Origin of the sequence: Autumnicola lenta, assembly GCF_031846515.1 — a bacterium.
Classification (GTDB): Bacteria; Bacteroidota; Bacteroidia; order Flavobacteriales; family Flavobacteriaceae; genus Autumnicola; species Autumnicola lenta.
The window spans coordinates 230,685-284,867 of sequence record NZ_JAVRHO010000001.1 but is presented as its reverse complement, the minus strand read 5'-3'; the positions used below and the strand labels follow the sequence as shown (position 1 = coordinate 284,867).

At 39.0% G+C, this 54,183-nt stretch carries 48 protein-coding genes (1 of these 48 cut by a window edge); 24 read left to right on the top strand and 24 right to left on the bottom strand.

All coding sequences use genetic code 11. The annotated features are described in order from the left end of the window. Window positions 1-53 precede the first annotated feature (53 nt). A complete protein-coding gene (fsa, locus tag RM545_RS01225; RefSeq protein WP_311493441.1) occupies window positions 54-710 on the top strand; it encodes a fructose-6-phosphate aldolase in 657 nt (218 codons plus the stop codon). Window positions 711-786: 76 nt separating this feature from the next. Here fsa and RM545_RS01220 read toward each other — a convergent pair whose 3' ends face one another. Beyond that, the gene (locus RM545_RS01220; RefSeq protein WP_311493440.1) at window positions 787-2,199 is read right to left on the bottom strand and encodes a TlpA family protein disulfide reductase; all 1,413 of its coding nucleotides are present in this window, start codon (window positions 2,197-2,199) and stop codon (window positions 787-789) included. Window positions 2,200-2,369: 170 nt separating this feature from the next. On the opposite strand from RM545_RS01220, the gene RM545_RS01215 reads away from it, so the two are divergent. After that, the gene (locus RM545_RS01215; RefSeq protein WP_311493439.1) at window positions 2,370-4,001 is read left to right on the top strand and encodes an ABC-F family ATP-binding cassette domain-containing protein; all 1,632 of its coding nucleotides are present in this window, start codon (window positions 2,370-2,372) and stop codon (window positions 3,999-4,001) included. Between the two features lie 93 nt (window positions 4,002-4,094). Here the strand turns inward: RM545_RS01215 and RM545_RS01210 are convergent, their stop codons facing one another. Then, window positions 4,095-6,452, bottom strand: coding sequence for a TonB-dependent receptor (locus RM545_RS01210; protein ID WP_311493437.1), 2,358 nt, complete (start codon window positions 6,450-6,452; stop codon window positions 4,095-4,097). Between the two features lie 299 nt (window positions 6,453-6,751). Between RM545_RS01210 and RM545_RS01205 the strand changes: the two genes are divergently transcribed. Next, window positions 6,752-7,114 carry a CoA-binding protein gene (locus tag RM545_RS01205; protein WP_311493436.1) on the top strand — a complete coding sequence of 121 codons (363 nt, stop codon included), beginning with the start codon at window positions 6,752-6,754 and terminating at the stop codon, window positions 7,112-7,114. Here RM545_RS01205 and RM545_RS01200 read toward each other — a convergent pair. After that, window positions 7,085-8,530, bottom strand: coding sequence for a sodium:solute symporter (locus tag RM545_RS01200; RefSeq protein WP_311493435.1), 1,446 nt, complete (start codon window positions 8,528-8,530; stop codon window positions 7,085-7,087). The genes RM545_RS01205 and RM545_RS01200 overlap by 30 nt on opposite strands. Before the next feature lie 201 nt (window positions 8,531-8,731). Between RM545_RS01200 and recR the strand changes: the two genes are divergently transcribed. The 14 genes from recR (at window position 8,732) to rimO (ending at window position 20,409) form a co-directional block, all read left to right on the top strand. Beyond that, a complete protein-coding gene (gene recR, locus RM545_RS01195) occupies window positions 8,732-9,349 on the top strand; it encodes a recombination mediator RecR (protein ID WP_311493434.1) in 618 nt (205 codons plus the stop codon). A gap of 222 nt (window positions 9,350-9,571) precedes the next feature. After that, window positions 9,572-10,909, top strand: coding sequence for a dihydrolipoamide acetyltransferase family protein (locus RM545_RS01190; protein WP_311493433.1), 1,338 nt, complete (start codon window positions 9,572-9,574; stop codon window positions 10,907-10,909). 398 nt (window positions 10,910-11,307) lie between these two features. Beyond that, window positions 11,308-11,949, top strand: a complete 642-nt coding sequence (locus RM545_RS01185) for a fasciclin domain-containing protein (protein WP_311493432.1) — start codon at window positions 11,308-11,310, stop codon at window positions 11,947-11,949. A gap of 136 nt (window positions 11,950-12,085) precedes the next feature. Beyond that, window positions 12,086-12,859: an exonuclease domain-containing protein gene (locus RM545_RS01180; protein ID WP_311493431.1), complete on the top strand. Its 774-nt coding sequence runs from the start codon at window positions 12,086-12,088 to the stop codon at window positions 12,857-12,859. A 62-nt stretch (window positions 12,860-12,921) separates the two neighbouring features. Next, window positions 12,922-13,536: a fumarylacetoacetate hydrolase family protein gene (locus RM545_RS01175; RefSeq protein WP_311493430.1), complete on the top strand. Its 615-nt coding sequence runs from the start codon at window positions 12,922-12,924 to the stop codon at window positions 13,534-13,536. A gap of 3 nt (window positions 13,537-13,539) precedes the next feature. Further along, window positions 13,540-13,878, top strand: coding sequence for an Hpt domain-containing protein (locus tag RM545_RS01170; RefSeq protein ID WP_311493429.1), 339 nt, complete (start codon window positions 13,540-13,542; stop codon window positions 13,876-13,878). After that, complete coding sequence (locus tag RM545_RS01165) at window positions 13,878-15,128, top strand: competence/damage-inducible protein A (RefSeq protein WP_311493428.1); 1,251 nt, start codon at window positions 13,878-13,880, stop codon at window positions 15,126-15,128. Before RM545_RS01170 ends, RM545_RS01165 begins: the two co-directional genes overlap by 1 nt. A gap of 147 nt (window positions 15,129-15,275) precedes the next feature. Further along, a complete protein-coding gene (gene rpmB, locus RM545_RS01160) occupies window positions 15,276-15,515 on the top strand; it encodes a 50S ribosomal protein L28 (RefSeq protein WP_311484497.1) in 240 nt (79 codons plus the stop codon). Window positions 15,516-15,540: 25 nt separating this feature from the next. Then, complete coding sequence (gene rpmG, locus RM545_RS01155) at window positions 15,541-15,723, top strand: 50S ribosomal protein L33 (protein ID WP_311484496.1); 183 nt, start codon at window positions 15,541-15,543, stop codon at window positions 15,721-15,723. A 7-nt stretch (window positions 15,724-15,730) separates the two neighbouring features. Next, entirely contained in the window at window positions 15,731-15,883 is a 153-nt protein-coding gene (locus RM545_RS01150) for a DUF4295 domain-containing protein (RefSeq protein ID WP_311493427.1), read from the top strand. A 133-nt stretch (window positions 15,884-16,016) separates the two neighbouring features. Further along, window positions 16,017-16,970 carry a signal recognition particle-docking protein FtsY gene (gene ftsY, locus RM545_RS01145; RefSeq protein ID WP_311493426.1) on the top strand — a complete coding sequence of 318 codons (954 nt, stop codon included), beginning with the start codon at window positions 16,017-16,019 and terminating at the stop codon, window positions 16,968-16,970. 64 nt (window positions 16,971-17,034) lie between these two features. Then, window positions 17,035-18,657, top strand: coding sequence for an amidase family protein (locus tag RM545_RS01140; protein WP_311493425.1), 1,623 nt, complete (start codon window positions 17,035-17,037; stop codon window positions 18,655-18,657). Continuing rightward, window positions 18,657-18,932 (top strand): hypothetical protein, encoded by a 276-nt coding sequence (locus RM545_RS01135; RefSeq protein ID WP_311493424.1) that lies wholly within the window; start codon window positions 18,657-18,659, stop codon window positions 18,930-18,932. The genes RM545_RS01140 and RM545_RS01135 overlap by 1 nt, the downstream gene beginning before the upstream one ends. A gap of 124 nt (window positions 18,933-19,056) precedes the next feature. Further along, window positions 19,057-20,409 carry a 30S ribosomal protein S12 methylthiotransferase RimO gene (gene rimO / locus RM545_RS01130; protein WP_311493423.1) on the top strand — a complete coding sequence of 451 codons (1,353 nt, stop codon included), beginning with the start codon at window positions 19,057-19,059 and terminating at the stop codon, window positions 20,407-20,409. A gap of 123 nt (window positions 20,410-20,532) precedes the next feature. Here the strand turns inward: rimO and RM545_RS01125 are convergent, their stop codons facing one another. From RM545_RS01125 to RM545_RS01095, 7 genes are all read right to left on the bottom strand, one after another. Continuing rightward, window positions 20,533-21,591, bottom strand: coding sequence for a class I fructose-bisphosphate aldolase (locus RM545_RS01125; protein WP_311493422.1), 1,059 nt, complete (start codon window positions 21,589-21,591; stop codon window positions 20,533-20,535). Between the two features lie 41 nt (window positions 21,592-21,632). Beyond that, window positions 21,633-22,934 (bottom strand): erythromycin esterase family protein, encoded by a 1,302-nt coding sequence (locus tag RM545_RS01120; protein ID WP_311493421.1) that lies wholly within the window; start codon window positions 22,932-22,934, stop codon window positions 21,633-21,635. Between the two features lie 87 nt (window positions 22,935-23,021). Further along, entirely contained in the window at window positions 23,022-23,696 is a 675-nt protein-coding gene (locus RM545_RS01115; RefSeq protein ID WP_311493420.1) for a TIGR02117 family protein, read from the bottom strand. A 69-nt stretch (window positions 23,697-23,765) separates the two neighbouring features. Further along, window positions 23,766-24,452 (bottom strand): TVP38/TMEM64 family protein, encoded by a 687-nt coding sequence (locus RM545_RS01110; protein ID WP_311493419.1) that lies wholly within the window; start codon window positions 24,450-24,452, stop codon window positions 23,766-23,768. 301 nt (window positions 24,453-24,753) lie between these two features. Then, window positions 24,754-27,585: a M16 family metallopeptidase gene (locus RM545_RS01105; RefSeq protein ID WP_311493418.1), complete on the bottom strand. Its 2,832-nt coding sequence runs from the start codon at window positions 27,583-27,585 to the stop codon at window positions 24,754-24,756. A 29-nt stretch (window positions 27,586-27,614) separates the two neighbouring features. After that, the gene (locus RM545_RS01100; RefSeq protein ID WP_311493417.1) at window positions 27,615-28,571 is read right to left on the bottom strand and encodes a calcium/sodium antiporter; all 957 of its coding nucleotides are present in this window, start codon (window positions 28,569-28,571) and stop codon (window positions 27,615-27,617) included. Between the two features lie 95 nt (window positions 28,572-28,666). Then, complete coding sequence (locus RM545_RS01095; RefSeq protein WP_311493416.1) at window positions 28,667-31,144, bottom strand: M14 family metallopeptidase; 2,478 nt, start codon at window positions 31,142-31,144, stop codon at window positions 28,667-28,669. Between the two features lie 188 nt (window positions 31,145-31,332). Here RM545_RS01095 and bshC point away from each other — a divergent pair, with 188 nt between their 5' ends. After that, entirely contained in the window at window positions 31,333-32,952 is a 1,620-nt protein-coding gene (gene bshC / locus RM545_RS01090; protein WP_311493415.1) for a bacillithiol biosynthesis cysteine-adding enzyme BshC, read from the top strand. Between the two features lie 191 nt (window positions 32,953-33,143). Then, window positions 33,144-34,508: a pyridoxal phosphate-dependent decarboxylase family protein gene (locus RM545_RS01085; protein WP_311493446.1), complete on the top strand. Its 1,365-nt coding sequence runs from the start codon at window positions 33,144-33,146 to the stop codon at window positions 34,506-34,508. A 123-nt stretch (window positions 34,509-34,631) separates the two neighbouring features. On the opposite strand, the gene RM545_RS01080 is transcribed toward RM545_RS01085, so the two are convergent. Next, entirely contained in the window at window positions 34,632-36,044 is a 1,413-nt protein-coding gene (locus RM545_RS01080; RefSeq protein WP_311493414.1) for a MutS-related protein, read from the bottom strand. A 495-nt stretch (window positions 36,045-36,539) separates the two neighbouring features. Next, window positions 36,540-37,265, bottom strand: coding sequence for an SIMPL domain-containing protein (locus tag RM545_RS01075; protein WP_311493413.1), 726 nt, complete (start codon window positions 37,263-37,265; stop codon window positions 36,540-36,542). Window positions 37,266-37,346: 81 nt separating this feature from the next. Between RM545_RS01075 and guaA the strand changes: the two genes are divergently transcribed. From guaA to RM545_RS01055, 4 genes are all read left to right on the top strand, one after another. Then, window positions 37,347-38,876, top strand: a complete 1,530-nt coding sequence (gene guaA / locus RM545_RS01070) for a glutamine-hydrolyzing GMP synthase (RefSeq protein ID WP_311493412.1) — start codon at window positions 37,347-37,349, stop codon at window positions 38,874-38,876. A 33-nt stretch (window positions 38,877-38,909) separates the two neighbouring features. Further along, window positions 38,910-40,892 carry a LysM peptidoglycan-binding domain-containing protein gene (locus tag RM545_RS01065; RefSeq protein ID WP_311493411.1) on the top strand — a complete coding sequence of 661 codons (1,983 nt, stop codon included), beginning with the start codon at window positions 38,910-38,912 and terminating at the stop codon, window positions 40,890-40,892. After that, complete coding sequence (locus tag RM545_RS01060) at window positions 40,882-41,283, top strand: OsmC family protein (protein ID WP_311493410.1); 402 nt, start codon at window positions 40,882-40,884, stop codon at window positions 41,281-41,283. The genes RM545_RS01065 and RM545_RS01060 overlap by 11 nt, the downstream gene beginning before the upstream one ends. A gap of 71 nt (window positions 41,284-41,354) precedes the next feature. Beyond that, a complete protein-coding gene (locus RM545_RS01055) occupies window positions 41,355-41,831 on the top strand; it encodes a DUF922 domain-containing protein (RefSeq protein ID WP_311493409.1) in 477 nt (158 codons plus the stop codon). Window positions 41,832-41,889: 58 nt separating this feature from the next. Here RM545_RS01055 and RM545_RS01050 read toward each other — a convergent pair whose 3' ends face one another. The 10 genes from RM545_RS01050 to RM545_RS01005 all read right to left on the bottom strand — a co-directional run bounded on the left by RM545_RS01050 (window position 41,890) and on the right by RM545_RS01005 (window position 51,352). Beyond that, complete coding sequence (locus tag RM545_RS01050) at window positions 41,890-42,840, bottom strand: NAD(P)H-dependent flavin oxidoreductase (RefSeq protein WP_311493408.1); 951 nt, start codon at window positions 42,838-42,840, stop codon at window positions 41,890-41,892. A gap of 26 nt (window positions 42,841-42,866) precedes the next feature. Further along, window positions 42,867-44,054: a tRNA 2-thiouridine(34) synthase MnmA gene (gene mnmA, locus RM545_RS01045; RefSeq protein WP_311493407.1), complete on the bottom strand. Its 1,188-nt coding sequence runs from the start codon at window positions 44,052-44,054 to the stop codon at window positions 42,867-42,869. Window positions 44,055-44,158: 104 nt separating this feature from the next. Continuing rightward, window positions 44,159-44,578, bottom strand: a complete 420-nt coding sequence (locus RM545_RS01040) for a lipocalin-like domain-containing protein (RefSeq protein ID WP_311493406.1) — start codon at window positions 44,576-44,578, stop codon at window positions 44,159-44,161. A gap of 165 nt (window positions 44,579-44,743) precedes the next feature. Continuing rightward, window positions 44,744-45,292 (bottom strand): toxin-antitoxin system YwqK family antitoxin, encoded by a 549-nt coding sequence (locus RM545_RS01035; protein ID WP_311493405.1) that lies wholly within the window; start codon window positions 45,290-45,292, stop codon window positions 44,744-44,746. A gap of 267 nt (window positions 45,293-45,559) precedes the next feature. Beyond that, window positions 45,560-47,425, bottom strand: coding sequence for a membrane protein insertase YidC (yidC, locus tag RM545_RS01030; protein WP_311493404.1), 1,866 nt, complete (start codon window positions 47,423-47,425; stop codon window positions 45,560-45,562). 50 nt (window positions 47,426-47,475) lie between these two features. Continuing rightward, entirely contained in the window at window positions 47,476-49,107 is a 1,632-nt protein-coding gene (gene pyrG, locus RM545_RS01025) for a CTP synthase (protein WP_311493403.1), read from the bottom strand. Between the two features lie 127 nt (window positions 49,108-49,234). Continuing rightward, a complete protein-coding gene (locus tag RM545_RS01020; protein ID WP_311493402.1) occupies window positions 49,235-49,468 on the bottom strand; it encodes a DUF3820 family protein in 234 nt (77 codons plus the stop codon). Between the two features lie 11 nt (window positions 49,469-49,479). Next, entirely contained in the window at window positions 49,480-49,884 is a 405-nt protein-coding gene (locus RM545_RS01015; RefSeq protein ID WP_311493401.1) for a response regulator, read from the bottom strand. Further along, complete coding sequence (locus RM545_RS01010; protein ID WP_311493400.1) at window positions 49,881-50,750, bottom strand: histidine kinase; 870 nt, start codon at window positions 50,748-50,750, stop codon at window positions 49,881-49,883. The genes RM545_RS01015 and RM545_RS01010 overlap by 4 nt, the downstream gene beginning before the upstream one ends. Window positions 50,751-50,764: 14 nt before the next feature. Continuing rightward, window positions 50,765-51,352 carry a carboxymuconolactone decarboxylase family protein gene (locus RM545_RS01005; RefSeq protein WP_311493399.1) on the bottom strand — a complete coding sequence of 196 codons (588 nt, stop codon included), beginning with the start codon at window positions 51,350-51,352 and terminating at the stop codon, window positions 50,765-50,767. A 272-nt stretch (window positions 51,353-51,624) separates the two neighbouring features. Between RM545_RS01005 and RM545_RS01000 the strand changes: the two genes are divergently transcribed. Continuing rightward, window positions 51,625-53,154, top strand: a complete 1,530-nt coding sequence (locus tag RM545_RS01000; RefSeq protein WP_311493398.1) for a GH3 family acyl-acid amido synthetase — start codon at window positions 51,625-51,627, stop codon at window positions 53,152-53,154. Here RM545_RS01000 and RM545_RS00995 read toward each other — a convergent pair. Both RM545_RS00995 and RM545_RS00990 read right to left on the bottom strand, forming a co-directional pair. After that, the gene (locus RM545_RS00995; protein ID WP_311493397.1) at window positions 53,151-53,717 is read right to left on the bottom strand and encodes a hypothetical protein; all 567 of its coding nucleotides are present in this window, start codon (window positions 53,715-53,717) and stop codon (window positions 53,151-53,153) included. The genes RM545_RS01000 and RM545_RS00995 overlap by 4 nt on opposite strands. Window positions 53,718-53,996: 279 nt before the next feature. Next, window positions 53,997-54,183, bottom strand: the 3' portion of a protein-coding gene (locus RM545_RS00990) for a cold-shock protein (protein WP_311484924.1). It continues 5 nt past the right edge of the window; the window shows 187 of its 192 coding nt (coding positions 6-192); the start codon falls outside the window, past its right edge; its stop codon occupies window positions 53,997-53,999.

Genomic DNA, 54,183 nt, shown 5'->3' with positions numbered 1-54,183 from the left:
GATTATTCTTTGAGAGGCGGACTAAATCATTAATAACCAAAAAGTAAAAGAAAATGAAGTTTTTTATTGATACAGCTAATCTTGATCAGATTAGAGAGGCTCAGGAATTAGGAGTTTTGGACGGGGTTACCACCAATCCTTCTTTAATGGCGAAAGAGGGAATTACAGGTAAACAAAACATAATAGAGCACTACAAAAAGATTTGCGATATTGTTACGGGTGATGTTAGTGCTGAGGTTATCGCAACAACTTTTGACGAAATAGTAAAAGAAGGAGAAGAACTTGCTGCTCTTCACGATCAAATTATTGTGAAAGTTCCTATGATAAAGGAAGGTGTTAAAGCAATTAAATACTTTAGCGATAAAGGTATTAAAACAAACTGTACCCTGGTATTTTCTGCAGGACAGGCTTTGCTGGCTGCTAAAGCGGGTGCAACTTATGTTTCTCCTTTTATTGGAAGACTTGATGATATTTCTACCAATGGTCTTAATCTTATTGCTGAAATAAGACTGATCTATGATAACTATGGATTTGAAACTGAAATACTTGCTGCATCAGTAAGACATACCATGCACGTGATTGATTGTGCCAAGCTTGGTGCAGATGTGATGACAGGTCCTCTTTCTTCTATTGAAGGATTACTAAAACATCCTCTTACAGACAGCGGGCTGGAGAAATTCCTTGCTGATTATAACAAAGGAGTTCAATAGAACTTAAGAGTTTTTATATAACAGAAAAGGCTGCCAATCGGCAGCCTTTTCTGTTATTAATTTATTTATAGTTTTTTTATTGATTTAGAAATTCAAGAAGTTCTGTTTCAAAATCTGGATTGTAAAGTTTTGCATCCCCATCCACAATAATGCCTCTTGGATTAATAAAGAAGATTTTGTGAATGTATTTCCTGAAAACTTCCTTACTTACTTCTCGGCTACTAATTTGATATTCATAATCTTTATTATAGTTATTGTTTGAAATCACCCGAAGCCAGTTCTCCGTTTCATTCTGGTCGATATTAACTCCAATAAAATTAAGCTCAGGATATTTTTTTCTGAGGGTTTTAATATTGTTGTGTTGCCATTTGTAATGGGAAGGTGCATACATGGACCAGATAAAAACCACCGTAGGTTTGGTAATGACGTCATCATAAGTCACCTGCTCCCTCGCTGTGTTTATTAATTTTTTGTTTTGTACCGATGTTCCTTCGAAATAATTTGTGTGGATTTCTGCAAGATCTTTTGCCTCGTTCTCTTTTCTGTAATCTATGTTGTCCAGAACATTTAGGATTGAATCTACCCGATCCTGGTTTTTCGACATTATAATACCACGGGTTACGAGCCGGTCCAGAAAATCATTTTTCATGTACGGAAGAGAGGTGAGGGAATCAATTAGAACAATTCTTCGTCTTATATTAGTGTAGTCTCCAAGTTCAAAACAACTTCTGTCCAGGCCTTCGCTTGTTCTGCAGTTCTCTATAGACTTGCTGCGTAGATAGTTGTCTATTAAATTAGTGTAGACTTTATAATCCTGTAAGGCTTCGTTGTTGAAGTCAATTTTACTTCTGTAATTGTGGAAGTTTTCAGGAATCTCATCAGAAAATTGAGTGTTGTACTTTTTAATTAAAAACGTGTATCGCTCTCTCAGGTCGTAGTATTCATAATCAATTACAGTATTTGCAATATCAATAAAATTTTCAGAGAAATCGTGTTTGTCTTTTAAATTAGCTAGTAATTCCCTTCTCTGTTCTCTGATAGAGTCTGTTACCCGCGAAAATTTTTCGGGATTAAATTTATAGTAGGATAATATTAATTTGTTGTTTTCCTGGTTATTAAGAAGCATGTCGAGGAGAAAGCTGCTCTTTGCAGAGCCTACACCACTAAAGTTCATAGATTTGTCGAACTGTAAAGTATTTAACCAAACGAGTACACTATCCCCAGGTTCAACATACATTACCTGATCTTCCGGGTTATGTCTAAGTGTGTAAATTCCTTCTTCCAGATTTTCATATTGCTTTCCAAACTGGTTCTTTTGATTCAGGAACAACGTATCGAGGTTCCTTTCATTTTGAGACAGAATTACATAATGAGTATGTGGATTCACAATTTGTCCGCCAATGTAAATATTATCTCCAGAATCTTGAGAATGATTACAGGCATACAGAAGAAACACAGAAAATATAATTAGCGATTGGGGATACTTCATCTAAGACTCTAAGACTTCAGATTGTAGATAATAAAACAGTAAACAAATATAGATGCAGACTACTGCTGCGAATGTTAATCACTAGTTAAAAGGATTTATATAAACGTTAATGTTTCCAGAAGATTACATAAATGGCTACTTTTGCAAAAAATTAGATCAAATAAATTCTTATGCTCTCAGTTTCAAATCTTTCAGTTCAGTTTGGTAAACGTATTCTCTTTGATGAGGTAAATACTACTTTTACACAAGGGAACTGCTACGGAATTATTGGTGCCAATGGTGCCGGAAAATCCACATTTCTAAAAATACTTGCAGGAAAATCAGATCCTACTTCCGGTCATGTACATCTGGAATCAGGAAAACGTATGTCTGTACTGGAGCAGAATCATAATCTATACGATGAGTACCCCGTTTTGGAAACAGTAATGAGAGGAAACAAGCCTCTTTACAAGATCAAAACAGAAATGGAAGAGATCTACGCTAAAGAAGATTTCAATGATGCAGATGGAGAGAAAGTTGGATTGCTTCAGGCAGAGTTCGAAGAAATGAATGGCTGGAATGCTGAAAGTGAAGCGGCATCTTTACTATCCAGTTTGGGTATTAAGACCGATTCGCACTATACGCTTATGCAGGACCTTGAGGGGCAGCAAAAGGTGAGGGTGCTTTTAGCACAGGCTTTATTTGGTAATCCCGATGTGTTGATTATGGATGAACCTACAAACGACCTGGATTATGAAGCTATAACCTGGCTGGAAAATTTTCTTGCGAATTATGACAATACGGTAATTGTGGTTTCTCACGACCGTCACTTCCTGGATTCTGTATGTACGCACATCTCAGATATTGACTTCGGAAAAATAAATCACTTCAGTGGGAATTACACCTTCTGGTACGAATCTTCACAGCTTGCAGCAAGACAGCGCTCTCAGCAGAATAAAAAAGCAGAAGAGAAGAAAAAGGAACTTCAGGAATTTATTCAGCGCTTTAGTGCAAACGTGGCAAAATCAAAACAAGCCACTTCGCGTAAAAAGATGATTGATAAATTAAATATTGAAGAAATTAAACCTTCCAGCAGAAGGTATCCTGCAATAATTTTTGAAAGAGAGCGTGAAGCAGGGGATCAGATTTTAAACATCGAAGGTCTTGAGGCGTCTATAGAAGGTGAAGTTATTTTTAAAGATGTAAACGTGAACTTGGCCAAAGGAGATAAAATCGTTGTTTTTTCCAGAGACTCAAGAGCAACAACGGCATTTTATGAAATCATCAACGGAAATCAGAACGCGGTTCAGGGAAAATATTCCTGGGGTGTTACTACCAATCAATCTTATTTACCACTGGACAACTCTGAGTATTTTGATAATGATCTTACGCTCGTTGATTGGCTAAGGCAATGGGCTAAAACTGAAGAAGAAAGAGAAGAAGTTTACATTCGTGGTTTCCTGGGTAAAATGCTTTTTAGTGGCGAAGAAGCATTAAAAACCTGTCGTGTATTATCTGGAGGGGAAAAAGTAAGGTGTATGTTAAGCCGGATGATGATGATGAGGGCTAACGTTCTTATGCTTGACGAACCGACAAACCACCTGGACCTGGAATCTATTACAGCCTTTAACAATTCCCTGAAGAATTTTAAAGGAAGCATGATGTTCACCACTCATGATCACGAGTTTGCACAAACGGTGGCTAATCGAATAATAGAGCTAACTCCAGGTGGAGCCATTGATCGTTATCTTACTTTTGATGAATATATGGGTGATAAGAAGATTAAGGAACAACGTGAAAAGATGTACGGAGTAAAAGCTTAAACTTCTTTTAATAATTGATGAGAATTGAAAAAGCCCGAATCACGAGATTCGGGCTTTTTCGTTGGCTAATTAAACAAACAAATAATAAAAATATTAGAACATTCCGCCGCCGCCGGCTTCATTATCATCGCGTGATTTACGTTTTAAAGCACTGTTTTTACCGCCTCCAAATCTATAGGAGAAGCCCACGTAAACGGTTTGTGTCTCTCCCTTAAACCTTCCTTCCTGCGGAAAAGGTCTCCCGTCAGTAAACTGGAATTCCTGCGTATCAAATACATCATTAACATTCAGGCTGATGGTTGCTTTGTTGTCAAGAAAAGAATATCTCCCACCAAGGTTCATAAAGTACATTGGCTTCATAAGCATTTGAAGGCTTTCATTTCTTCCGCGGTAAAATCCGAATAATTGAAAGGTTAAGGCTTCGCTGGCTTTAAAAGAATGACTTGTTCTGAAATGGAAGGTGGTGTTGTCAGTTTCCAGATACTCGGTTCCAACCACTCCTTTTAACTCCTGGCTGTAGGCTTCAAAACTTGTGTTGGTACTCCACCAGCTGGTGAATTTATAATTGGCTGAAAGTTCAAGTCCGTAGGAATTATTATCTTCAAAATTGTCAAATTGGATCAGTAAAGAACCAGGATCGTTAGGATCCTCAAGCAGCACCTGGTTGATTTCATCATTAATATTTCTGAAAAAGACTCCGCCAGAGAGGCTGCCTTTATTTGTCAATTTTCGGGTGTAATTGAATTCAACTGAATTGGTGAACTGCGGTTCCAACTCAGGATTACCTGAAACAGTAAGCCTTGGGCTGCTAACTTCCCTAATGGGGTTTACCTGGTCGAATCCGGGACGATCCACACGCCTGCTGTAACTAATCTGGTAAGTATTTCTCTCATCTGGAGTATAGTTTAAAAACCCAGAAGGATAAAGCGTGAAATAATCATCTTCAAAAACTTTTTCTCCAATATAAACTGCATCTACCTGAAAATTTTCAAGCCTTGCGCCTAACTGATACGACCACTTATCATGATTTTGACCATACGTTGTATAAAAGGAATAGATATTCCGGTTGTATTGGTAAGTGGAATTGCTAAAGTTTGGATTTGTGGTGTGGTAGTCATTATCTGTATCCAGAATTCTTGCTTCAATCCCCATCTCCAGTTTTGAATGCGCACTTAGAGGATTAACATAATCCAGATTCCCAATGATGTTGTTTCTTTTTTCTTCCACAAGCTCCTCATAGGCTACGAAACCATCAGTGTTTCCCTCATAGTCAAAAAAGGAATTTTCCTCTTCGTCAAATTCGTTATAATTAATTTCTACCTGAAGGTCGTGGCCTTCTTTTTCAAATTTTCGATCATATACAAAGTTGTAGGTCGCATTTAGATTGTCGAAGTTAAGATCCAGGTTCTGCACCAGGCTTGGTTCTGGATTGTCATTGTAGATTAACCTGAAAGCACCTTCGGGGCCACCGTTAAAATAATTTTGATTGGTATAGAAAGACAAAGTGTTCTGGTCGTTCAGGTAAAAGTCCATTCCTACTTTATACAAGTAAGATTCCCTTTCATTCTTAATATCAAAAGCCTGTAGAAGATTTTCCTGTGGTAGGTAAATACGTCCTAAATTGGCTCTTGGACCAAAATTAGTTCCGACATTTCCATACACGTTAATTTTCCCTTTTCGATAATTCATATCAAGCGAGCCATTAAAACGCACATTTTCGCCCGCAGTTACACCGGTGTTCAGGTTTCCGTTGAAGCCGTTATTTGCATTTTTGTGAAGCACGATATTTATAATTCCACTCATGCCTTCAGGATTGTACTTTGCTGAAGGGTTGGTGATAAGCTCGATACTTTTGATGGACGTTGATGGAATTTGCTTCAGAAGTTGGGCGGGATCCATATTTGTTGGTTTCCCATCGACTAATATCCGTACGTTGGAATTTCCGCGAAGTGCGATATTCCCATCCTGATCTACATTTACAGAAGGAATATTATTCATTATTTCTGAAGCGCTCGCACCGGTAGTAATGAGATCTTTGCCAACATTAATTACTTTCCTGTCTATGCGTTGCTCAATGGTAGTTCTTTCAGCAACCACAGTAACATCGTTTAGTTGGGCGACTTCAGCTTCAAGAGAAATTATCCCTACCTCCAGTATTCTTTGATCCCTGGAAATGGTGATTTCGCGAGAGAAAGTTCTATAACCTATAAATTGTACTTTAAGCAGGTAATTGCCTTCCTTAATTTTTTCTACAGTAAAGCTACCATCGTCCCCGGTGGTAATCCCGGTGACGAGGTTGCCTTCCATATCATTGATGATTACAGTGGCATAAGGAACAGGTTCCTGTAGATCTTTGTCTATTACAGAACCTGAAATTTTTCCCAGTGGCTCATTAAAAGCCAGCGTGCCGACTGTAGTAAAAAATGTGATGATTAAAAATAACTGTTTCATTTTTTGATTGATTTGATGATTAATGATGTTATAGAAAATACCTTGTATTACATATTAGCTTGATGAGAGCTTCTGCGAAAAAAGAACCTTCTATACTATAAAGACGAAGCAAAAATTCTTTTGTTACAATATTTTTTAAAAAACCCACATTCCCGATAAAAGAATGTGGGCTTTACAAATTCCTGGTGCAAACACTAACCATCAAAAAGTGCTGACCAGAAACTTTGAACCGGTTCTATTTATAAAGACTTTATAATTTAAAACTTGTTACAGTTTAGCGGAAATATTAAATTTAGGATATGAAGAAAAAAACATTAGTAATAGGAGCTTCTACAAATCCCGGCAGATATTCTAACATGGCCATTAATCGATTGGTAGGTTATAAACAGCCAACAGTAGCTATTGGTTTGCGGGAAGGTGAAGTAGCCGGAGTAAAGATAGAAAAGGAGATGCTGCCTTTTGAAGACATAGACACGATAACCATGTATATTAATTCAAAGAGACAACCTGAATACTACGACTATATACTTTCTCTTAATCCGGAAAGGGTAATTTTTAACCCCGGAACAGAAAACAGGGAATTGTACGATCTCCTTCGGAAAAATAATATAGAAGTAGAAGTTGGCTGTACTTTAGTGATGCTTGGATCGAACCAATATTAACCCGAGAAAGGTTAGCAATCCGTTGAGGATCAGAATAAAAAATCCGAACTCGAATCCAAACCAAACAAGGCTGTTTATACTTATAATATAGGACAGGATGGGGGAAAGGATTGCAACTACAGGGACAAGCTTATCTTTCACATTCCATTTTGTAAAAAGTCCGTAGGTATATAAACCTAATAATGGGCCATAGGTATATCCTGCGAATTCAAAGAGTTTGTTAATCACACTTTTGTCTGCAATGGCATATTTAAAGATGAGCATTACAAGGATTAGCAAAACTGAGATAAGTACGTGAATCAGCTTTCTAATGTTTACCTGTTTTTCTTCGGAATATTTTTTCTCAATATCCAGGATATCAATACTAAAAGAAGTGGTTAGAGCAGTTAACGCGCTATCGGCACTGGAATAGGCTGCCGCGATAAGCCCTAATATAAATAAGATAGCAACACCCAATCCTAATTCTCCGCTTGTTGCGATGGCAGGAAAAAGATCATCCTTTCGCTCTGTAATTCCGTTAATTTCAGCATAATCTGTTAGAAGCACGCCAAGAGCCAGGAAGAAAAAATTAACTACAGTGAGCACCATCGTGAACCAGAACATATTTTTTTGAGCATCCTTTAAATTCCGGCAGGTAAGATTTTTCTGCATCATATCCTGGTCCAGTCCCGTCATTACAATGGCTATAAATGCCCCGGAAATAAATTGTTTGAAAAAGTAATCTCTGGTTCTCCAGTCTTCAAAGAAGAACATTTTAGAAAATTCACTTTCAGATAAATATCCAATAATGTTGAACGGCGAGAAGTTGAGGTCTTCAGAAATTACCACTATCGTTATTCCCAGGGCAAGCAGCATAAACAAAGTCTGCAGGGTATCTGTCCATACAATTGTGTTTATTCCGCTTTTAAAAGTGTAGAGCCAAATGAGTAAAATTGTTATTGATACGGTAATATAGAACGGAACTCCCATAGCATCAAAAACGATAAGCTGTAGCACGTTTGCTACCAGGAAAAGCCTGAAACTGGAACCTACAACCCGGGACAGGAGGAAAAAAGAAGCTCCTGTTTTGTAAGAATATTGGCCAAATCTATTCTCGAGATACGTGTAAATTGAAGTCAGGTTCATCCTGTAGTACAAAGGCAGGAGAACCAGCCCGATTACCGCATAACCCACTGTATATCCCAAAACCACCTGAAAATAACTGAAGGCCTGAGTTTCTACCGTACCGGGAATAGAGATAAAGGTAACTCCGCTAAGTGAAGCTCCTATCATTCCAAAAGCTACGAGGTACCATGGAGACTGGCGGTTAGCCTTAAAAAATTCTGCATTAGAACCTCCACGTCCCGTTAAATAAGATATTAAAATAAGAACGCCAAAATAACCGGCTATAAGGAGCAAAATCTGGTACGGCTGCATAGAAAAGATGTTATGGCGACGAATTTACAAATTTAGATGTTAGAAATAACCGATGATTGGAGGTAGACCAACTGTGCGAAAATTAGAAATTGTACCCGTGCAGAAAGGATCTTCGTCTTAAGTCCGTTTAGGAGAGAATGCTTCTTAAAACCAAATAAAGCTTCAAACCAAAATTTAGTAGAAAAATGATAAATTTGCAGTATGGATTTTTCTTCAAAATTACTGGAACAGGCTGTAGACGAAATGTCACAGCTACCTGGTATAGGAAAGCGCACTGCGTTGCGTTTGGTGCTACACCTTCTAAAACAACCTGAATCGCAAACTGAACAACTGGCTGCCGCTTTAAAAAAACTGCGCTCAGACATAAAGCTCTGTAGAAATTGCTTCAACATTAGCGATACTGAGCTTTGTGAAATTTGTGCGAATCCCAATCGAATGAGTGAAATTGTTTGTGTGGTAGAAGATATTCGGGACGTGATGGCTATTGAGAACACCGGGCAGTACCGCGGACAATATCACGTTTTGGGAGGAAAAATTAGTCCGATGGACGGAATAGGGCCTTCACAATTATCTATTAAGCCCTTGATCGAAAAGGTAAAAGCAGGGAAGGTTGAAGAAATAATTTTTGCCCTTAGTAGCACCCTGGAAGGTGACACCACAAATTTTTACATTTTCAGGCAGCTGGAAGTAACACCTATAAAAACGTCTACAATTGCACGGGGAATTTCTGTTGGGGATGAACTGGAATATGCAGATGAAGTTACCCTGGGGAGAAGTATCACCAACAGAGTGCCTTTTGAAAGCTCCATGAAAAGTTAAGCTGACTTTTCAGAGATTTTCAATAGCGAGAGCTCTTCCGGAAAACCTGCAGTACATTTTAGATTCAGCCTTTGAAATCGTAAATTTACAGAAGAGGTTAAACTCTCTTTCAAAAGAAGAATTTCAGTACATTTCAATTTTATTGATTTTTTAATATTTGCAGAGCTTAAATTTGATTAATTTCGCAAACGAAACAATAAAAACGATCTTTTAGATATAAATATGGCAAAATTCGAACTTAAATTACCTCAAATGGGCGAAAGTGTTGCGGAAGCGACTATTACCGGCTGGTTAAAAGAAGTTGGCGATACCATTGAAGCAGATGAACCGGTAATCGAAATTGCGACAGATAAAGTAGATAGTGAGGTTCCCAGTGAAGTAGAAGGGAAGCTTGTTGAAAAACTGTTTGAAGTTGATGATGTGGTGCAGGTTGGACAGGTCATAGCTATTATAGAAACAGAAGGTGAAATAGATGGTGATGAAGATCTGTTCGACGACAATGATGATGATGAGGGTGAGGTTCGGGACGAAGAGGCTTTAATAAATGAGGTGGAAGCCAGTGTTGAAAAGGCAAAGGAAGTAACTTCAGCAAGTAATTTTTCTGATTCTTCTCGTTTCTATTCGCCGCTCGTGAGGAACATAGCGAAGGAAGAAGGAATAAGCTTTGAAGAGCTGGAACAAATAAATGGAACCGGTAAGGACGAAAGGGTAACTAAAAATGATATTCTTGACTATTTAGCAAATCGTTCAAACAAGACGGCGGCATCTAAACCGACCTCTAAAGGGCAAAAAATAGAAACTTCCGGATTGGAATCTGCGGTAGCAAAGCAGGACTCAGCGGTACGATCTGGAGAAGACGAAATAATCGAAATGACGCGTATGGGTAAAATGATTGCCCACCATATGGTAGAAAGTGTACAAAAGGCGGCTCATGTACAGTCTTTTATCGAAGTTGACGTGACCAATATCTGGAACTGGAGAAATAAACATAAAGAAGAATTTCTGAAAAGGGAAGGTGAGAAGCTCACGTTTACACCAATTTTTATGGAAGCTGTGGCTAAAGCTATTCGTGATTTTCCACTGATAAATATTTCTTTAGACGGCGATAAAGTAATTAAGAAGAAAAACATCAACCTCGGGATGGCCGCTGCACTTCCTGATGGCAATCTTATTGTTCCGGTAATAAAAACTGCCGACAGGCTTAATCTGGTTGGAATGGCCAAAGCGGTTAATGATCTCGCATCCCGGGCAAAAATGAATAAATTAAAACCGGATGAAATCCAGGGAGGAACTTATACAGTTACCAATGTTGGTACTTTTGGTAGCATTATGGGTACTCCCATTATAAATCAGCCGCAGGTTGGAATCCTGGCTTTGGGAGCAATTAGAAAAGTTCCTGCGGTAATAGAAACACCAGATGGGGATTTTATAGGGATACGTCATAAGATGTTCCTATCTCACAGTTATGACCATCGCGTGGTAAATGGCGCTCTGGGAGGGCAGTTCGTCCAACGGGTTGCACAGTACCTGGAAGATTTCGATAAGGAAAGGGAAATATAGAAAAACACCATAATTTTAAAAAGCCGCAGTTATTTTTCTGCGGCTTTTTCGTTTTATAATTGGCAAGTCTTTACTTTAGTGGCTTACAAGGACATTGGCATATAATAATTTCGTGAAATGCTGCCCACCACAACAATTCACTCCAGTAGAACAACGCAAAAGAGCACTTGTAAACTACTAAGTGTTTTGTTTAAAGTAAAATTTTCTGGAAAAGAGACTGCGTTCCGTAAACAAGTTTCAAATCTCTACAGGTTTTAAGGAAATAATAAAATTTTCTGTTTGGTGTTAAACTTATGTTTTATAGCTATTTAGGATAAAGGTTATTGTGTATCTTAAATAAGGAAATGAAAAAATAGCTCTAAAGATCTTAGAGTAGATTAACTTAAAAATTGTAGAATATGAAAACTATTTCTTTCAAAACTATTTTAGTGGCACTTGTAACCGTTCTTGGTGCATCATTCTATGGATGTGGAGGTGCTTCGGGTACAGGAGGCATGTCTGACGGTAATTATGAACAGGGTAGGACTACCAATACTCTGGGAGAACTTCCTTATCCAGCCGCAGATATGGATTATGATAATATGTTTGGTGGCGTGGACACTGATGATTATGATCTAATGACCCTTGTGGGAATGGACCAAAACTTATCCACTTTTGCAGCACTGGCAAAATTGGCTAATGTAGATATGAAGCTGGATTACACCGGGCCGGTAACCATGTTTATTCCTACAAATGAGGCTTTTCAGAAAATGCCACTGGAGAAATTTAACATGCTCACCGATCCTTCAAATAGAGCACAATTGGGAAGATTTATACAACGTCATACTTTACCAAACAAAGTGAGTGCCGTTAATTTTAACAGCTCTCAGGCAATAGAAACGGCTTCAGAAGAAGAAATCACAGTTGATACAGAAGCAGGTGGTAGTTTAATCACTATAGGTGGTGCACAAGTCATTAAGTCAGATATTGAAGCTTCCAATGGAATTATTCACGTTGTTAATTCAGTAGTAGAACCTACCAGAGACGTGTTTAGTGAATAAAAAATAACCTTACAGGTAATTAGATACGGAGCCATGAATTTTTCATGGCTCTTTTTATATCATGCCCTTTATCAAATTGGGTTTTGAATAAACTTCCAGAAAATCATTTTATAGTATCTTTGAAAAAAATATTTTCATGGAATTAAATCTGACCAAGCCTATTTGTTTTTTTGATCTTGAAACAACAGGAACTAACCTGGTTAAGGACAGAATTGTAGAAATTGCTATTCTTAAAATTTTTCCTAACGGAAACAAAGAAAGTAAAACCTGGCTGGTAAATCCTGAGATGGAAATTCCCGAGGAAGTAATCGCTATCCACGGAATTTCTAATGAAAAAGTGGCGAACGAACCTACTTTTAAAGAGCTGGCAAACCAAGTTTACGATATGATTAAAGGCTGCGACCTGGGAGGATACAATTCCAATAGGTTTGATATTCCGCTTTTAGCTGAAGAGTTATTGCGCGTAGGTGTTGATTTTGAAATGAAAAATATGCTGGCGGTAGATGTACAGACGATTTTCCATAAAAAAGAACAACGTACCCTTTCTGCAGCTTACCAGTTTTACTGCGGAAAAGATCTGGAAGATGCTCACAGCGCTCAGGCAGATACCAATGCTACCTATGAGGTTCTAAAATCCCAGCTCGATAAGTATGACGATTTGACCAATGATATTAAGTGGTTGGCGGGCTTTAGCGCAAGAAGACGATTTGCCGATTTTGCCGGATTTATTACCTACGATAAGAAAGGCCAGGAAATTTTTGCTTTTGGAAAGTACAAGGGAAAAGGAGTAGAAAAAGTGCTGGAAGAAGAACCGGGATATTTTGGATGGATTCAAAATGCCGACTTTCCACTGTACACTAAGAAAGTCCTTACCGCAATTAAGTTAAGAAAGCTGAATAACAAGCTCTAAGCTCTTCAATTTAGAAAAATAGTTCTTTTTGAAACTAAAGAAAATACAATAATTGTCATTATATGAAGATCATCTGTATTGGAAGAAATTATACCGATCATATCTCAGAATTGAAAAATGAAAAGCCGGAAGACCCTGTAATTTTTCAGAAGCCGGATACTGCTATTTTACTTAAAAAGCAGCCCTTTTTTATTCCGGATTTCTCTGATGATGTTCATTACGAAGTTGAGGTTTTGGTAAAAATCAAAAAAGTGGGTAAACATATTCAGGAGAAATTTGCGCATAAATATTATGATGAAATTGGCCTCGGGATAGACTTTACCGCAAGGGATCTACAGCAGAAACTAAAAAACAAAGGATTGCCTTGGGAAAAAGCAAAAGCCTTTGATGGAGCAGCCGTGATAGGTGAGAAATGGTTGCCAAAAAAAGAGATAAAAGATATAAATAATCTTAACTTTAGTCTTTTAAAAAACGAGAAAACTGTTCAAAATGGCAATACTTCTCTAATGTTATGGAAAATTGATGAGTTAATTGCCTACGTTTCCACATTTTTTACACTTAAAATCGGGGATGTTCTTTTTACAGGTACCCCTGCAGGCGTGGGTAAAGTGGAGACCAATGATAGACTAGTAGGTTTTATCGAACAAGAACAGATATTTTCAATCCAAATCAAATAACCTATGAGTAGCTATAACCTGGAAGAAGTTAAAGAAATGGCCGGTGGGGACGAAGATTTTATGAAAGTCGTGGTGCAAACTTTTCTGGAAGAAATTCCACCAGATGTAGAAGCAATGAAGGAAGCCATTGCTAATGGTAATGCAGGTCTTGCTTATCAATTCGCCCATAAAATGAAACCTAACCTTCAGCTTTTTGGCCTTAATTTGATGAACCAGATTCGCGTAATCGAAGCCTGGTCCAAGGAAGGGAAAATGAAAGATGAAGTTCCTGAAGCGGCGACAATAATTTCTGAAAAAGTAAATGTTGCAAGTAGCGCCTTAAAACGAGATTTTGACCTCTAATGACTGCTGAAATAATAACTATTGGTGACGAGATCCTTATCGGGCAAATCGTCGATACCAACTCTGCACATATCGCACAGGAACTAAATAAGATAGGAATAGCTGTTCATCAGATAATTTCTATTCAGGATGAAAAAGAACATATCCTTCAAACCTTCAGGGATTCAGCGGCAAGGGCAGAGGTGGTAATTATCACCGGAGGGCTTGGTCCAACCAAAGACGATCTTACAAAGTATTGCCTTTCTGAATATTTTAATGATGTCCTTGAGCTTAATGAAGATGTTCTGAAGAATGTCGAGAAAATTTTTGAAAAAATTGAAAACGCCCAGGTTTCCGATTTAAATCGTGAACAGGCCATGGTCCCTTCAAAAGCTTCCGTTTTACATAACAAATTCGGCACTGCACCAGGTTTGTGGCTAAAGAAGGACAAGACAGTATTTATAGCTGTTCCGGGAGTTCCCTTTGAAATGAAGACCCTAATGGAACGGGAAATCATTCCCAGGTTAAAAGAAGAGTTCAACCGGCCGTATATTTACCATAAAACTATCCGTACTTATGGACTGGGAGAAAGTGCGCTGGCAGAGCGCATTGAAGAGTGGGAAAATAACCTGCCGAAAGCTATAAAACTTGCGTATCTGCCCGGTCTGGGAACTGTGCGGTTGCGACTTTCCGGCAAGGGTGAGAATGAAGAGGAACTTAAACTTTCTATAGAAAGGGAGTTTGAGAAACTCTATCCTTTACTGGAAGATATAATTGCCGATTCGGTTTCTGAAGATGATAATATTGAGGAGACGATTAGCAAACTCCTTTCTTCCAGAAATCAGTTCCTTTCGGCTGCAGAGAGTTGTACCGGCGGGGCTTTGGCAGCGCAGTTTACCCTTAATCCCGGAGCTTCTACCTGCTTTAAAGGCAGTATCGTTTCTTATGCTACCCAGGCAAAAAAAGAAATTCTGAATGTGCCTTCAGAAGAAATTGAAAAATATAGTGTGGTAAGCGCTGAAGTTGCAGAGAAAATGGCAATGAATGCAAAAGAAATATTTAAATCTGATTATGCCATAGGAACAACAGGAAATGCCGGTCCCACAAAAGGTGAAAGTGATGCCGATGTGGGTACTGTTTTTATAGGTCTCGCCACCCCAACTGGTGTATATTCGAAAAAATTTGTTTTTGGAAACAACAGGGAGCAGGTGGTTCAGAAAACCGTAAATAAATCTTTTGAGTTGATTTTAAGGGAATTAACGAAAATTTAAGCAGGAATTGCAATTAAAAAGAAGTTTTTCAGTAGCAATTTTTCTAATATAATTCCTTTAAATAATTTTTATTTTAGGTTGTCAGTTACATAAAAAAATCGTTAATTTGCAGCCTGTTTTGAAATAACGAGTTTAAAGAATAGAGCAATGTCAAGAGTTTGTGAACTTACAGGTAAAAAGGCGATGGTCGGGAACAATGTTTCTCATGCAATGAATAAGACCAAGCGTAAATTTAATGCCAATTTGGTTAAAAAACGTTTTTTTATTCCTGAAGAGGATAGATGGGTTACTTTGAAAGTTTCAACATCTGCGCTTAAAAATATCAATAAAAAAGGCATCTCTGCTGTAATTAAAGAGGCAAGAGAAAAAGGATTCATGAAGAAATAAGTCCTAAGCAAAAAAACAGAACGAAATGGCAAAGAAAGGTAATAGAGTACAGGTTATATTAGAGTGCACAGAGCACAAGGGAACAGGAAAACCTGGAACCTCAAGATATATCACAACCAAAAATAAAAAGAACAGCCCTGATAGATTAGAGTTGAAGAAATTCAATCCTATCTTGAAGAAAATGACTGTTCATAAAGAAATTAAATAATTGAGTCATGGCAAAGAAATCAGTAGGATCAATCCAAACAGGGACAAAAAGGTTAACCAAAGCAATTAAAATGGTTAAATCTCCAAAGACAGGTGCCTATACATTTGTTGAATCGATAATGGCTCCTGAGGACGTAAACGATTTTTTGAATAAAAAATAATCGGAAACTTTCCCATTGTATAGAATAAAAGCCGTCCCGATATCATCTGGACGGCTTTTTCTTTTTGTTTATATTTACACTTCATGTTCTGGAAATTTCTTCCGGAATTTCGTGATTCTAAACCTATCAAGAAATGAGTTTATTTAAGAAGATTTTTTCCAAGGAAAAGAAAGAAACGCTGGATAAAGGACTTGAAAAGTCCAAAAGTAATTTCTTCTCAAAAATGAGTAAGGCCGTTGCCGGTAAAGCAAAGGTAGATGAAGAGGTGCTGGATGATCTGGAAGATGTTTTGGTGAGCAGCGATGTTGGTGTGGCAACGACCATTAAAATTATAAAAAGAATAGAAGAGCGCGTGGCCCGCGACAGGTATTTAGGGACAGATGAACTTAACCAGATCCTGCGCGAAGAAATAGCCGGTCTTCTTTCTGAAACCAATAGCGGTGAAGCTTCAGAAATTCATGTGCCTGAAAATACAAAGCCTTACGTAATTATGGTGGTGGGAGTTAACGGAGTAGGAAAAACGACAACTATCGGGAAACTGGCGCATCAGTTCAAGGGTGCCGGGAAAAAAGTTGTCCTTGGTGCGGCCGATACTTTTAGGGCTGCAGCTATAGACCAACTCCAGATTTGGGCAGACAGGACCGGCGTTCCTATTGTAAAACAAAGTATGGGCAGCGATCCGGCTTCGGTAGCGTTCGATTCGGTTCAGGAAGGCGTTAAACAGAATGCAGATGTTGTTCTAATCGATACCGCCGGGAGATTGCACAATAAAGTAAACCTTATGAAGGAGCTTTCTAAGGTAAAACGTGTGATGCAAAAGGTAATTCCAGATGCTCCGCACGAAGTTTTGCTGGTTCTGGATGGTTCTACAGGGCAAAATGCTTTTGAACAGGCTAAGCAATTTACGGCGGCTACAGAGGTTACTTCACTTGCAGTTACCAAACTTGATGGAACTGCAAAAGGCGGAGTGGTGATTGGAATCAGCGATCAGTTTCAGATTCCGGTTAAATATATTGGAGTAGGAGAGGGAGTAGAAGATTTGCAGGTTTTCAACAAGTACGAATTTGTAGATTCTTTCTTTAAATAGATAACAGTAGGTTGATAATTGCCATTTTTGAGGTACCGCTAAATTTGCATTTAGACAGAAATTAATGAAAAAGATCATTTTAGTTTTTTTAGCTTTTCTTGCAGTTTCCTGTGCAGATAATAAGAAAAATGAAGCTGAACAGCCTGTTCAGGATACTGTTAATGCTTCTGAAGAGCCGGAATACAGAGTTTTAGACTCAAAATTTATCAATAAGGATTCTCTTATGGCTCCTTTTGCTGAAGAATTGGCAAATTTCTCTGAAGAGCGTTATTCAGAAATAAAACCACTGATTTTTGATCAGAATATTCCTGAAATTCAGGACGCAATACTGTCCGGAGCGCTTACTTATGAAGAATTAGCACTGTTTTACCTAAAACGGATTCAGAAATTTGACAGAAATAATAACCGGTCCTTAAATTCGGTTATTTTCCTGAACCCAAATCTTCTGAAAGAAGCCAGAGCAAAGGATCAGGCTAGTAATGAAGGTCAAAAACATGCAATTTTCGGTATTCCGGTGCTTCTAAAAGACAATATTAATACTGAAGATATGCCTACGACAGCTGGTGCGGTAGCGCTTCAGAATAATTTAACCGGCGATGCGTTTATCGTCGAAAAACTGAAGGAAAACGGTGCATTGATCCTGGGAAAAGCTAATCTTAGTGAATGGGCGTATTTTTTCTGCGGAGAATGTCCCAGTGGCTATTCGGCAGTTGGTGGGCAAACCCTAAATCCTTACGGAAGAAAAATTCTGGACACCGGGGGCTCAAGTTCGGGAAGCGCAGTGGCTGTAGCGGCAAATCTTGCTCCTGTGGCAGTAGGTTCTGAAACTTCAGGATCTATTTTGTCACCTTCCAGTCAAAATTCTGTGGTAGGTTTAAAGCCCACAATCGGTGTTTTAAGCCGCAGCGGAATTATTCCAATTTCGAGCACACTCGATACTCCGGGACCTATCACAAAATCTGTGGTGGATAATGCCATTCTACTTTCAGCAATGACAGGGCAGGATCCTGAAGATCCAACGACTCAAAACACCGCTGTAATTTCAAATTATGATACTCCGCTGGAAAATTCGTCTTTGGAAGGGAAAAGATTTGGTGCTATTGAAGGCTTGATGGAAGATTCGCTTTATGTGCGTGCTGTAAACGATCTCAAGAATGCAGGGGCAGAAGTAATAATCTATAAAGCTGAAGAAATTGAACTGCCAAACTTTCTGCGACTGCTTAATTTAGATATGAAGAAAGACCTTCCGGCTTACTTTCAGAATTACGGAGGGGAATTAGAGGTTGCCAATGTAGAGGATGTCTATCACTATAATACTCAGGATTCACTCGCAAGAGCGCCATATGGTCAATCTTTGTTTGAAGGAATTATGAAGGATTCTGCCACCGAGCAGGAATTTACGGCCGTTAAAGACACCCTCAGGCTTAACGGAAGGGCATTTTTTGATGTTCCTATGGAAGAACACAATCTGGATGCGGTAATCTCGATAAATAATTACCATGCCGGCTATGCCGCGGTTGCGCAATATCCAGGTATCACCGTTCCCATGGGCTATGGAGAAGATGGCGCTCCACGCGGACTCACAATATTTGCAAAACCTTTTGAAGAACAGCAGCTTCTTGAATGGGCTAAAGAATTTGAAACAGTTTCCCAACGCCGGATCTCTCCGGAAAACTACACTGATTAATGTCCAGACGAAACCTCGTTTTAATTTCTAAAATTATTTTCTTCTATAGCGTCTTCTACATTATTATGAAGATAATTGCCATTTTTGGAGGTGCATGGATTTTGCCAAATCTCGTGCTTACTATTCCCTATGCCATTTTTGTAGCCATTGGTGCTTATATGGTGAAAACTGAAAAATATAGCTGGGCGTATGTAATTGCTGGTGTGATAGTTATATCTATTGTACGATATTATGAAAGCGAATGGCTGTTGGAACTTCAGCAATATTTCAGTTAGCATCAATTCTTCTAAAGAATCTTTATTTCTAATTTTAGGTTGTATCTTTGCACGCGCTTTTAAAAGGTTAGTAATCACAGAATTCGTGATAATTAAGAAAAGCAGATAAATAGAAAATTTGAGTATGAGGACGAAGTCGATCAAGAAGAACAGGATTAATGTAGTGACACTTGGCTGTAGTAAGAATGTTTACGACAGTGAAGTTTTGATGGGGCAACTGCGTGCCAATAAAAAGGACGTAGTGCACGAGGAAGAGGGAAATATTGTAGTGATTAATACCTGTGGTTTTATAGATAATGCCAAAGAGCAGTCGGTGAACACCATTCTTGAATTTGTAGAAAAGAAGGAGCAGGGAGAGGTAGATAAGGTCTTTGTAACCGGATGTTTGAGTGAGCGTTATAAACCCGACCTTCAAAATGAAATTCCCAATGTAGATCAGTATTTCGGAACAACAGAATTACCGGGATTATTAAAAGCACTGGAAGCCGATTACAAACATGAGCTTATTGGTGAACGATTGACTACAACTCCAAAAAATTACGCTTACCTAAAGATTGCTGAAGGTTGCGACCGGCCATGTTCTTTTTGTGCAATTCCGTTAATGCGGGGTGGCCACAAGTCTACTCCTATAGAAAATCTTGTTACCGAAGCTAAAAATCTTGCAGCGCAGGGAGTAAAAGAGCTTATTCTTATCGCGCAGGACCTTACTTATTACGGACTCGATCTTTATAAAAAACGAAATTTAGCTGAACTTCTTGAAAACCTTGTTAAGGTTGAGGGAATTGAATGGATCCGTCTTCATTATGCGTTTCCTACCGGTTTCCCGATGGATGTTCTGGATGTTATGAAGCGGGAGCCTAAAATTTGCAATTATCTCGATATTCCTTTGCAGCATATTTCTGATGATTTGCTGAAGTCGATGCGACGCGGAACAACTCATGAGAAAACCACAAATCTTCTGAAGGAATTCAGAAGCAGAGTTCCGGAAATGGCAATAAGAACAACGCTTATTGTAGGTTATCCAGGTGAAACTGAAGAACATTTTCAGGAGTTAAAAGAATGGGTAAAGGAGATGCGATTTGAACGTCTGGGCTGTTTCACCTATTCTCATGAAGAAAATACGCACGCCTATAATCTTGAAGACGATGTGCCGCAGGAAGTAAAGCAGCAGCGCGCCAATGAAATCATGGAAATTCAGTCACAAATTTCCTGGGAACTGAATCAGCAAAAAATAGGTAAAACCTTCAAAGTAGTTATCGATCGTAAAGAAGGAAATTACTATGTAGGTCGTACAGAATCTGATTCTCCAGATGTTGATAACGAGGTTCTGATCGATGCTACTTCAGTTTACCTTAAAACAGCAGAATACTACGAAGTTAAAATTACTGAAGCTGCCGACTTCGATTTATACGGAGAAGCGGTAAACGTAAAAGCTGAAAAACCTTCCAGAAAGGAACTTAAGGTAAGAACGGTATAAGTTTCTCTCCTGCAAGGTCTTTTTTGGTCCTTGTAGGTTTAAATGGAAATGCAAAAAAACCTACAAGGTTTTTAAAACCTTGCAGGTCTGAAATCTAAGGACTTTCCACTCTCCACTTAAATTTTAAGCCACCGTAATTTTATCGTTCAGATAAACACTCTGTACACTTTCCAGAATGTCCACACCTTCTTTTAAAGGACGCTGAAAGGCTTTTCTTCCCATAATGAGTCCGCTGCCACCTGCACGTTTGTTGATAATTGCAGTTCTCACGGCCTCTTTATAATCTGATTCCCCTTTAGAACCACCTCCGGAATTTATCAAGCCGATTTTCCCCATATAACAATTGGCGACCTGAAGCCGGCAAAGATCAATTGGATGATCTGTGGTAAGGCTTTCGTACATTTCTTCGTCATGTTTGGCAAAGTCGATTTCACGAAAACCATAGTTATTGGTAGGCAGTTTCTGTTTAATGATATCAGCTTTTATGGTGACACCAATATGATTGGCCTGCCCTGTAAGATCGGCTGCACTGTGGTAGTCGTCGCTATCGGTTTTAAATTCGCTGTTACGGGTATAGCACCAAAGGATAGTTGCCATTCCTAATTGGTGAGCTTCTTCAAAAGCTTCAGCAATTTCCTGTATTTGTCGGTTACTCTGTTCTGATCCAAAGTAAATAGTGGCTCCAATGGCCGTTGCTCCCAGATTCCAGGCTTCCTTTACTGTTCCATAGGAAATCTGGTCGTACTTATTTGGGTAAGTAAGCAGCTCGTTATGATTGATCTTCACTACAAACGGAATTTTATGAGCGTACTTCCTGGAGTGAAGGGCAAGTGCACCAAAAGTGGATGCCACACCATTACAACCGGCTTCTACAGCCAGCTTCACGATGTTTTCGGGATCAAAATAATCCTGATTTTTATAAAACGAAAACGCCGCGGAATGCTCGATTCCCTGATCGATAGGCAATATGTTGATATAACCCGTTCCGCCCAAATTGCCGTGGTTGTAGAGCTGAGCGAGATTTTTCAATACCTGCGGACTCCTGTCGCTTTCCCTGAAATTATCCACGCTTTCCGGTCCCGGAACTTGCAGGCGCTCCTTCGGAATTTTTTTGCTGACGTGGTCGAGATAATAAGAAGCATCGTCTCCTAAAATTTCTGTTATTTCATTTAATTCTTTCATAGCTGTTCTGGTTTATTGTCGTGAATTCTTTTAGTTATTTTTTATATTCCAAATGGATAAGTCTCGGGTGTGAGGTCACCCTGTGGTTTTATTTTTAGTGGGTGCAAAGCTTCTGTTTGGTCAATAAACAGGAAGGCATCGTAACGATCAGACATACGGGAGGGGACATAATTGCCTCTTTCCCAGTCGGGATGGTAAACGACACCTATTGCGCGATGGCCTATTTTTTCTGAAAAAGCTTCTTTTAGTTCGGGATGTTCATCAAAAATTATAAGTTTATCGGCAGGATCAGACTTATGTAATTGTCGTTCCAGACTTCCTTCAATTCCTTTTGGCACTTTCATTTTCTGCATGGGAGCACCCCAGCTACTGCCGGCCATCACCGAACCTGAATAAGATCCAAAACCTACCAGCACCACGCCTTCATCGTTATGCTGTTCCCGCACAAGTTGCCCAACGTTTAGTAGTCCGCTGGCAGCCATTCCTGTAGCACGCGCATCCCCAACATGGGTGTTATGTTCCCAAACGATCACCTTTGCATCAGGATCGTGGTAATCCATCAAAGTATTCAATGTTTCCACCATATGCCGGTCGCGCACATTCCAGGAGTCATCCCCAAAACCAGCCATAGACTCATAATATTTTTCAGCATTAGCCATAACAAGCGCATTTATTTCCGCATTTAGATCGGCTTCCTCTTCGGTGTTATAGCTATGGGCGTTATGCCGCACTTCTTTCAAAAGCTTTACGACTTCTGCTTTACAGCCTTCTTTTGCCGACTTAAACACAGATGCGTAAGAATCTCTTTCTTTATACGGTTCAAAACACCGAAAAGCGTTTCTCGCAACCTTAGCGGTCTCAGGATCTTCTTTCTCCAGATAATCAACAAGGATCTCCATAGAATCCCAAAGACTGTAAACATCCAGGCCATAAAATCCAATTTTCTTTTCGTCAATAATTTTGCTGTTATGGTCTTTGAGCCAGGTTGCAAAAGCGGCAATTTCCCAGTTCGCCCACATCCAGGTGGGCCAGCGGTTAAACTCCTTCAATACATCCTGGATATTTTCTCCGGAATTAGGATAATTTTTTATCCATTTATTGATTTTATAACAGTCGGGCCAGTCACCTTCAACGGCAATAAAGGAAAACCCTTTTTCTTCTATAAGTCGTTTCGAAATCTGCGCCCGCCAAGCGTAATATTCATGGGTGCCATGGCTGGCTTCACCTAAAAGTACATATTTAGAGTTCCCGATCCTGTCCAGAAGAGGATCCAGGTCTTCGGAATTTTGGAGGTTATGGTAATACTTTTTTAAATCGGAATTATCGGTCTTCACAGAAATCATCGCACTTCATTTTTAGGTTGTTTCCTGAAGTTAAGTAAATTAAAAAGGACTATTGAAATGAGGAGTTATAAAAAAATGATAAAAAGTCTAAGGGTACTGGTAAAAAATGCCTTGGGTAAAGGGTGTCCAAAGACAGGCTTTCATTTTGGAATTTTTAAGTCCGCTATTTATCCAGGTGTTACAGGTCTTAAGTGGATTTAAAGAACCTTTGGCATAGTAAAATGCATCACGGGAGTTGTAATGAAGATTTGGTACGGGCCGAATATTTCCGTTTTCATCCAGCTCAAAACTATTGTGGAAATATTCGACAAGTTCAGCATATTGTTCTTTGGTAATAGACAATGCAACTGTATTTTCATTTTGAAGTATTACCCTATGTAATTCCACGTGTAATGCTGCCGGTGTATCCAGAAAAAGGGAATTAAAGGCGGTCTTTAAAGTAAGATCTTCCCACTGTGGGGTAGTCCTGTAAAATTCCAGATCGCCCCAACCAAAGCCAATGTACTGGTAATCTTTGGGAGAAGTGCCAAAATGTTCTTCTTTTATAATTTTGTTCCAATCCCAAAGATCAGATCGAATAGGAACTGCCAAATCTGTATGTGCGCCGTTGGAAATAAGAAACACAGGAATTTCCTTTTCCTTATTTGTTTCCTTATTATTAACCGGAATAATACTTCCTATTAGTGCCAGTATCAGGTAAATGAAGAATGGGAGTAAAAAGATAAAAATGCCATTCCGCAGGTAACGTAGAAATTTCTTCATAGGAAAGAAATATTTTTAGGGTAGAAATCTGATCTTTTCAGAACAATTAAAAGCTGTTGCTGGTTATCATTATGATTTTTTCCGGCGTTTCCTGTAATCTATAAAGATGTAAATTCCGTAAGCGACAATTCCGACGCCACCAATCCAGTACATTCCATTTTCCAAAGTTGAAATATCTTCAGAAAAATATCCAATGGCTATAGATAGGGGAAGCATTCCGCAGAAAGTAGCCAACATAAATTTCTTGAATTTCATTCTAAGCATTCCTGCAATAAAGCTGATGGAATCGTTGGAGAGTAACGGAGAAATTCTGAAAAGGATGACAGATCCAAAAGCGTAATTATTAATCCAGAAACCCATTTTTTCCAGTTTGTCTTCTCCAACTACTCCTTCTAAAAGTACCTGTAATTTAATGCCGATAAAATATCCTATGGCAGAGGCGAGCATAACCCCGGTAAGCGAGATAAGGACTCCCAGCCAAAAACCGTATGCCATTACTGCAACAATTACAGGCAACCAGGAAGGAAAAACAATCAGGAACATTTGTAAAATAATGAATACAATAATGGCTAGAGGACCCCAGACCCCAAATTCTTTAAAATATGACCGCGTTTCTTTAGTATTTCCGCTTAAAATAACATCTACAGTCTCATCTATAAAATCCTTAAAAGCCGGAAATACGAAATATGTAGCCACGAGACAGGCGAGAATAAATCCGGAAAGGGCAAAAGAGGAATATTTTGAGAATTTCTTCAATCTGTAATCTGAACATTCTAAGTTGTCTTCATAAAAATAATAAAACTTCTTATGTAGAGAACTTATACAGCAAATTCTTAACAGTTAGGGTTAAATATTTCTTATAGAAAATTGAGAAAAAGTGTGCCGCAAAAAATGCCAATTATCGACCAGCTTTGAATTGAGATACAAAATTAATAAATGTCAATATTTGCCATTTATGAGGTATGGCTTTTAGAAGCAGCCGGTTCTTATATTTTCCTGTCCTTCCGTGTTATCAAGAAATAACAATAAATAATAAAAATTTATAATAGAAAATAATTTATTTAGCAGATGGATTTAGCAAAACCGGCTCTCCATAGTCAAGAGTTTCAAGTTTGTCAAGTTGTGTTTCAGCATCGCCAACGATCAGGTAGTACATCTTATCGGGATCAATATATTTTTTAGCTAAGTTCTGGATTCCTTCAACAGTCATTTCTTCCACCAGTTTTTCCCGTTGTTTTACGTAATTCTTATCCAGATTGTAATTGTTGATATCACTGAGCATATCCAGCTTCGAATTTAAAGTTTCGAACTTTCTTGCATTACTTTTTATCATATAACCTTTAGTAACTTCCAGATCATTCCTGTCGAAATTTTCCGGATACTTTTTTAGGATTTCTTTTATCAGTAAAGCAGCTTCGCTAGTAATATTGGAGCGCACTCCTGTGGAAATCATGAATGGGCCGGTATTTTCATCACCGTAAAACCCGGAACGAATTCCATAGGTATAACCTTTTCCTTCCCTTAGTTCCTGTGTAAGCTGAGAAGCAAAACTTCCGCCACCAAGACGGTAATTCATTACTTCTGCAGGATAATAATCTTCATCTGTTGCAGCTAATGCCGGAGTCCCGAACCTGAAAACCGACTGTTTTGCACCCGGGACGTCATAAAAATATACCTGGGCTTCTTCCGGTTCTTGAGGTTCCGGTATTTCCGGAAAACGGAAATTTTTAACCGGCCAGTTAGCTCCAATTCCTTTTAGCGGATCCACAGCCTCTTCTTTATCCAGCGCACCCACAACCATAAAGTCAGAACTTAAAGGGGAGAGGTAGGTATTATAGTAATTTTTCAGGTCTTCCATAGTAATACTTTCTACGGAAGCTTTTGTGCCGAGAATGTTATGGGAAAGGATATTTTCCGGACCGTAGACCAATTTTTTAAATTCATTACTCGCAATGCTGTTTGGGTCAGCTTCCATTTGCTGAATCCTGCTTAGCACTTCCTGTTTTGCGAGCTGAAACTCTTCTTCATCCCAACGCGGCTCCAGGAGGATCTCTTTTACAAGTTCCATTGTTTCCGCATAATTTTTGGCCAGAGTACTTCCGCTTAAGCTAATTCTTTCGTCACTCGTGTGTACGTCAATATCAGATCCCAGAAGCTCTATGGCTTCTTCCAGCTCCTGCGGAGTTCTTTCCTTTGTTCCTTTTGTCATTACTTCTGCTAAAAGGTTAGAAACTCCCACTTTATCAGGATCTTCCAACATCAGGCCACCTTTCATTTGCAAAGCGAATTTCACAAGAGGAACTTCTGTATTTTTAATTCCGGAAACGCTTATTCCGGAAGGTAAATTAGCTTCCCATACTTCCGGTTCAATCAGCTCTGGTTTTGAGCTGTAGGGAGGTTCAGTACTTCTGTCGAAAGTTGTCGGTGTCTTTTCGTAGGCAACTTCTTCGTTTAGATCTATGTCGCCTTCAGCTCCTTCCACGATTTGCTCTTCCACAACTTCAGCTTCTTCAGAGCCTTCTAAAGCAAGTTGGGCCTGTCCCTTCGGAATAAAACTAGTCGCGACATAAGGTTTGTTCTTCATGTATTTCTCATAAACCCGCATCACATCTTCCGCAGTTACCGAAAGTATTTTTTCGACTTCCTTGTTGATGTAATTGGGGTCGTTGGCGAAGATTTCATACTGAGCGAGCTGAAAGCCTTTCCCTAAAACGCTGGAAATACCATTGTAGAAATTGCTTTCCTGCCCTGCTTTTATTCTCTTTAAATCCTTCTGCGGAATACCTTCTTCTTCAAATTTTCTGAAGGTTTCTTCAATGGCTGCCTTTACAGCATCCAAATCTTTACCATCATAAGCTCTTACCTGAAGCATCAGCTGCCCGGCCAGTTCTGAGGTATAATTGAACATATTCACTCTTCCCGTTAGCTGTTTGTCGGCTACAAGATTCTGATAAAGAGGTGCATTCTTTCCGTCAGCAAGATAATTGGCCAGTAATTCCAGTGCATAGGAATCTTCGTGGTAAGAATAGACTGAAGGCCATGCTATGGTGAGCTCCGGCAGGTTGGCAAAGTTATCTTCATAATACAACTTCTTTGTTTCACTTAATTCCACAGGTTGTTTTTCCTGCCGCTGCATCTCATCACCGCGGGGGATTTCATCAAAATATTTATGAACCCACTCTTTTGCCTGTGCTTTATCAAAATCTCCGGCAATGGTAAGCGTTACATTATTAGGGACATACCACTTGTTGTAAAAATCCTTAACATCCTGAAGCGTGGCGTTTTGAAGGTCTTCCAGAGAACCAATTACCTGCCAGTTGTATGGGTGGATTTCGGGATATAGATTTTTGTCGATAACATACATGGTGTGGCCATAAGGAGCGTTGTCTACACGTTGCCTCTTTTCATTTTTCACAACCTCTTTTTCCTTCGCGAGTACGGGTTCGGTTACTGTATTTATAAAAAAGCCGAGTTTATCTGCTTCTGCCCAGATCATTTTTTCAAGGGCATCATTGGGTACGGTCTGGAAATAATTCGTCCTGTCCCTGCTGGTAGAACCGTTTGCCCCGCTTCCTCCAATACGCGCACTCATTTTATCGAGTCCGCCTTTTCCAAGATTTTCAGATTCGAGGAAGAGCAAATGTTCAAAGAGATGGGCAAATCCTGTGCGGCCTTCTTTTTCCCTTGCAGAACCTACATGAGCGGTTAAAGCCACTGCAACTACGGGATCAGATTCATCTACGTGCAAGATAACATTTAGTCCGTTTCTTAGGGTAAAAGTTTCAAAATCGACATTAAATCTGGTTGATACATTTTGCTGATCCTGAGCGGAAACATTTCCGAAGATCAAGGTTATAAAAAGAGTAAAGAATAAATTTCTAATGTTCATGTGGTTTTAATCTTTTGTTTTAGCAGATTTTATGCTGCCACGAGGTAGCTAACGTAAGCAATATATAATCCCAATAGTAAAATTCCTTCCCAGCGCTCCAGTTTTCTTCCTTTTCCGGTGAAAATAAAAATGAAAAGAAGCAGACCCGCTGCAATATTGACGAAAATATCAAAAAACGCACCATCTTTTAGATAGAGCGGGGCAACGGTGGTGGAAACACCAAGGATCAGGAAAATATTGAAAATATTAGATCCTACTACGTTTCCTATTGCAATATCCACGTTCTTCTTTCTTACAGCAATAATCGATGTGGCAAGTTCCGGCAGCGAAGTTCCAATAGAAACTACGGTAAGACCAATTACTCTTTCTGAAAGTCCTATAACTTCTGCAATGCCTACTGCACTGTCAACTATTAACCTGCCGCCAAGTATAAGGCCGGCCAGGCCAAGGATCATAAAGACAACAGCCTTTCCGGTAGTATAATCTTTGGTCTCCATTTCTTCCTCTTCTCCGCCTGCTTTTGTCATGGTTAGATTGTACACAAGAAAAATTGCAAAGAACAGAAGTAAAACAATCCCTTCAGACCTGGAAATAATATTATCTGGAGTGCCATCGAGTAAAACATCGGCTGCAATTACAAGGACACAGACAGCTGCAAGAAGACTCAAGGGTATTTCTAACCAGGTGGTGTTGTTTTTAACCGTCAATGGATAAATAATAGAAGCAATTCCCAGGATTCCCAGGATGTTGAAAATATTACTACCCAGGACGTTACCCAAAACCATTTCGGTACTACCGCTAACGGCAGCAAAAAGGTTTACCACCAGTTCCGGAGCAGAAGTCCCGAAGGCAACAATGGTTAACCCGATAACAATATTCGGAATACCCATTTTTACGGCTACACTGGAGGCTGCATCTACAAGCTTTGTTGCACCAAAAATAAGGGCTGCAAAGCCAAAAATCAGAAGGACGATGTCTATAAACATTATATGGATTTCTGGTGTAAATATATCATTCAGAAATGAATTCTAATTTTTTATTTTAAGCATGGTTTCAGCGGAAGAAGAATCATTTATGCTGACTAATTATTTACAAAAAAGAGTGAATTCACGAAGAAAAGTTTTCCGTTTTCCCAGAAGGATCTGAAAAGCGGATTATCCACCAAGTAAATTATGCTTCCGTTGCCCAGACTTTCTTCCCCGAACACGACCGAATTCTTCAGGTTTTGCTGAGCTTCACTTCCGGCAAATCCGGACACTATTTCGGGATCCTGGATGTAAGCCACATTATACCCGTCATTCAATAAACTGTAACTGTCACTATTTAATTTTAAGCTGAAGTAGCTGTCTCCATAACCAAAAGCCATAGGATGGGTATTGTCCAGCTTGGTTTTCACAATACTTCCGGTAATCAAGTTTTTAATACTTTCCCTTTCCCGCTGATTATACGGAACAAGATTTCCTGTTTTTGTAGAATCCTCCGGTTTTTCTGCTTCATTTTCTTTTAACTTAAAATCATCTCTTCCGCTAAAATATCCTGCCGCTTCACCAATAGCTATCAATTTCCCGCCGTTGCGAACCCAGCTTTTGATATTTTCTAAAACAGTTTCAGAAAAAACATCTTCATAATACCCTTCCGGCATTACTAAAACATCAAATTGGAATAGATTAATTCTTTCAAAATAATCTATATCAATCCGTGTGATAGGATAATTTAAATCCTGTTCAAAGAAATGCCAGATTTCGCCGTAATTCAGGGAAGAAATATCTTCTCCTTTTAGTACTGCGATTCGCTCTGGGTTTACCAGTTTCACGTCCGGTGATCCAAAGTCGGGGCCGCTGCCGGCAAAGCTGCTATTAGCGGTAAGAAGTTGTCGGTTATGTTTGTTCGCAATTTCAATAACTTTTTCATCAAAACTTTCAGTATTGCGGTTATCACTTTTAGTAATAATCAGGCTTCCGCGGTCAAACTGCTGACCCTGACTCTCAAAAGGAACTTCTGAAAATCTCACCCTGATATTCTCGTTTAAAAGTGCAGCCAGAAAACGTGCATCCTGCATACTGTTCCATTTGGAAATATACCCTGCTCCCGAAGGATTTGCAATGTTTTCAATGTTCTTTTCCGGAGTAGTACTGGCAGTAGAAATACTGCGCGGGCTTGCAATTGCTTCCAGTCCATAGGCATAAGGAATGCTCCAGGCAGTGATATCATAAGTAAGCGAATCGACCAGTTTGGTGGCCGGTTCAAAAAGCACTTTTACCATTTTGCCTTTTGGCTGGTCGCTGCTTACCACAAGCGTTTCTTCTGTTGCATTAGTAGTGCTGCTTTGGCCACTACTGTAATTATAACCTCTGATTTTCTGATTTTCCGCATTTTGATATTTTATCTCTTGCCTGTCCAGGAGCTGCTTAACGGCTGCAATTTTATCCGGATTTCCGCTAAGGGCATAGCTGTTATATTCAAATTCTTCTTGATTGCTGAAGAACTTATTGAATTCCGCATTTAGTTCCTGTGCGTTTTGGGAAGCCATTTCAATGGTAGAAAGTCCGGTGGTGAAGTGGTGGGCAATTCTGTCCTTTAAAGTCAGGATTTCACCCTCATCTGTTTCTATTCCCAGTCCGGCGCGGCCGTGGCCTGCCTGTTCAAAGGTCATCCCAATCGCGCCAAGGTATGTGGGATAAGTGTCGCCGTAACTCGGATAGAGAAGATCGAAACGCTCTTTGGTGAAAAAGAGCCAGCCTTCTTCATCAAAATATGCAGCATTGTTTTTGCCAATTTTTGTCTGGAATTCCCGCTGAAAAGGAGTGATCACCTCATGAAAAGGCTCGGCAGCAGGCGCGAAATAATAAGGATCATTTATTCCCTGCTCATGAAAATCTACATGAATATGCGGCATCCACTGGTTATAAATTTTTAGCCGCTGCCTGGTTTCCTTTTGCGTTGCCCATGCCCAATCGCGGTTAAGATCAAATAAATAGTGATTTGGCCGCCCACCGGGCCAGGGTTCATGATGTTCTGTAGCTGCCTGTGCCGTATTAAAAGGTGTGGCTTTTACCTGGTTGTACCAGTTTACATAACGGTCACGGCCATCTGGGTTTACAGAAGGATCGATGATAACTACAGTATTTTCCAGCAAATCTGTATTTTCAGTAATTAAAGAATAGAGGGTAACCATTGCAGCTTCTGTACTGGACGCTTCATTGCCGTGCACGTTGTAACTCAACCAGACAATGGCCTTTTGATTATCTGAAGTATTTTCTCGATTTAAAAGACCCGCGTTCTCCAAATGATTTTTTCTGATGCTTTCCAGGTTCTTTAGATTTTCTTCAGAAGAAATTATCGCATACGTCAATGCGCGACGCTCGTAGGTTTCGCCGTAAGTATGGTGCTGCACAAGCGACGAATTTTCAGCAAGATGTGCGAAATAATTTATTACATCGGCATGCCTGGAAAATTGCTCTCCGGGCTCATAGCCAAGAAAATCTTCGGGAGATTGCTGGCCGTTTAAAACCTGAAAATTTATGGAAAGAAAAGCGAATAGTGAAAATAGGTACTTCATTTAAAAGAAGATCTGGTTAAATTTTGGGTAAAGATACTGCAGGTGATGAAATTGACGGAATCTGTTCAGCATTAAAATTAGAATTCAGACATTAAAGTCCGTTTCTGTTGTTAATAATATCCTAAAAAGAGGAGAATTTACATTAGTGTTCAAAACACCTTATCTTTACAAAAAATTGATTCCAGCGCATGCCATCAGAATGTATTTCCTACGCCGAAACTAATTATTTTACCAATTTAATTTTGGATTATCTGTCTCAGAAACCAGAGGTGCAGAAATTTTATAACCGGTACCCCAAAATTGGCAATTTTCGGGACCAGATTGAGGAGAAGAAAGCTTCTTTTTCTTCAGAAAAGCGGCAGGTTTTGGTGAAGGTGCTGGAAAAGCAGTACGATAATGTGGAAATTTCGGGTGCCACCGCGGAGAATATAAAATCCCTGAGAGACGAGAATACTTTTACGGTTACTACGGGTCACCAGCTGAATCTATTTTCAGGTCCGCTGTACTTTCTCTATAAAATTGTTTCTACCATAAATCTTACAACAATCCTGAAGGAAAAGCATCCGGAATATAATTTCGTTCCTGTGTACTGGATGGCGACAGAGGATCACGACTTCGAGGAGATCAATTTCTTTAATTTGAAAGGTAAAAAGTTCAAATGGAATAATGCCGATAAGAAAGCCGGAAAAACTGCTGTTGGTTTTTTAAATACCGAAGGGCTTCAGGAAGTATTCAATCTTTTTTCCGCAGAAATAGGAGTTGGGAAAGATGCATTATTTCTGAAGAATTTATTTGAGAAAGCCTATTTACAGCATGATAATTTAACTGAAGCTACCCGTAATTTAGCAAATGAACTTTTTAAAGACTACGGACTCGTAATCCTGGATGCCCAGGAGAAAGAATTGAAGAAACAATTTATTCCTTACGCAAAAAATGAACTTTTGGAGCAGGTTTCTCATAAATCCACTTCAAAAAGCCTGGGAGAGCTTAGTAATTTGGGATATAATGTTCAGGTTAGTCCGCGGGAAATCAATCTGTTTTATTTAACTGAAGATTTTCGGGAAAGAATTTTAGAACGGGAAGGAAATTATTTTGTTCATGACAGGGAGGATATTAAATGGAGCCGCGAAGAAATTTTGAGAGAACTGGATGAAAATCCGGAGCGCTTTAGTCCCAATGTGGTGATGCGCCCTTTGTATGAAGAAGTGATTTTGCCAAACCTCTGTTATATTGGCGGTGGCGGGGAACTTTCGTACTGGCTGGAGTTAAAAGAATATTTTAAGGCCGAAAATGTGCCTTTTCCGATGTTGCTTTTGAGAAATTCAGCTTTAATACAAACTGAAAAGCAACGGAAAAAACGTGAGAAACTGGATATTTCAAATAAGGAACTTTTCCTGAAACAGCACGAGCTTATCAATAGAAAGGTGCGAAAAATATCAAATATCGACATAGATTTCTCACCGCAAAAAGAGCAGCTTGTGCAGCAGTTTCAGCAAATGTATGATTTAGCTAAAAAAACTGATAAAACTTTTTTGGGAGCTGTAAAAGCGCAGGAAGTAAAACAGTTAAAAGGTCTGGACCACCTGGAAAAACGACTGCTGAAGGCCCAGAAACGCAAACTAAAGGATGAAGTGACCCGAATTGCCAATCTTCAGAATGCATTATTTCCCAACGGCGCTTTACAGGAGCGACAAACAAATTTTTCAGAATTTTACGCTGAATTTGGGGAACAACTTATTCCTGCTCTCGTTGAATATTTAAACCCTTTAGAAGAAAACTTTAAAATTCTGAGTTTTAGACAAGACTAAGATTAAAACGGTCAGGGTCTGAAAAAGCCAATTTTCGATAAGTAGAAGTAGTTTAATTTCATATTCATGCACCATTACGATCCATTGCCCAAATTTCTGTTTCAGTATTTATTGAAATTCTTGAGGTGATAAGTGAAAATGAATAGAGTATAGTAAAAAGCTTAAAAAGTACAGATTTGGAAAAAAATAAAATGCATACCATAGATATGGATTTGGTGGAGATGACGCTGGATGTCATGAAATACACTATAGACCGTATCTCCAATATTACTCCCAACATGGGAGCACCTAAAAAAGAAGAAGAATTGTTCCGGCTGGTTGGTAAAACCATTACCCCCGAAGGAATTGGAGGCGAAAATGCTTTTAAACTTTTTCGGGACGTGCTCGTTAAAGCCACCGTTCCCATAGACCATCCGCGGCATTTAGCTTTTGTCCCGGCGGCACCTACCCGGGCGGCAATTATGTTCGATTTGGTAACTTCGGCTTCCAGCATTCACGGCGCTTACTGGATGGAAGGTGCTGGCGGAATTTTTTGTGAAAACCAGGCGATGAAGTGGCTGGTTTCACTTACCGGCCTGCCCGATGGTGCTTTTGGTGTATTTACCAGTGGCGGAACTGCTGCAAACCTTTCGGCAATGGTCGCTGCCCGGGAAGAATGGCGGGCCCGGAATTCAGATAATGTCGGAGTTAAAGCTTTAATGCTTACTTCCCATGGAGCACACAGTTCCATCCAGGCAATGGCCAAGGTAATAGATGCCGATGTGGTGATGATCGATATTGAAGAGGAAAAACTCACGGGCAGGGAACTTCAAAATGCGATTGATGAACTTGAAGAGAAAGACAGAAAACGCCTCTTTTCGGTTGTGGCTACAGGCGGTACCACAAACGCCGGGATTATAGATGAGCTGGATACGATTGCAGATGTTTGCGAAAAGGAAGATGTGTGGTTTCATGTAGATTGCGCTTATGGAGGAGGAGCTCTTGCGGCAACATCTGTGCGGCATTTATTCAATGGAATTGAGCGGGCAGACAGTATTACGATCGATCCTCATAAATGGCTGTTTTCGCCTTATGATTGTGGCGCGGTGATTTACAGAAATCTGGATTTGGCCAAAAAAGCACATGCGCAGGAAGGTTCTTACCTGGAAATTTTTCAGGATGAGGGAGCACAGGGATTTAATCCGGCAGATTATCAAATTCAGCTTACCAGGAGGGTGAGGGGAATGCCATTGTGGTTTTCCCTCGCGATGCACGGCACAGACAAGTACAGGCAGGCAATAGAACGCGGAATCGAGCTTGCGCAGATAGCGGCAAAGAAGATTGAAAAACGGAAAAACCTGGAAATGGTGAGGCCAACCAGTCTTTCTGTAGTTTTATTCCGAAGAAAAAACTGGTCTCCGGAAGAATATAAAGAGTGGACGTACAGCAATCATCGTAATGGTTTTGCACTGGTGACGCCAACAAAATGGAAGAAAGAGACCGTTGCCCGCTTCTGCTTTATCAATCCCGATACTACAGAAGAAGATATCGACCAGATTTTGGATACGATGGAATAGGTTGAAGATTCAGCGTCTTTTCTGTAGAAAAATAAAGATTTACTGAAGGTGAGAACAGAGCAGGTCGATAATTGCCAATTTTCGACCTGATCTTTTTTACTGTACAGTATATTTTTGGTAGACTTATTCTATTCCAATTCTTGCATTGTCTATAATCTCTTTGGGATAGTCATAAAGATCTAAAATCTTAATCGCATTTCCGCTTTTTGGCTTTCCTGGTTTAATTTTGTAATCAAAAAGTAACTTCTCATTTTCTATGGTTTCTGAAAAATGATACAGTTCAAAATTTTGCTTCTTTAGTAAATCGGTTAATTCTAGATCATGAGTAGATACCATTACAACATGATTTTTTCTGTTTAGGTAGGATAATATCGATTTTCCTGCTGCGAGTCTTTCAGCGGTGTTAGTTCCTTTAAAAAGTTCATCAATTACAAATAAGCAAAAGTCATCCTTTTTAGATACTTCAATTAACTCTTTTATTCTTACAACTTCTTCTAAATAATAGCTTGTATTATTAATTAGATCGTCTGAAATTCTAATAGTCGAATAGATTTTAAAAAACGGAATTTCAAATTTTGAAGCAAAACAAATATTTAATGTCTGGCCCAGGATGGCATTTACACTAAACGTTCTTATAAAAGTTGTTTTACCAGACATGTTTGATCCGGTCAAAAGCAAACTTTTGTTTACTAAATTTAAATTATTGCGGGTGCAGTCTTTAATAAGTGGATGGTAAAGACCTTCTGAAAAAACTTCTTTTTTATCTACGAATGTAGGATTACAAAGATTTTTTTCGCTGTTTAGTATGGAAGCACAAGATATTGCGGAATCAATTTCACCAATAAATAAGAAGAGGCTTTTAATGTCTTCTTTTTTATTTTCCAAAGAATTCTGAAAATTGTAAAAAAGAATGGGCTCTAAATTAAATGTAATTTTTATAATTTCTGAAATGAACCAGAATAAAAGTGCATATTCATTATCCACTTTTCTCTCCCACTCAAGAAATCTTGTATTTGATAATATGGATTTCACTTTTTTTAAGAAACTCAAATCCTTATAAAAAGATCTGATTTCTTCAGATGAGCTCAAATTATTAGCGACTTTATAACTCGTTGCCAATTGCCCAACGCCGTTTAAATAATATTCAATTGAAGACTTATTTTTATAATGAAAAACAAGATTTACAAAGAAAATTGGTATTAAAAGAATAAACCACGCTGGATTAAAAAAACTTAAGATTATAGATAAAATCGCAGCTGTTGATAATGAACGATACAGCCATATTTTATTGGATTTTTTAATGTTTTTTGACCGGAATATTTCTTCTAAATAGTAAGCTTTGGCAGATGACAAACTTGAAAGTTCTAACTGGCTTTTAATTCTTAATTCCCTGTTTGAAGTAAATATTTTAGTAAGATCTGCAAAACGATTTAAGCCAGGAATATCTGTTATTGTTCGTAATTTATAATAAAGATATTGCTGACCAATTCTGGAAGTAGTTCTATCCAGAAATTTGAAAATATCATCGAAATCCAAATCGGACCAGGTATTATCAGATATTGTTTGGAAAACATCTGTGGAAATAATGTGATTTCTGAAAAACTGATTAATTAAATCGAAATTATAGTACTTCTCCTTTTTAGGCTTTCCCCAATTCTGGATTAAATTATTTCGTCTGATTTTTACTTTTCGATTTTTTAATCGGAAATCGATGAGGTACACTACAATTAAGATTAGGATAAATCCCAGGATCCAATTCATAAAAAAGAGAATATGTTTAAAGTTATAACATTTTCAGTGGAAAAGAGGTGTTAACATAGCTATTAGAAAGAAGTCAAGGTTGAAAATAGGTAATTTTCAACATTGACTTCCTGAATCCTTGTTCTGGATATGCTGTGGAAGAAGCAGATAACAATTTATCTAGCCTTCTCCGTATTTTCTGAATTTTCCGGTGATTAGTAAAGATTTTATGCCTTTAAAAAATTGAATAATCTAAGGTCGATAATTGCCCTTTTAAAGGGTGCGCTTTTTTTACTCGATCTCGTAATCAAGACGCATGGTAATGGAAGCAGTTTTCTTTTTGTCGGCAGTATTATAGGCACCGCTCCAGCTGTAATCTTCACCGCTATTTTGTCCGGTAATCTGGAAAACGCCCATATTTGCACTTTTTAGGTCTCCCAGGCTGCCGCCGCTGTTCTGCGCGATCTTTTCAGCTCTTAAACGTGCGTCTTCAGTAGCTTTAGAGATCATTTCAATCTTAAGATCAGCAATTTTTGTATAATAATATCGCGGGGGAGTAGAATTGAACTGCACGCCTTTATTAAGTAATTCAGTAATCTCACGGGAAACACCTTCTATAAGTTCTACTTCACTGGATTCAATTTTCACCAATTGGATTAGTTCATAACCTTTAAAAATGCTACCTACATAATTGCCATTTTGATACTGATTTTCCTGCTGTTCATTAGTTTGAACAGAATTAAAAACAAGATTTTCCTCATTAATGCCTTTGTCCAGAAGATATCTTCTTACCGTTTCTTTATCTTCATTCAGCTGTTCATAAGCTTCTTCCAGATCGGGATTAACACGGCTAAACTGGCCTTCCCAAACAATAAGATCTGAAGTGAAATTTTCACTACCCGAGCCGGTTACCGATATTACACCGTCCGGATTGGCGCGGCTTACATAGGCATTTCCTAAAAATACTGCAGCCACTACAATAGCGACTGAAAAAATAATAGCACTTATGTATTTCATGATTTGACATTAAGATGGTAATAAAGGTATAAAATCCAACGATTGCTATTTTATTTTTGCCTCAAATTATTACTTTTACGCATGCAAAATAACGTACTTATCCTGGACTTCGGTTCGCAATACACTCAGCTTATTGCGAGGCGCGTAAGAGAATTAAATATTTACTGCGAAATTCACCCTTTTCACAAGGTTCCTGAAGAATTATCGGGCTTTAAAGCCGTGATTCTTTCCGGAAGTCCTTTTTCTGTTAGAAACGAAGATGCTCCACATCCCGATCTTTCAAAAATAAGGGGAGTGGTTCCTATTCTTGCCGTTTGTTATGGAGCGCAGTATTTTGCACATTTTCATGGCGGCAAAGTAGAAGCTTCAGAAATAAGGGAATATGGAAGGGCAAACCTTTCAGTAATAAAGGATCACGAACCGCTTTTCGCCAATATTCGGGAAAATTCCCAGGTTTGGATGAGCCATAGCGATACTATAAAAGAATTGCCTACAAACGCGGTAAGGCTGGCCAGTACAAGCGATATTTTAAATGCGGCTTACAGGATTGAAGGGGAGCAGACGTTTGCTATTCAGTTTCATCCTGAAGTTTACCATTCCAAAGATGGAAAGCAATTATTGGAGAATTTTCTGGTAAAAATTTGTGGTGTTGAGCAATCCTGGACTCCTGGAGCTTTTGTGGATTTAACTGTTTCAGAATTAAAAGAAAAAATAGGTGATGATAAAGTAGTGCTGGGTTTGAGCGGCGGAGTCGATTCTTCTGTTGCGGCTGTTCTTCTGCACCAGGCCATAGGAAAAAACCTGTATTGTATTTTTGTAAATAACGGTCTTCTTCGGAAGGACGAATTTGAAAGTGTTCTGCATCAGTATCAAGATATGGGGCTTAATGTAAAAGGAGTTGATGCTTCGGCACGTTTCTTGGGTGCACTTGCGGGAATAAGTGATCCCGAATTAAAGCGTAAAGCTATAGGGAACACTTTTATTGAAGTGTTTGATGATGAAGCGCATGAAATCACAGATGTGACTTACCTGGCACAGGGAACTATATACCCTGATGTTATCGAGTCAATTTCGGTTAACGGGCCTTCAGTTACCATTAAATCGCATCATAATGTTGGTGGTTTACCGGACTTTATGAAGCTGAAGGTGGTGGAGCCCTTACGAATGTTATTTAAAGATGAGGTACGAAGAGTAGGAGCAGAGCTGGAAATAGATCCTGAACTTTTGGGAAGACATCCTTTCCCCGGGCCGGGACTGGCAATAAGAATTTTGGGTGATATTACTGAAGAAAAAGTTAGGATTCTTCAGGAAGTAGATCATATCTTTATACAAGGCCTGCGGGATGCAATGTTGTATGATAAAGTTTGGCAGGCAGGAGCAATTTTACTGCCGGTACAGTCTGTAGGAGTGATGGGTGATGAACGTACTTATGAGCAGGTAGTTGCGTTACGCGCTGTAGAATCTACAGATGGAATGACGGCAGACTGGGTAAATTTACCCTATGAGTTTTTACAAAAAACGTCCAATGCAATAATTAACAGGGTAAAAGGCGTTAACAGAGTAGTATATGACATTAGTTCCAAGCCACCGGCAACTATAGAATGGGAATAAATTTGCGGACAAGGGACGATTAAAGAAGATAAGATGAAGTACATTTTTGCGTTATTTTTACTGTTTCAGGTTTTTACTGCTGAAGCTGTAGCACAACAGTTTAAATATCATACTGTAACTTCAGGGGAGACTGTTAACAGTATAGCGAGATCCTACAATGTTTCCACAGAAGATATATTTAAATATAATCCTGACGCTAAAGATGGGATTGATGTTTCAGCTAAACTTGTAATTCCGCTGAATTCTTCCCAAACTGAATCGTCCCAGAGCAATGCGACCAGTTTCAGAACACATAAGGTTGCGAAAAAAGAGACACTTTATGGACTGTCACAGCAGTATAATGTAGAGATCGACCAGATTAAGCGTTACAATAAACATTTATATTCTGAAGAACTTCAGACGGGAGAAGAAATAAGAATACCTGTAATTTCTGAAGTACAAACAAATAATACCTCACCTGTCACCACCGCTCCGCAGCAGCAGCAAAATTCGGTAGTAAATCCACAGGAGACAAGAAGTACGCGTGAGCATGTGGTAATTCCGAAAGAGACAAAATACGGAATCGCACGCAAGTATGGTCTTACCGTTCAGGAACTTGAGGAAATGAATCCAACTGTAGATGTGCTGCAGCCTGGAATTATGCTGAAGGTTGGAACCAATGTTCTTGAAAATGAGCCGGTAATAATTACTGATGAAACTTTCGAATTTTATGAGGTTCAGCCTAAAGAGAACTTCTTCCGTTTAACAAGAAAATTCGGAATAGACCGCGATTCACTTATCGCGCTGAATCCTGCTTTAAAAGATGGCGTAAAGTCAGGTATGGTTTTAAAAATTCCGGCAGATCCAGAAACTGGAGAAGGTGACTTTGATATTGAAAATTTTGAAGAAGCTGCAGATCGAAGTATTGACTTAAAGAATTCCCTTACTAACCTGAGTACAAAGGAGCTTGTGGTTATGCTTCCTTACAATCTGCAGAAAATAGAAAGCGATTCTGTAGATCATTATAAAAAGGCTATTCTGGAGGACAGGGTATTGCGCATCGCCCTCGATTTCTACAGCGGAGTCTTAATGGCGGTAGAAGAAGCAAAGGAGCTGGGGATTTCTACAAATCTTAGAGTTTTTGATACAAAATATGATGCACAACGGGGTGCCCAGGAAGTGAACAATATTATTAATACAAATGACTTTAGCAATGTAGATGCCGTTATAGGTCCGCTTTTGCAGACGACTACAGAGGCAGCGGCTGAAAAGCTTTCAAGGCAATACGTACCTGTAATAAGTCCGCTTTCTAATAAGCAGATGAGGCCTTACGATAATTTATTCCAGTCGCGTCCAACAGATGAAATGCTGGCAGAGGCTATGGTGGCATACCTGGAGCGAAATTCCGATAATAAAAATGTTGTTGTAATCGCAGACGGGAAGTCTTATGAGATAAAAAGCAAGTTAAGCAATTCCCTTCCGCAGGCAAGATTCATTAGTCCCGGGAATGGATATGTTTCTGAAAGTGCGATGAATCAGGTCCTTGATGCAAATCGGGAGAACTGGGTGATTCTGGAATCAGATAATGTTGGAATTTTAAGTAGTGTAACCTCAGGACTCAACAGGCTTGCGAGAGACAAAAACATTAAGCTCTTTACTACCGCAAAAGGTGCAGGCTATGACAATGACAATGTTTCCAACAATCATCTGGGAAGGCTTAATTTTCATTACCCTTCTGTAGATAAACAGCATAATCAGGAAAATACCAGAGAATTTATAGAAGAGTATGTAGAAAAGTTTGGAATCGTACCCAACCAATATGCAGTAAGAGGCTATGACCTTACACTGGATGTTTTGCTCAGACTGGCCAGTGCCAAAGATCTTTATGACTCTTTTGCAAGATATCAGGGTTATACAGAATACTATGAAAATAAATTTCATTATATGCCCATTTCCGGAGGTGGTTTCCAGAATGACGCGGTGTATATATTGAGTGTAAATCAGGACTTAAGTTTAAGTGTAGAAAATGACTTCTAGAGTAATTTATAAAGGCAGATTAAGAACTGAAGCAGAACACCTGAAAAGTGGTTCCAAAATAATCACAGATGCCCCTGTGGACAATCACGGCAAAGGTGAAGCTTTTTCGCCGACAGATACTGTTGCAACCGCTTTAGCGTCATGTATGTTAACGGTTATGGGAATAAAGGCTGAAGACATGGAGGTAGATCTAACCGGAGCGACTGCATCGGTAACCAAGACCATGGCTGCAGAGCCTCGAAGAATATCAAAAATTGATGTGGTGATTGAATTTCAATCAGATTTCCAGCAGAAGGAGAAAAAGATCCTGGAAAATACTGCCAGAACCTGTCCTGTTTTAAATAGTCTTCATCCTGATATTGAAAAAAATATTTCCTTTTTGTATAAATGATGGGAAAGGTTCTCCTGACTTTTCTTCTTTTGTGTTCCTCTTTTCTTTTTGCACAGCGTGAAAAGGAAAAGATGGAATGGAATGAAAACCGACCTCTTACCTGGGAAGATTTTAGAGGTAAACCTTCTTTCTCCAGCGCTTATAAAGCCAGTACAAATTCCGGGATTTCCATTGGCTGGAGTTTAAGTGAAAGTGGTAATAAGGTGGTTTTAGTAGGTTATGATGTTAAAGCAAACTTTTACCCCGACATTTCCTGGAAAAAAGATAATATTGTGAAAAAGGATTTTATTCTGGCCCACGAACAGCTTCATTTTGATATTTCTGAATTGCATGCAAGAAAGTTGCGGAAAGCCCTGGCGGAATACGAGGGCGGAAGAAATGTTCAGAAAGAACTAACCGCGATCTACAGAAAATACGAACAGGAAAGATCAAACATGCAAAATGCCTTTGATGCAGAAAGTGATCACAGCCGTATAGAGCAGGAGGAGTTAAAGTGGCGGGATTTTGTACAGAAGGAGCTCGAAAAATATAATGCTTATGCTCAGTAATTTAAAATGGGGAAGGTAATTTTTCCGAATAAATCAGAAAATCAGTATAGTCGATCGGTTATTCAAATGAATGTGCAGCAGCTTCTTTTTGAGCTGCTTTAAATTCTTCAATTATCTCTCTTACAATTTCGGCGGCGGGTTTGATCTCATGAATGATGCCTGAAATTTGCCCAATTTCGAGTTCCCCTTCTTCAAGATCACCTTCAAACATTCCCTTTTTTGCACGCCCACGTCCCAACAATTCCAGCAAGTCTCCTTTGGAAGGTTTTTTCTGATAAAGGGTTTCTATTTGATTGTAGAAATTATTTTTAAGTAACCTTACTGGAGTCAGCTCCTTTAAAGTAAGCTTTGTATCACCTTCCTGAGCTTTTATTACCATTTCCTTAAAATCGGGATGGGAAGATGCTTCTGGAGAGGCTACAAATCTGCTACCTATCTGAACGCCTTCAGCACCCAGGACCATAGCGGCGAGCATTCCGCGACCGGTGGCGATCCCTCCCGCAGCAATAAGCGGAATTTCCAGTTTTTCGCTGACCATGGGGATGAGCGTGAACGTAGTGGTTTCGTCACGTCCATTGTGGCCACCTGCTTCAAAACCTTCAGCAACAACCGCATCAACTCCGGCTTCTTCAGACTTTAAAGCAAATTTTAAGCTGCTCACCACGTGAACTACTTTTATTCCTTTTTCCTGCAAATGCTTCGTCCAGACATTTGGATTTCCAGCAGATGTAAAGACAATCCGTACTTCTTCATCTACAATAATTTTCATGATTTGCTCTACATTGGGGTAGAGTAGGGGTACATTCACAGCAAAAGGTTTACTGGTGGCAGATTTACATTTTTGAATATGTTCTTTAAGGATTTCAGGATACATAGAGCCGGCACCAATTATTCCCAGTCCACCTGCGTTGCTCACTGCCGAGGCAAGTTTCCAGCCACTTGCCCAAACCATACCTGCCTGGATTAGCGGATATTTTATATTAAAAAGTTTGGTAATCCTGTTGGGCATTTTCTTCGATTTAAAAGTCAGTAGATTTAAGAAATAACACCGGAACCTAACAATTCCTCTCCGTGGTACCACGCGACAAACTGCCCTTCAGTAATAGAAGCCTGATTTTCTTCAAAGACAACATACAATCCGTTGCCGGTTTGATAAAGTGTAGCGTTTTGAAGCGGCTGGCGGTAACGGATCCTTGCTTTTACCTTTAGTTCTTCATTGTCCTGAAAAGCAAGATCTTTGCGCACCCAATGCACTTCTTCATTGTTGACGAATAAAGCTTTTCTGTAGATGCCGGGATGGTTTTTCCCCTGGCCGGTATAAATTACATTCTCCTCCACATCTGTATCGATGACAAAAAGCGGTTCCGGAGTACCGCCTACAGCCAGACCTTTACGTTGTCCCTTAGTGAAATAATGCGCACCCTGATGTTTTCCCACCACTTTACCATCGGTTGAAGCATATTTATACTTCTTAGACAGGTGCTCTAATTTGTCAATTTTCGACCTATAGTCTGCTTTGTCTTCAGCATAAAGCTCTTTTTTAGCATCAATTTCTACAATTGCACCTTCTTTTGGCTGCAATTTTTGCTGAAGAAAGTCCGGAAGTCTTACTTTTCCGATAAAACATAGTCCCTGAGAGTCTTTTTTGTCTGCTGTAACCAGATTTTGCTCCTTTGCAATCTTTCGTACTTCAGATTTTTGCAATTCCCCAATAGGAAATAGGCTTTTTGCCAATTGTTCCTGAGTTAACTGGCATAAAAAGTAAGACTGATCTTTATTGGCATCTTTCCCTGCCAATAATTGGTAAATTGGCTTTCCGTCTTTTTCAATTTCCCCTTTTCTGCAGTAATGACCGGTAGCAACATAATCTGCACCCAAAGAAAGGGCAATTTTCATAAAAACATCAAATTTGATCTCCCGGTTGCAGAGGACGTCTGGATTTGGAGTTCTTCCGCGCTCGTATTCATTGAACATATAGTCTACAATACGCTCTTTGTATTGCTCGCTTAAATCTACGGTCTGAAAAGGTATGCCGAGCTTTTCTGCCACCAGCATTGCGTCGTTACTATCATCCAGCCACGGACATTCATCTGAAATAGTAACCGAATCATCATGCCAGTTCTTCATAAACAGCCCGATTACTTCATAGCCCTGCTGTTGCAGCAAATATGCTGAAACACTTGAATCTACACCTCCGGATAAACCAACAACTACCTTTTTCATTACTATATGCTATAATTCCTATTAAAAGTCGGAAAAGAGATGGCGAAATTACGAAATAAAAAAGGGTGACAAAAGTCACCCAATTTCAGATTAAAAAATACTTTTTATTTTTTTTCAAAAACAATATTGGTGTTTTGGGTAATCAACGCGTCTGGATAGAAAGTGAACATAGAATAATCATCAGAAAATTCTACTCTGCCAGGTTGGGGTCCTAAAAGAGGAATTTTAAAGATATATTTATTGTCATCTCGACCACCGCTCCAATTACCTTCTTCACTATCCAAAGTACATTCCGTCTCCGTCTGTGTATAATATTCAGAAAAGGCTGTTCCATCACTATTGAAGGTTATCTGTGACTGTGAACTACATTCATTAACAGTAACAGGAAAATTTCCGGCGTTGTTAATTGCCACTAACCCCCATGTGCCTAGAATATCATTGTCTCCATTTCCGTTGGCGTCATCATCATTACTACAGGAGGACAAAACTGCGAGTGACATAAATAATAAGAATATCTTTTTCATACTATGAAGTTTTATTGTTAGATGTAAATATATTGTAATTATAAGAGAGCTAGAATTCTTTTTCTTCTGTTAACTTTTTATTCTGAAAGTATTTCCAGTTTCCTTTCTTTTAATCCTTCAACGATCAATCTTTGAAGATTTTACCCCCATTCCCGTTGTAATATTCTACTGGTTCATTAATTCACCATTTTCAAAATTCAGTTTCTGTAAAAGATTTCCTTCTTCGGAATAAATCAAACTCTCTCCGTGCTTTTTGTCGTTTTGATATTCCGTTTTTTCGGCTAGTTCTCCATTCTTAAAAAAGGTCTTCTGAAGACCATTCAACTGGTTGTTTTTATATTCTTCAATCATCATGGTATCTTTCGAAGTCTGGTGGAAGTACACCCATTTTCCTTCACGTTTTTTATCCACCATATTACCTTTGCTTATAGGTTCTCCTTTCTGCGTATAATAAGTCACTGTCACCGAATCTTTTCCTTCTTTAAATTTCATTATGGCAGATGGATGTTGGTCAAAACCTTTTTTGTAAAACCGAAACTCACCAATTTCCTTTCCATGATCAAAAACGCCTTCAAACTTTAGCTGTGAAGTACCTTCAAAATTAACGGCCCATTTCCCATGTCGCCTGTCTTCGGAATCGAACTGATTTATACCGTCCTGGGCAGAAAGATTTAATGCTAAAAGAAGAAAGAATAATAAAGATGTTAGTTTCATTTTTATTTCCAGTTTTCCTTTGAATAAAAAATTTACCAAAAGGATATTTATTATGCCGGTATAAAAATAAGGCGTGTTTTCAATTTAATAGAATTTTTCTGTAAGTTTTCTGGAATTATCAGACAAAATTCCAGTTGTTCAATCGGTGAATTAACAGATGAACATACAGGCATTAAAGTGGACTAAAACTGTACTGCAGTTATTTTCCAAATAATGTAATTTCAATGGTCCTATTGAAAAAGCCCGGCAATGCCGGGCTTTTTTGTTCTATCTTTTTCCTTTTTTCTGCTGTTCTTCAGCCTGCTCCATCATCTCCTGCATCTTTCTGGTAAACTTGTTTTGTTTTTTCGGCTTCTTCTTATTGGCTTCGATCTTAGCATGTATTTTTTCATCATCTATAATAACATGCTTAATTACCAACATAATCCCGATGGTAATAAGGTTGGATGTGAAATAGTACAGGGAAAGTCCGCTGGCATAGTTATTAAAGAAGAAAAGCATCAGTAAAGGTGAAAGGTACATGATAAACTTCATGTTAGGCATTCCCGGCTGTTGATTTGCCTGCATGGTTTGCCCGGTAGTCATGGTCATGTATATAAATATTGCTATAGATGCAAGTATTGGAAATAAACTTACGTGATCCCCATAAAACGGAATATTAAACGGTAGTTCTGCAATAACATCGTAACTGGAAAGGTCATCTGCCCATAAAAAGCCTTTTTGGCGCAACTGGAAAGCACTGGGGAAAAACTGGAACAGTGCATAGAAGACCGGAATCTGCATTAAGGCAGGTAAACAACCACTCATAGGACTTGCCCCCGCTTTGCTATAAAGCTTCATGGTTTCCTGTTGCTTCTTCATTGCATTGTCCTTGTACTTCTCGTTTATTTCGTTTATCTCGGGACGTAAAACCTTCATTTTTGCCTGAGATAAATAAGACTTGTAAGTAACCGGAGAAAGAACGATCCTTACGACTATGGTCATTACAATAATTGCTATCCCGTAGCTTGGTAAGAAACTGCTTAAGAAAGCAAAAAACGGAATGAAGATATATTTGTTGATCCAGCCGAAAATTCCCCATCCAAGAGGTACAATTTCATCTAAATTACGATCGTAGTCATTTAAGATTTTATAGTCTGTAGGACCGTAATACCAGTTCATGTTATAATTAAGCTCGCCGCCCTGTAGTTCCAGCGGAAGGCTTGCGGCAAAATCTCTTGTGTAAAGGGTGTCTACTTCTTCATCTTCAACAAGATTTTCTGTTCTGAAAGTTCCTCTTTCAAACGGATCATCTGTGAGGAGAATCGATGTGAAGAAGTGCTGCTTAAATGCAACGTAGCTAATATCTTCATCCTCTCCGGTCTCAACGTCGCCGGCACCCAGATAATCATCTTTGTCGCCTTCGTACTCATAAATCAAATCTGTATACCGGCTCTCGTAAGAAATACTCTTGGCATGCCGGTAACCCTTTAATTTCCAATCCAGGTTAATGTCCTGGGAACCGTTGAAAACGTCATCAAGTCCCTGCGAACGGATACTGAAATCCAACATATATTCCCCGGGCTTCAGTACATAACGATACTCGAGGAATTCATCTTCAGAAACTTTTAACTTCATCGAAAGTATCTGATTGTCGCCGTTCTGACTAACTTCAGGTTCGAAGAAAAGATTTTGAGTCTCTAATGTACGGCCATCGGTTGTGGAGAAATTGATATTAAAAGTCGCATTATCGTCCTTTATCAGGTATACGGGAATGGAGTCAAAGGTCTTATAATTTTTAAGCCTTGCTTCAGAAATATACCCTCCTTTGTTATCTATCGTTAATTCCAGTACATCATTGGATATCGTGGTGGAATTTTCAGAAGCTGATTCCAGGGTTGCAGAGTAACCAAAAGCGCCCAGTCTCTGTCGCGCTTCTGCCAAAGCTGTTGAATCCTGATCTGTTCCCAGATTATCTTCTATGGTGGCTATATTATTTGGCTGCTGGTCCGGTGTGATTTCAACCTGCTCTGTTTCCTGATTTTCTTCAAGTGCCGTTTCTTCTGTAGAGTTGTTGTACAGCATCCATAACAGGATTGCACCAATAAGTAAAAATCCTATTATAGATTGAACGTCTATTTTCTTTTCTTCCATGCTTAGTACTATAGCGAACCATCATTCAAAAAGATGGCCGTTTCTTAAAGTTATGCCAACTTGGCATTTTTATTTTTTGAGTAGTTGTAGGCTGCATTTACAAAACTTACAAATAACGGATGCGGACTGGCGACTGTACTTTTGTATTCGGGATGATATTGTACACCTACAAACCACGGATGTTCAGTAAGTTCGATTATCTCCACAAGCCCCGTTTCGGGATTAATTCCCGTTGCGGCCATCCCTGCTTTTTCCAGTTGTTCTTTATACTTGTTGTTGTATTCGTAACGATGCCGGTGCCTTTCCTTTATCTGGGTCTTGCCGTAAACCTTATTTATTATAGAACCTTCCGTTAATTTGCAATCCCAGGCTCCCAATCTCATTGTGCCACCTTTGTGAGTGATATTTTTTTGCTCTTCCATAATATCGATAACAGGATGTTTGGTCTTAGGATCCATTTCGGTGGAATTTGCATTTTTTAGCTGAAGCACGTTACGGGCAAATTCAATAACCGCCATCTGCATTCCCAGGCAAATACCCAGAAACGGCAAGTTATTCTCGCGGGCAAAACGTACCGCATCAATTTTACCTTCAATACCTCTTTCTCCAAATCCGGGAGCGACAAGAATACCGTCCAGGTGCGATATTTTATGCTGAATAGTATTCTCATTAATAAATTCTGAATGAATACTTTCAATTTTCACCATCACCTCGTTTTCTGCACCTGCGTGGATAAACGCTTCCAGTATGGATTTGTATGAATCCTGTAGTTCTACATACTTCCCAATAAGGCCAATCCTCACTTCTGCTTTTGGATTTTTATGTCTTTTCAAAAATTCATTCCATCGTTCCAGATTAGGAGTTTTATCATCTGGAAGGGAAAGCTTTTTAAGTGTTACGGTATCAAGCCCTTCCTTGAGCATCATGTTAGGGACATCGTAAATGGTATCTGCATCAATGGATTGGATAACAGCCTCCTGGCGAACATTGCAAAAAATTGCCAATTTTCGTCTTATGTCATCAGAAAGTTCATGTTCTGTACGGCATACAAGTATATCTGCTTTTATTCCGCTTTCCATTAATGTTTTAACGCTATGCTGTGTAGGTTTTGTTTTAAGTTCACCTGCTGCAGATAGGTAAGGCACAAGTGTAAGATGGATAACAAGAGCATTGTCATCCCCCAGTTCCCACTTGAGTTGTCTTACCGCCTCAATGTAAGGCAGCGATTCTATATCTCCTACGGTACCGCCAATTTCGGTGATTACAATATCAAAATCTCCATTTTTACCAAGGATCTGGATACGTTCCTTAATTTCATTTGTAATATGTGGGACGACCTGTACGGTTTTTCCGAGAAATTCCCCCCGGCGCTCTTTTTCAATTACGCTTTGGTATATTCTTCCCGTAGTAACATTGTTTGCCTGAGAAGTATTTACATTGAGGAACCGCTCATAATGTCCAAGATCGAGATCTGTTTCGGCACCATCTTCAGTCACATAACATTCGCCGTGTTCGTAAGGATTTAATGTTCCGGGATCCACATTTATGTAAGGATCTAATTTCTGAATTGTGGTTTTAAAGCCACGCGCCTGTAAAAGTTTTGCCAGAGAAGCTGCAATTATCCCCTTTCCTAAGGAAGAAGATACGCCGCCGGTAACAAAAATATACTTGGTTTCGGCCATGTTAAGAGTGTTTGTTGCGTCTTTAATTCAGGGCGCTAAATTACAAATAAGAATAGAAAAACCGGACAATATCAGAAGCTAATATTTTGGAGTTTTTTAAGAAAATCAAGCGTCAGAAAATGAAGTGCTACTTTGGGTAATTTTTTCTGATGTTTCGCAGGATACCTTCCATTCCGTTTACCTTAAGTTCATAAACCTGTTGCATTTGCGCACCAAGTTTTCCTTCGGGAAATCCTTTTTGCTTGTACCAGACCATATAGTATTCGGGAATATCGGAAAGAAAGTAATCTTTGTACTTTCCAAAATACATTTTTGCATGTGCCAGTTCAATAAGCGCTTTATGGTCTGGTTTTAATTCCATTTTGGAATATCTTAATCCGGTATAGATCGAAAATTGCCATTTTTGGAATATGGCTTTAAATAGGAGGAGAGGAGTTTAAATTTTTCCTTATTAAGTGGTTTTACCACATATTCTACGACCCATGGATAATCAATGGCCTTCTGTTGGTCCAGTTCGCTGGTACTTGAAGTGAGAATAATAGTTTTGTGTGCTACTCCTTTCCTGCGCATCTCTTCGAGAAATTCCCAGCCTGTCATTTCAGGCATGTTGAGATCGAGAAAGATCAAAGCATTCTTTTTTTCCTGTTCTACTATTGCAAAGGCTTCTAGGGGATTGGTAAAATCCTGTATATTTTCTTTATAACCTTCAACTTCAAGTAATTTTTTGGTAATAAAGTTTGCAATAGGTTGATCGTCTATGAGGTATATAGGGCTCATGATTTTTCAGCTTTTAACTTAACGAGTTCCTGGGAAGCCATTTCTATAACTTCTTTTAAAACAAGATCCATTTCTTCTACAGAAGTGGCTAATTTAGGAATTAATTCTGTGCGACAGGTTTCATCATCCAAAACTTCAAAAAGCTGGATGATACCCTGAATCCTGGAAAGAGGTTCTCTTACATTATGTGCGTTTAGTGCGGAAATATGAAGAAGCTTTTTATTTTTTTCGATAATTTCCCTCGTCCGCAGCTCAATTGTCTGTTTCTGATTTTCTACTATCTCCTTAATTTGAATATTCTGGTGCTTAATAGTATCGTAAGCTTCAGATAGCGAATTATTTTTCCTGGCTAGCTGAGTTTTAAGGAATATCTCCTGGAATTTTGCTTCAAGACAATCTGTTACCAGCTTTAAAATTTCTACATCGGCATAAGCAAATGGTTTATTTTCATCAGAAATAAGAGAAATTAAAGCTTTTCTTTCATTTTTCTTAAATGACCATGCCCATAATTCCGGATTTATAAGATCGCCGGTTGTAATTTTTCCGTCGAAAAGTTGCAAAGGGATCTTCGCAGTCTTTAAAGGAATGCCACTGGTAAAAAGATCTTCTTCGTAAGGAAGGAGCGAATCCTTTTCAGTTATGGTATGCGTGATTTCATTTCTGAATAATGAAAAAGTTAAAAAATGATCATCCTGATCGAAGACCATCTTGACGAGGTGAAAATTGAGTAGATATTTTAAGTGCTTCCTGGTATCTTCCAGAACATCCTGAAGGCTTCCACAGCGGTTAATTCCATTGGCAAATTTGGAATACGCTTCATAAATAATGCGGTATTGCTGGTAGGAATTGTTGCTAATGGAAGCCATTTAATTACTAAATATTATTCTGTGGTTTCCAGTAATTCATTGTCAATTTTAATACCCGAAACGTCTGCTATAGTGTTAAGCATATTCACAAGGTCGGCCTGCGCCATAAGCTCCTGTATTTCTCTTTTTGAGAAACCGGCATTTTGCAATTCTTCAAAATCTGCATCAGATATCTGGTCGTGGTTTAGGGCAGCTTTTGTGACAACATTTACTGCTGTGCGGAAACTTGCAGGCATTGTGGGGGAATCCAGATTCTCTGTAGCTTTAAAATTTTCATCTTCAGAGATCATAGAACTCATGCTATCTGCAAATACTCCATGGGCATGGGAGCAGTAGTGGCAACCTCTTTTCTTGGAAACATTATATATAATGAGTTGCTTAAGTACGTTTGGCACTTCCCCTTCCATCAGCGTATTCTTCAGTTTGCTCCAGTTGCCTTTTAAGAGGGTGACATTGTCTCCCTGGCATTTAAACCAGTTTAGAACAAAAGGAAGTTGAAGCGTCTTTTTCGTGTCGTCGTAAATTTCTTTTACTTCAGGGGAAGCTTCTTCATAGGATACCATAGGATATCTCTCGGTAATTGCGGAATTGTGTGTGTCCATAATAAGTAGGTTAAAATAAAACCACTTTTTCTTCCGGGCAGGAAATTAAAAGCGCACGGCAAGATATAAAAAAATAAAAATCTATGAGTAAAATATATTCAATTCTGTTTAACTATGGGCTTTCCATGGCTTTTGAAGACCGCTTTGAGGTGGTGCGTTTTAAAGCGTTTATGTTTTAGTTAAAGTATTGATAATTGCCAAAAGAAGTTATGCTCCTTTCGTAGTTTTAAATAATTTAGATCATTTTACTAATAAGGCAAAACTCCAATTGTATGGCTATTATAGGTTCCATTATTAAAAATCTCATAGATTTAAGAGATACACTGGTGTCGGATCCTGATGCAGAGAAGGCGCAGCACGGCGAACTGGAAAAATTGCTGAGGAAAGCTAAGGATACTTCTTTTGGTAGACATTACGATTTTCAAGGCATTCTGGAGTCCGATAATATTGAAAAAACCTTTGCTGAAAAGGTGCCGTATTTTGATTATAATAAAATTAATAATGAGTGGTGGAGTAAGATGCATGAAGGGAAAGAAGATGTGACGTGGCCGGGAAAACCACCCTATTTTGCTCTTAGTTCCGGAACAACCGGAAAAACCAGTAAACGGATTCCTGTAACCGAGGACATGGTGGAGGCCATTAGAAAGGCAGGGATTAAGCAGGTGAGTGCGTTAAGCCATTTTGACCTTCCTTCAGATTTCTTCGAAAAAGATATTATGATGCTGGGAAGTTCTACAGATCTGCATGACGAAGGTGATCACCAGGAAGGGGAGATTAGCGGAATTAGCGCAAGTAATATTCCGTCCTGGTTTCAGGGCTATTACAAGCCAGGCAAAGAAATTGCCAAAATTGATGAGTGGGATGACCGGGTGCAGAAAATTGCCGAAAATGCCAAAAACTGGGACGTGGGAGCGATTAGCGGAATTCCTTCGTGGACAGAATTAATGATGAAGAAGATAATTGAGCATCATAAGGTAGATAATATCCACGACATCTGGCCAAACCTCCAGGTTTATGCATCGGGGGGAGTTGCTTTTGAACCTTATGAGAAGAGCTTTAATGCGCTCCTTGCCCATCCTTTAAAAGTAATAGATACTTATCTTGCTTCTGAAGGATTTCTTGCAATTCAGGAAAGACCAGATTCTCATTCTATGAAACTTATTCTGGACAACGGAATTTATTTCGAATTTGTTCCTTTTAAACCGGAATTTATAAATGAAGATGGTTCTATAAAAGATGAAGCTCCGGTAATTTCCCTTTCTGAAGTTGAGGAGGAGCAGGATTACGTCTTGCTTATAAGTACCGTTTCCGGCGCATGGCGATATCTAATCGGTGATACAGTCAAATTTACTGATGTTGAAAAACATGAAATTAGAATTACCGGTAGAACCAAATTTTTCCTGAACGTGGTAGGATCTCAGCTTTCAGTAAATAAAATGAATGATGCCATTCAGGCACTGGAAGATAAGTTCGACATCAAGATACCTGAATATACTATTGCTGCCGTAAGAATAGACGGGGAGTTCTATCATTCCTGGTATCTGGGAACAGATTCAGATATCGAGGAGGAGAAACTAGCACAGGCTTTGGATGAGGAGCTTAAAGAAGCCAACAAAAATTATAAGGTAGCCCGTTCCAAATCCCTTAAAGGAGTGAAGGTCACTACTATTCCACCAGGACTATTTCCCGAATGGAGTGGTGCGAATAAAAAGAAAGGCGGTCAGGTCAAAATGGAAAAAGTAATGAAGGAAGATAAATTTGCCGAGTGGGAGGCTTTCGTTAAAAAGCAACTGGAAGGCTAATTCAGCTCTTCTACCAGTTCCATAATTTCTTCCTGTGAAAGATAAAGGCTTTTAATTCTGTTCTTATACTTTTCTGAAAGGTGAGCATGATTAAGAATAAAGTCCTTGGTCGCGATGATGTATTCTCCTAATCCGTGATTTACCGCATAAGTGTCAGCAGCTCGCTCAGCTTCACGTATATAACGTTTCGAAAGAACGTATTTTGTACCAAACCATAACATATTTACCGCACTACGGTTTTTGTAATCCATAATATGTCCCAGCTCATGTCCAATCCAACCAATTAATACGTCTGAAGGCACGTTAGTAACATCAAACTCCTGCCCTTCAATATTAAAACGTTCGCTTATCATTATAAAATAAGAGCGTTTGCCCTTCCTCTTTAAAAAATCCCCGATCTTCGGCTGTGCCTGCATGAAGGACTTTTTGATATTCTTTTTAAAACGAAATTCTATTGGGGTATCTTTAAGTTCCGGATAATGGGAAAGAGCAACATAAGCTTCTCTCCATATAACCTCGGGCACAATTTTATTACTAAATTTAAGGCTATCCTTTTGTTTCATATTTTGGCTATAGGCGCTGGATAAGAAAAGAAATGTGAGAATCCCCATAAATAAATATGTCTTCCCTACACGAATCAAATTGTTTGTTTTTGAGTATTAAATTCTCTTTTCCATAAAATTAAGTAATATGAAATAGTTGCCGAAACCACTGAAGTTAAATTGACCATAAAATACAGAATATATATTAGCAGACTACCTCTCACAGTTTTGTAATGTCCAGACATAAAAAAGCCTTACATAAAAATGTAAGGCCAAGAATATAGTATTTAAAACTAGTGGTTAAGCTTGTTTTACGTTAACCGCGTTTAATCCTTTTCTTCCTTCTTCGAGATCAAACGTTACTTCGTCATTTTCTCTAATTTCGTCGATAAGACCATTTGCATGTACAAAGTACTCTTTGTTTGATCCTTCTTCTTTGATAAATCCAAATCCTTTTGTGTCGTTGAAGAATTTGACTGTTCCTTTA

Coding starts and splice junctions, on each gene's coding strand:
- fsa (WP_311493441.1), top strand. CDS start 54: ATGAAGTTTTTTATTGATACAGCTAATCTTGATCAGATTAGAGAGGCT.
- RM545_RS01220 (WP_311493440.1), bottom strand. CDS start 2,199: ATGAAGTATCCCCAATCGCTAATTATATTTTCTGTGTTTCTTCTGTAT.
- RM545_RS01215 (WP_311493439.1), top strand. CDS start 2,370: ATGCTCTCAGTTTCAAATCTTTCAGTTCAGTTTGGTAAACGTATTCTC.
- RM545_RS01210 (WP_311493437.1), bottom strand. CDS start 6,452: ATGAAACAGTTATTTTTAATCATCACATTTTTTACTACAGTCGGCACG.
- RM545_RS01205 (WP_311493436.1), top strand. CDS start 6,752: ATGAAGAAAAAAACATTAGTAATAGGAGCTTCTACAAATCCCGGCAGA.
- RM545_RS01200 (WP_311493435.1), bottom strand. CDS start 8,530: ATGCAGCCGTACCAGATTTTGCTCCTTATAGCCGGTTATTTTGGCGTT.
- recR (WP_311493434.1), top strand. CDS start 8,732: ATGGATTTTTCTTCAAAATTACTGGAACAGGCTGTAGACGAAATGTCA.
- RM545_RS01190 (WP_311493433.1), top strand. CDS start 9,572: ATGGCAAAATTCGAACTTAAATTACCTCAAATGGGCGAAAGTGTTGCG.
- RM545_RS01185 (WP_311493432.1), top strand. CDS start 11,308: ATGAAAACTATTTCTTTCAAAACTATTTTAGTGGCACTTGTAACCGTT.
- RM545_RS01180 (WP_311493431.1), top strand. CDS start 12,086: ATGGAATTAAATCTGACCAAGCCTATTTGTTTTTTTGATCTTGAAACA.
- RM545_RS01175 (WP_311493430.1), top strand. CDS start 12,922: ATGAAGATCATCTGTATTGGAAGAAATTATACCGATCATATCTCAGAA.
- RM545_RS01170 (WP_311493429.1), top strand. CDS start 13,540: ATGAGTAGCTATAACCTGGAAGAAGTTAAAGAAATGGCCGGTGGGGAC.
- RM545_RS01165 (WP_311493428.1), top strand. CDS start 13,878: ATGACTGCTGAAATAATAACTATTGGTGACGAGATCCTTATCGGGCAA.
- rpmB (WP_311484497.1), top strand. CDS start 15,276: ATGTCAAGAGTTTGTGAACTTACAGGTAAAAAGGCGATGGTCGGGAAC.
- rpmG (WP_311484496.1), top strand. CDS start 15,541: ATGGCAAAGAAAGGTAATAGAGTACAGGTTATATTAGAGTGCACAGAG.
- RM545_RS01150 (WP_311493427.1), top strand. CDS start 15,731: ATGGCAAAGAAATCAGTAGGATCAATCCAAACAGGGACAAAAAGGTTA.
- ftsY (WP_311493426.1), top strand. CDS start 16,017: ATGAGTTTATTTAAGAAGATTTTTTCCAAGGAAAAGAAAGAAACGCTG.
- RM545_RS01140 (WP_311493425.1), top strand. CDS start 17,035: ATGAAAAAGATCATTTTAGTTTTTTTAGCTTTTCTTGCAGTTTCCTGT.
- RM545_RS01135 (WP_311493424.1), top strand. CDS start 18,657: ATGTCCAGACGAAACCTCGTTTTAATTTCTAAAATTATTTTCTTCTAT.
- rimO (WP_311493423.1), top strand. CDS start 19,057: ATGAGGACGAAGTCGATCAAGAAGAACAGGATTAATGTAGTGACACTT.
- RM545_RS01125 (WP_311493422.1), bottom strand. CDS start 21,591: ATGAAAGAATTAAATGAAATAACAGAAATTTTAGGAGACGATGCTTCT.
- RM545_RS01120 (WP_311493421.1), bottom strand. CDS start 22,934: ATGATTTCTGTGAAGACCGATAATTCCGATTTAAAAAAGTATTACCAT.
- RM545_RS01115 (WP_311493420.1), bottom strand. CDS start 23,696: ATGAAGAAATTTCTACGTTACCTGCGGAATGGCATTTTTATCTTTTTA.
- RM545_RS01105 (WP_311493418.1), bottom strand. CDS start 27,585: ATGAACATTAGAAATTTATTCTTTACTCTTTTTATAACCTTGATCTTC.
- RM545_RS01100 (WP_311493417.1), bottom strand. CDS start 28,571: ATGTTTATAGACATCGTCCTTCTGATTTTTGGCTTTGCAGCCCTTATT.
- RM545_RS01095 (WP_311493416.1), bottom strand. CDS start 31,144: ATGAAGTACCTATTTTCACTATTCGCTTTTCTTTCCATAAATTTTCAG.
- bshC (WP_311493415.1), top strand. CDS start 31,333: ATGCCATCAGAATGTATTTCCTACGCCGAAACTAATTATTTTACCAAT.
- RM545_RS01085 (WP_311493446.1), top strand. CDS start 33,144: ATGCATACCATAGATATGGATTTGGTGGAGATGACGCTGGATGTCATG.
- RM545_RS01075 (WP_311493413.1), bottom strand. CDS start 37,265: ATGAAATACATAAGTGCTATTATTTTTTCAGTCGCTATTGTAGTGGCT.
- guaA (WP_311493412.1), top strand. CDS start 37,347: ATGCAAAATAACGTACTTATCCTGGACTTCGGTTCGCAATACACTCAG.
- RM545_RS01065 (WP_311493411.1), top strand. CDS start 38,910: ATGAAGTACATTTTTGCGTTATTTTTACTGTTTCAGGTTTTTACTGCT.
- RM545_RS01060 (WP_311493410.1), top strand. CDS start 40,882: ATGACTTCTAGAGTAATTTATAAAGGCAGATTAAGAACTGAAGCAGAA.
- RM545_RS01055 (WP_311493409.1), top strand. CDS start 41,355: ATGGAATGGAATGAAAACCGACCTCTTACCTGGGAAGATTTTAGAGGT.
- RM545_RS01050 (WP_311493408.1), bottom strand. CDS start 42,840: ATGCCCAACAGGATTACCAAACTTTTTAATATAAAATATCCGCTAATC.
- mnmA (WP_311493407.1), bottom strand. CDS start 44,054: ATGAAAAAGGTAGTTGTTGGTTTATCCGGAGGTGTAGATTCAAGTGTT.
- RM545_RS01040 (WP_311493406.1), bottom strand. CDS start 44,578: ATGAAAAAGATATTCTTATTATTTATGTCACTCGCAGTTTTGTCCTCC.
- RM545_RS01035 (WP_311493405.1), bottom strand. CDS start 45,292: ATGAAACTAACATCTTTATTATTCTTTCTTCTTTTAGCATTAAATCTT.
- yidC (WP_311493404.1), bottom strand. CDS start 47,425: ATGGAAGAAAAGAAAATAGACGTTCAATCTATAATAGGATTTTTACTT.
- pyrG (WP_311493403.1), bottom strand. CDS start 49,107: ATGGCCGAAACCAAGTATATTTTTGTTACCGGCGGCGTATCTTCTTCC.
- RM545_RS01020 (WP_311493402.1), bottom strand. CDS start 49,468: ATGGAATTAAAACCAGACCATAAAGCGCTTATTGAACTGGCACATGCA.
- RM545_RS01015 (WP_311493401.1), bottom strand. CDS start 49,884: ATGAGCCCTATATACCTCATAGACGATCAACCTATTGCAAACTTTATT.
- RM545_RS01010 (WP_311493400.1), bottom strand. CDS start 50,750: ATGGCTTCCATTAGCAACAATTCCTACCAGCAATACCGCATTATTTAT.
- RM545_RS01005 (WP_311493399.1), bottom strand. CDS start 51,352: ATGGACACACACAATTCCGCAATTACCGAGAGATATCCTATGGTATCC.
- RM545_RS01000 (WP_311493398.1), top strand. CDS start 51,625: ATGGCTATTATAGGTTCCATTATTAAAAATCTCATAGATTTAAGAGAT.
- RM545_RS00995 (WP_311493397.1), bottom strand. CDS start 53,717: ATGAAACAAAAGGATAGCCTTAAATTTAGTAATAAAATTGTGCCCGAG.